The organism is Streptomyces ruber (genome assembly GCF_014648075.1).
Lineage (GTDB): Bacteria > Actinomycetota > Actinomycetes > Streptomycetales > Streptomycetaceae > Streptomyces > Streptomyces ruber.
Genome location: NZ_BMQK01000023.1, coordinates 56,487 through 104,044 on the forward strand (window position 1 = coordinate 56,487; position 47,558 = coordinate 104,044).

Annotated in this window: 43 protein-coding genes, 1 pseudogene and 1 riboswitch (1 of these 45 only partly in view); of the genes and pseudogenes, 7 read left to right on the plus strand and 37 right to left on the minus strand. The window is 72.6% G+C overall.

Annotated features, from left to right (window positions below; genetic code table 11):
- On the plus strand, positions 1-423 hold the 3' portion of the coding sequence (locus IEZ04_RS31320; RefSeq protein ID WP_373296389.1) for a uridine kinase family protein. Its footprint begins 213 nt before the window's first position; the window shows 423 of its 636 coding nt (coding positions 214-636); the start codon falls outside the window, past its left edge; the stop codon is at positions 421-423.
- A 442-nt stretch (positions 424-865) separates the two neighbouring features.
- A complete protein-coding gene (locus tag IEZ04_RS31325) occupies positions 866-2,734 on the plus strand; it encodes an AAA family ATPase (protein WP_189220363.1) in 1,869 nt (622 codons plus the stop codon).
- 277 nt (positions 2,735-3,011) lie between these two features.
- On the opposite strand, the gene IEZ04_RS31330 is transcribed toward IEZ04_RS31325, so the two are convergent.
- The 8 genes from IEZ04_RS31330 to IEZ04_RS31365 form a co-directional block, all read right to left on the minus strand.
- Entirely contained in the window at positions 3,012-3,467 is a 456-nt protein-coding gene (locus tag IEZ04_RS31330; RefSeq protein ID WP_189220364.1) for a PH domain-containing protein, read from the minus strand.
- A gap of 56 nt (positions 3,468-3,523) precedes the next feature.
- On the minus strand, positions 3,524-4,381 hold the full coding sequence (hisG, locus tag IEZ04_RS31335; protein WP_189220365.1) for an ATP phosphoribosyltransferase: 858 nt from the start codon (positions 4,379-4,381) through the stop codon (positions 3,524-3,526).
- 88 nt (positions 4,382-4,469) lie between these two features.
- Entirely contained in the window at positions 4,470-4,742 is a 273-nt protein-coding gene (locus IEZ04_RS31340; RefSeq protein WP_189220366.1) for a phosphoribosyl-ATP diphosphatase, read from the minus strand.
- Between the two features lie 34 nt (positions 4,743-4,776).
- Entirely contained in the window at positions 4,777-5,262 is a 486-nt protein-coding gene (gene ribH / locus IEZ04_RS31345) for a 6,7-dimethyl-8-ribityllumazine synthase (protein ID WP_189220367.1), read from the minus strand.
- Between the two features lie 43 nt (positions 5,263-5,305).
- Entirely contained in the window at positions 5,306-6,586 is a 1,281-nt protein-coding gene (locus tag IEZ04_RS31350; protein ID WP_189220402.1) for a bifunctional 3,4-dihydroxy-2-butanone-4-phosphate synthase/GTP cyclohydrolase II, read from the minus strand.
- 77 nt (positions 6,587-6,663) lie between these two features.
- Positions 6,664-7,299, minus strand: a complete 636-nt coding sequence (locus IEZ04_RS31355; RefSeq protein WP_189220368.1) for a nicotinamide mononucleotide transporter family protein — start codon at positions 7,297-7,299, stop codon at positions 6,664-6,666.
- Positions 7,296-7,898: a riboflavin synthase gene (locus IEZ04_RS31360; RefSeq protein ID WP_189220369.1), complete on the minus strand. Its 603-nt coding sequence runs from the start codon at positions 7,896-7,898 to the stop codon at positions 7,296-7,298. The genes IEZ04_RS31355 and IEZ04_RS31360 overlap by 4 nt, the downstream gene beginning before the upstream one ends.
- Positions 7,899-8,063: 165 nt before the next feature.
- Positions 8,064-8,194: riboswitch (FMN riboswitch) on the minus strand.
- Between the two features lie 308 nt (positions 8,195-8,502).
- Complete coding sequence (locus IEZ04_RS31365) at positions 8,503-9,699, minus strand: ROK family transcriptional regulator (RefSeq protein ID WP_189220370.1); 1,197 nt, start codon at positions 9,697-9,699, stop codon at positions 8,503-8,505.
- A gap of 146 nt (positions 9,700-9,845) precedes the next feature.
- Between IEZ04_RS31365 and IEZ04_RS31370 the strand changes: the two genes are divergently transcribed.
- From IEZ04_RS31370 to IEZ04_RS31380, 3 genes are all read left to right on the plus strand, one after another.
- Positions 9,846-11,057, plus strand: a complete 1,212-nt coding sequence (locus IEZ04_RS31370) for an MFS transporter (RefSeq protein WP_189220371.1) — start codon at positions 9,846-9,848, stop codon at positions 11,055-11,057.
- A gap of 92 nt (positions 11,058-11,149) precedes the next feature.
- The gene (locus IEZ04_RS31375) at positions 11,150-12,571 is read left to right on the plus strand and encodes a uracil-xanthine permease family protein (RefSeq protein WP_189220372.1); all 1,422 of its coding nucleotides are present in this window, start codon (positions 11,150-11,152) and stop codon (positions 12,569-12,571) included.
- A 402-nt stretch (positions 12,572-12,973) separates the two neighbouring features.
- On the plus strand, positions 12,974-13,648 hold the full coding sequence (locus IEZ04_RS31380) for a DUF5995 family protein (RefSeq protein ID WP_189220373.1): 675 nt from the start codon (positions 12,974-12,976) through the stop codon (positions 13,646-13,648).
- 21 nt (positions 13,649-13,669) lie between these two features.
- Here the strand turns inward: IEZ04_RS31380 and IEZ04_RS31385 are convergent, their stop codons facing one another.
- From IEZ04_RS31385 to fmt, 8 genes are all read right to left on the minus strand, one after another.
- Positions 13,670-14,986, minus strand: coding sequence for an MFS transporter (locus IEZ04_RS31385; protein ID WP_189220374.1), 1,317 nt, complete (start codon positions 14,984-14,986; stop codon positions 13,670-13,672).
- A 163-nt stretch (positions 14,987-15,149) separates the two neighbouring features.
- Positions 15,150-16,601 (minus strand): amino acid permease, encoded by a 1,452-nt coding sequence (locus tag IEZ04_RS31390; RefSeq protein WP_189220375.1) that lies wholly within the window; start codon positions 16,599-16,601, stop codon positions 15,150-15,152.
- 259 nt (positions 16,602-16,860) lie between these two features.
- Positions 16,861-18,303: a GuaB1 family IMP dehydrogenase-related protein gene (locus IEZ04_RS31395; RefSeq protein WP_189220403.1), complete on the minus strand. Its 1,443-nt coding sequence runs from the start codon at positions 18,301-18,303 to the stop codon at positions 16,861-16,863.
- A 106-nt stretch (positions 18,304-18,409) separates the two neighbouring features.
- Entirely contained in the window at positions 18,410-18,826 is a 417-nt protein-coding gene (locus tag IEZ04_RS31400; RefSeq protein WP_189220376.1) for a barstar family protein, read from the minus strand.
- A gap of 190 nt (positions 18,827-19,016) precedes the next feature.
- Complete coding sequence (locus tag IEZ04_RS31405; protein ID WP_189220377.1) at positions 19,017-20,060, minus strand: sugar-binding transcriptional regulator; 1,044 nt, start codon at positions 20,058-20,060, stop codon at positions 19,017-19,019.
- A gap of 220 nt (positions 20,061-20,280) precedes the next feature.
- Positions 20,281-20,967, minus strand: coding sequence for a ribulose-phosphate 3-epimerase (gene rpe, locus IEZ04_RS31410; RefSeq protein WP_189220378.1), 687 nt, complete (start codon positions 20,965-20,967; stop codon positions 20,281-20,283).
- A gap of 83 nt (positions 20,968-21,050) precedes the next feature.
- Positions 21,051-22,490 (minus strand): RsmB/NOP family class I SAM-dependent RNA methyltransferase, encoded by a 1,440-nt coding sequence (locus IEZ04_RS31415; protein WP_189220379.1) that lies wholly within the window; start codon positions 22,488-22,490, stop codon positions 21,051-21,053.
- A 96-nt stretch (positions 22,491-22,586) separates the two neighbouring features.
- Entirely contained in the window at positions 22,587-23,519 is a 933-nt protein-coding gene (gene fmt / locus IEZ04_RS31420; RefSeq protein WP_189220380.1) for a methionyl-tRNA formyltransferase, read from the minus strand.
- A gap of 409 nt (positions 23,520-23,928) precedes the next feature.
- Between fmt and IEZ04_RS31425 the strand changes: the two genes are divergently transcribed.
- The gene (locus IEZ04_RS31425; RefSeq protein WP_189220381.1) at positions 23,929-24,549 is read left to right on the plus strand and encodes a hypothetical protein; all 621 of its coding nucleotides are present in this window, start codon (positions 23,929-23,931) and stop codon (positions 24,547-24,549) included.
- 142 nt (positions 24,550-24,691) lie between these two features.
- Here IEZ04_RS31425 and IEZ04_RS31430 read toward each other — a convergent pair whose 3' ends face one another.
- The 14 genes from IEZ04_RS31430 to pyrR all read right to left on the minus strand — a co-directional run bounded on the left by IEZ04_RS31430 (position 24,692) and on the right by pyrR (position 41,428).
- Positions 24,692-26,839 (minus strand): primosomal protein N', encoded by a 2,148-nt coding sequence (locus IEZ04_RS31430; protein ID WP_189220382.1) that lies wholly within the window; start codon positions 26,837-26,839, stop codon positions 24,692-24,694.
- Between the two features lie 134 nt (positions 26,840-26,973).
- Complete coding sequence (gene metK / locus IEZ04_RS31435; RefSeq protein WP_189220383.1) at positions 26,974-28,182, minus strand: methionine adenosyltransferase; 1,209 nt, start codon at positions 28,180-28,182, stop codon at positions 26,974-26,976.
- Between the two features lie 240 nt (positions 28,183-28,422).
- Positions 28,423-29,625, minus strand: coding sequence for a bifunctional phosphopantothenoylcysteine decarboxylase/phosphopantothenate--cysteine ligase CoaBC (gene coaBC / locus IEZ04_RS31440; RefSeq protein WP_189220384.1), 1,203 nt, complete (start codon positions 29,623-29,625; stop codon positions 28,423-28,425).
- A gap of 112 nt (positions 29,626-29,737) precedes the next feature.
- Positions 29,738-30,010 (minus strand): DNA-directed RNA polymerase subunit omega, encoded by a 273-nt coding sequence (gene rpoZ / locus IEZ04_RS31445; RefSeq protein ID WP_030577387.1) that lies wholly within the window; start codon positions 30,008-30,010, stop codon positions 29,738-29,740.
- A 71-nt stretch (positions 30,011-30,081) separates the two neighbouring features.
- Positions 30,082-30,639, minus strand: coding sequence for a guanylate kinase (gmk, locus tag IEZ04_RS31450; protein ID WP_189220385.1), 558 nt, complete (start codon positions 30,637-30,639; stop codon positions 30,082-30,084).
- 37 nt (positions 30,640-30,676) lie between these two features.
- A complete protein-coding gene (locus IEZ04_RS31455) occupies positions 30,677-31,000 on the minus strand; it encodes an integration host factor (RefSeq protein ID WP_006607450.1) in 324 nt (107 codons plus the stop codon).
- Positions 31,001-31,335: 335 nt separating this feature from the next.
- Positions 31,336-32,181 (minus strand): orotidine-5'-phosphate decarboxylase, encoded by an 846-nt coding sequence (gene pyrF, locus IEZ04_RS31460; RefSeq protein ID WP_189220386.1) that lies wholly within the window; start codon positions 32,179-32,181, stop codon positions 31,336-31,338.
- Positions 32,178-33,284: a quinone-dependent dihydroorotate dehydrogenase gene (locus tag IEZ04_RS31465; protein ID WP_189220387.1), complete on the minus strand. Its 1,107-nt coding sequence runs from the start codon at positions 33,282-33,284 to the stop codon at positions 32,178-32,180. The genes pyrF and IEZ04_RS31465 overlap by 4 nt, the downstream gene beginning before the upstream one ends.
- Positions 33,285-33,364: 80 nt before the next feature.
- The gene (carB, locus tag IEZ04_RS31470) at positions 33,365-36,673 is read right to left on the minus strand and encodes a carbamoyl-phosphate synthase large subunit (protein WP_189220388.1); all 3,309 of its coding nucleotides are present in this window, start codon (positions 36,671-36,673) and stop codon (positions 33,365-33,367) included.
- Entirely contained in the window at positions 36,666-37,823 is a 1,158-nt protein-coding gene (gene carA / locus IEZ04_RS31475) for a glutamine-hydrolyzing carbamoyl-phosphate synthase small subunit (RefSeq protein ID WP_189220389.1), read from the minus strand. Before carA ends, carB begins: the two co-directional genes overlap by 8 nt.
- Positions 37,820-38,419, minus strand: coding sequence for a PH-like domain-containing protein (locus IEZ04_RS31480; protein WP_229821409.1), 600 nt, complete (start codon positions 38,417-38,419; stop codon positions 37,820-37,822). Before IEZ04_RS31480 ends, carA begins: the two co-directional genes overlap by 4 nt.
- 5 nt (positions 38,420-38,424) lie before the next feature.
- Positions 38,425-39,711: a dihydroorotase gene (locus IEZ04_RS31485; protein WP_189220390.1), complete on the minus strand. Its 1,287-nt coding sequence runs from the start codon at positions 39,709-39,711 to the stop codon at positions 38,425-38,427.
- 4 nt (positions 39,712-39,715) lie between these two features.
- On the minus strand, positions 39,716-40,711 hold the full coding sequence (locus IEZ04_RS31490; RefSeq protein WP_189220391.1) for an aspartate carbamoyltransferase catalytic subunit: 996 nt from the start codon (positions 40,709-40,711) through the stop codon (positions 39,716-39,718).
- A 135-nt stretch (positions 40,712-40,846) separates the two neighbouring features.
- The gene (pyrR, locus tag IEZ04_RS31495; RefSeq protein ID WP_189220392.1) at positions 40,847-41,428 is read right to left on the minus strand and encodes a bifunctional pyr operon transcriptional regulator/uracil phosphoribosyltransferase PyrR; all 582 of its coding nucleotides are present in this window, start codon (positions 41,426-41,428) and stop codon (positions 40,847-40,849) included.
- Positions 41,429-41,671: 243 nt separating this feature from the next.
- Between pyrR and bldD the strand changes: the two genes are divergently transcribed.
- The gene (gene bldD / locus IEZ04_RS31500; RefSeq protein ID WP_189220393.1) at positions 41,672-42,175 is read left to right on the plus strand and encodes a transcriptional regulator BldD; all 504 of its coding nucleotides are present in this window, start codon (positions 41,672-41,674) and stop codon (positions 42,173-42,175) included.
- Positions 42,176-42,410: 235 nt separating this feature from the next.
- Here the strand turns inward: bldD and nusB are convergent, their stop codons facing one another.
- From nusB to IEZ04_RS31535, 7 genes and pseudogenes are all read right to left on the minus strand, one after another.
- Positions 42,411-42,839 carry a transcription antitermination factor NusB gene (gene nusB / locus IEZ04_RS31505; RefSeq protein ID WP_189220394.1) on the minus strand — a complete coding sequence of 143 codons (429 nt, stop codon included), beginning with the start codon at positions 42,837-42,839 and terminating at the stop codon, positions 42,411-42,413.
- A 2-nt stretch (positions 42,840-42,841) separates the two neighbouring features.
- Positions 42,842-43,408 (minus strand): elongation factor P, encoded by a 567-nt coding sequence (efp, locus tag IEZ04_RS31510; protein WP_189220395.1) that lies wholly within the window; start codon positions 43,406-43,408, stop codon positions 42,842-42,844.
- A gap of 46 nt (positions 43,409-43,454) precedes the next feature.
- Positions 43,455-44,561 (minus strand): aminopeptidase P family protein, encoded by a 1,107-nt coding sequence (locus IEZ04_RS31515; protein ID WP_189220396.1) that lies wholly within the window; start codon positions 44,559-44,561, stop codon positions 43,455-43,457.
- Positions 44,562-44,711: 150 nt separating this feature from the next.
- Positions 44,712-45,617 (minus strand): Pro-rich N-terminal domain-containing protein, encoded by a 906-nt coding sequence (locus IEZ04_RS31520; protein WP_189220397.1) that lies wholly within the window; start codon positions 45,615-45,617, stop codon positions 44,712-44,714.
- Between the two features lie 181 nt (positions 45,618-45,798).
- Entirely contained in the window at positions 45,799-46,893 is a 1,095-nt protein-coding gene (gene aroB, locus IEZ04_RS31525) for a 3-dehydroquinate synthase (RefSeq protein WP_189220398.1), read from the minus strand.
- Positions 46,890-47,405 carry a shikimate kinase gene (locus tag IEZ04_RS31530; RefSeq protein WP_229821407.1) on the minus strand — a complete coding sequence of 172 codons (516 nt, stop codon included), beginning with the start codon at positions 47,403-47,405 and terminating at the stop codon, positions 46,890-46,892. Before IEZ04_RS31530 ends, aroB begins: the two co-directional genes overlap by 4 nt.
- Positions 47,402-47,558: pseudogene (locus tag IEZ04_RS31535) on the minus strand (chorismate synthase); the annotation flags it as partial. The pseudogene IEZ04_RS31535 and the gene IEZ04_RS31530, both read right to left, overlap by 4 nt.

Consider the following 47,558-nt stretch of genomic DNA (forward strand, 5'->3'; position numbering starts at 1 on the left):
CTGGAGCAGGTGATCGAGCCGCTCGCCCGCGGCGGGATCGCGCGCTATCTCCCGTACGACTGGCACGCGCGCCGTTCCGGGCCCGCCCGGACGCTGCCCCCGGCGCCCGTGGTGCTCGTCGAGGGGGTCGGCGCCGGCCGCCGGGCGCTGCGGCCCCATCTCGCGCGGCTGCTGTGGATGGAGCTGCCGCCGGACGACGCCTGGGCGCGCGGGCGGTCGCGGGACGGGGAGGCCCAGCGGGACTTCTGGAGGGGATGGGTCGCCGCCGAGCGCCGGCACTTCGCGGAGGATCCCTCCCGGCCGTTCGCCGATCTTCTGGTGCGGCAGTTTCTTGAGGGCTACGAGGTGCTGCCGGGCCCTAGTGGGGCCTGCGATACCCCCCTCATCCTCACACACGGTGACGGTCCGCCCCCGGTGTGCTGAACTCGTGAAGACCCTTGCGCCTGAACTTTCTTCAGTGCTCCGACTCGGCTTGACCGGGGGGCCGTACAGGACTTACGTTCTCAATGTGCGGCCTTTCATGGCCGCCATGGACGCGAAGCCCCCGGTTGTTCCCCCGTGATCGGGGGCTTCGTTCTGCCCACGATCCCCCCTCGGCGACGTCTCCGAGGCGCGATCCGTTCACCCTGGGTCACCGAGTGCGGTGCGCCCCGTCCGCTCCCACCTCGCAAGACGGGGCGTGCGGCACCCTTCGGCGGGCCACTCCCCCGCAGGTACGATGCCTTCGGTGCGACCTTCGGACGGCTGCTTCAGCGCACCGTGACAACTCCCGTCCGCAGCACAGCGGTTCGACGAGGGCTGCCGACGGCACTGCTCGGTGGCAGCCGATGGCATACCGACGGGGGCACGGTTTGTGGGGGACGTGATGGACTTCGGCACGCGGGGCCCCGAGGCTCCCGCCGACCTCGCCTGGGTGCGAGGCGTGGACGCCTACACCATGGGGGCCTACCCGCAGGCGGAGGAGGAGTTCCGCACCGCGGTGCGGATGGATCCCGGGATGGCCGACGGCTGGCTCGGGCTGCACGCGCTGCGGGTGGACACGACCACCGCGCTGCTCAGGATGTTCCGGCACCGGGAGCGCTTCGGCGAGCAGCGGGCCCGGCACCGGCGCACCCTCAACTCCTGGTACTGGCTGGGCTGGTGGGTGCAGCCGGTGCTGGAGAGCCCCCGCGACCTGCTGCTGGCGCACGCCTCGCACTGGCTGGACGGCCGGCACGTCCCCGAACTGGACCGGGCACTCGCGGGACTGCCCCCCGTCGACGCCGACCCCCAGGTCCGGTTCCTGCACGCCTGCCGCGCCTATCTCGTCAAGGACTGGGAGCAACTGGTCCGGCACACGGACCCGCTGATCGACGACCCGATGCTGGGCATCGAGGCGGGCCTGTTCGGCGGCATGGCCCGGGTCCGGCTGGAGATGTACGGACAGGCGGAGCCGCTGCTGTCGACCGCGCTGATGCGCTGCCGCAGCGAGCAGCCGCAGCGCAAGGAGCTGCGGTACTGGCTGGCACGGGCCCACGAGGGCACCGGACGGTCCGCGGCGGCGCTGCCCCTGTACCGGGCCGTGCACCGGGTGGACCCGGCCTTCATGGACACCTCCGCCCGGCTCGCGGCGATCGCCGAGGGGGACGGGCTCGACGACGCGGGCGACCTCGCGGCACTGGCGCTGGGCGGGGGCGGACCGGACCTCCTGGACGGACCGGACGGCGTCGACCCGATCTTCGGCATCGAGGAACGGGACCTGAAGATCGAACCCGACCTCCCCCCGCCGGGCGGACTGCCGCCGGAGACGACCGACACCGTGGTGCGCGAGAAGGCCGCCGTGACGCCGGTCCAGCCGCTGCCCACCGGGCCCACCGATCCCGTCCTGCTGGAGGAGGCGCTCGCGCAGCTGGAGCGCATGGTGGGCCTGGAGCCGGTCAAGCGCCAGGTCAAGGCGCTCTCGGCGCAGCTCAACATGGCGCGGCTGCGGGCGGGGCAGGGGCTGCCCGTGCAACCGCCCAAGCGGCACTTCGTCTTCTCGGGTCCCTCCGGCACCGGCAAGACGACGGTCGCCCGGATCCTCGGCCGCGTCTTCTACGCGCTGGGGCTGCTGGGCGGCGACCATCTGGTGGAGGCGCAGCGCGCCGACCTGGTGGGCGAGTACCTCGGGCAGACGGCGGTGAAGGCCAACGAGCTGATCGACTCGGCGATCGGCGGCGTCCTGTTCGTGGACGAGGCGTACTCGCTGTCCAACTCCGGGTACGGCAAGGGCGACGCGTACGGCGACGAGGCCCTGCAGGTGCTGCTGAAGCGCGCGGAGGACAACCGCGACCACCTCGTCGTCATCCTGGCGGGCTATCCGGAGGGCATGGACCGGCTGCTCGCCGCCAACCCCGGACTGTCCTCCCGCTTCACCACCCGCGTCGACTTCCCCTCGTACCGGCCCCTCGAACTCACCTCCATCGGCGAGGTGCTGGCCGCGGAGAACGGGGACGTCTGGGACGAGGAGGCGCTGGACGAGCTGCGCTCCATCAGCGGCCACGTCGTGGAACAGGGCTGGATCGACGAGCTCGGCAACGGGCGGTTCCTGCGGACCCTGTACGAGAAGAGCTGTGCGTACCGGGACCTGCGGCTGTCGGGTTATCCGTCCGTGCCGACGAGGGACGACCTGTCGACCCTGCGGCTGCCGGACCTGATGCAGGCGTACGGGGAGGTCCTGTCCGGACGGGCACCGCAGGGTCCGTCGGCCATGTGAGCCGGCGGGCCGGATGAGCCGGCCGGGCGGGACGGCGCCGCGCGGCACCGCGCCCGGGCAGCCCGCCACGGCCGTCCCCTCGGCAGCGGGACGCACTGCGGGCCGGCCACGCACGAGCGAGGTGAGGGCGATGCCGAGCCGGGTGCCGGGGAGCTGGAAGGAGAGCCCTTGCGGGCGCCCGCCACCTCGCGGCCCCGGCGGCGGCGCACGGGAACGCCTCCGTCACCGCACTGTTCCGGACGGCGGTCCGTACGGCAGGGTCACCTGCGGTTCCCCGTCACCCTTCGCGCGGCTCCCGGTGGGTGGCACCGTGCGCCTCGGCGAGCGCCCGCAGCGCCCGCGCGTCCTCGATCGCGTGCTGCCTGGAGATGCCCGGCTGGATGCCGAGCACGGGCAGGCTGGTGCCGTCGCTGAGGTCGAGGAAGACCCAGGGGTCGCCGGAACGGAGGTTGACCCGGAGGATCTCCGCCCAATCCAGGCGCCTTCTGCCCGCGATGTTCACGACGGTGACCCCGGACTCGTCGGCGACGACCCTGGGCCGGGCGAGCAGGAACAGCACGCCGCCGAGCAGCGCCCCGGTGAAGACGAAGCTGAGCCGCTCCCCCGGGCCGAGGTGCTTCAGGAGCAGCCCGACCACCGTGATCACCACGAAGATCGCGACGCCCGCGGTGAGCAGGACGGCCCGGGTGCGGCCCGGCCGGAACGTGACGGGAAGAGCGGGCAGATCCGACATCGGAATCGGTTCCTCGAACCTCGGTGAGAAGTCAGGCCTCGGATGCGGCGGCGGTGTCAGAGGCGGCAGGCGTGGATGGCCGTGGTCAGGATGGCCCGTGCGCCGAGCGCGTACAGGTCGTCCATGATCCGCTGCGCCTCCCTGGCCGGGACCATCGCGCGGACGGCGACCCAGCCCTCGTTGTGCAGCGGGGAGACGGTCGGCGACTCCAGGCCCGGGGTGACGGCGACGGCCTTCTCCAGCTGCTCGACGCGGCAGTCGTAGTCCATCATCACGTACGTGCGGGCCACCAGGACGCCCTGGAGGCGCCGCAGGAACTGCTGCACTTTCGGCTCGGTCTCGGACTCGGCGTCCGCGCCGGTGCGGCGGACGACGACCGCCTCGGACTTCATGATCGGCTCGCCGATCACCTCGAGGCCCGCGTTGCGCAGCGAGGTGCCGGTCTCCACGACGTCGGCGATGACCTCCGCGACGCCCAGCTCGATGGCCGTCTCCACGGCGCCGTCGAGGTGGACGACGGAGGCGTCGATGCCGTTGTCGGCGAGGTGCCCCGCGACGATGCCCTCGTACGAGGTGGCGACCGTCATGCCGCCGAGGTCCTGGACGCCGCTCGCCGTGCCCGGCTTGGTGGCGTAGCGGAACGTCGAGCGGGCGAAGCCGAGCGGCAGGATCTCCTCGGCGTTCGCTCCGGAGTCGATGAGCAGGTCACGGCCGGTGATGCCGATGTCGAGGCGGCCGGAGGAGACGTAGATCGCGATGTCGCGGGGGCGGAGGTAGAAGAACTCGACCTCGTTGACCGGGTCGACGATGCGCAGTTCCTTGGACTCGCGGCGCTGCTGGTAGCCGGCCTCATGCAGCATCTCCGCCGCAGGGCCGGAGAGGGAACCCTTGTTGGGGACGGCGATGCGCAGCATGAGCGGGGCTTCCTTCGTTCGACGCGATGGGACGGGACGTGCTGGGTGTACGGGACGTGCGGGGCGTGTCGGTCGGGGGAGACGCGGCCTAGAGGTGGGCGTAGACGTCGTCGAGGGAGATCCCGCGCGCGACCATCATCACCTGGACGTGGTAGAGCAGCTGGGAGATCTCCTCGGCGGCGGCGTCCTTGCCCTCGTACTCCGCGGCCATCCAGACCTCGGCCGCCTCCTCGACGACCTTCTTGCCGATGGCATGGACACCCTTGTCGACCAGCTCGGCCGTGCGCGAGGTGGCGGGGTCGCCGTGGGTCGCCTTGTGCTGGAGCTCGGTGAACAGCTCCTCGAACGTCTTCTTGGACATGGTGCCCACTACCCTACGCGTACCCGCGGGTGCCTCAGCGCCAGGGCTCGGATACCGAACGCAGGGTGGCGGCGGTGGCGACGGCGGCGGTCACCGCCTCGTGCCCCTTGTCCTCGGCGGAGCCGGGCAGCCCCGCGCGGTCCAGGGCCTGCTCCTCGGTGTCGCAGGTCAGCACGCCGAAGCCGACGGGGACCCCGGTGTCGACGGAGACCTGGGTGAGGCCCTGGGTGACGCCCTGGCAGACGTAGTCGAAGTGGGGGGTGCCGCCGCGGATCACGACGCCGAGCGCCACGATCGCGTCGTAGCCGCGGCCCGCGAGGACCTTGGCGACGACGGGCAGCTCGAAGCTGCCGGGGACCCGCAGCAGCGTCGGCTCGTCGATGCCCAGCTCGCGCAGGGCGCGCAGGGCCCCGTCGACGAGACCGTCCATGACCTTCTCGTGCCACTGGGCCGCGACGACCGCCACGCGCAGGTCGCCGCAGTTGCGTACGGACAGTTCGGGTGCGCCCTTGCCGCTCACGTCTCTCCTTGGTTCTTCTGGTTCTTCGCTGCTTGCCGTGCTGTCACTGATTGCCGCAGGTGGACACGGTGCCCGTGTCCAGCCAGGGCAGGTCGTGCCCCATCCGGTCCCGCTTGGTGCGCAGGTAGCGGAGGTTGTGCTCACCGGCCTGCACGGGCATCGGCTCCCTGCCGGTGACCTCCAGGCCGTGACGGGTGAGCGCCTCGGTCTTCTCCGGGTTGTTGGTCATCAGGCGCACGCTGCGTACGCCGAGGTCCTTCAGGATCTGGGCGCCCGCGGCGTAGTCCCGGGCGTCGGCGGGCAGGCCGAGCTCCAGGTTGGCGTCGAGGGTGTCGCGGCCGCGCTCCTGGAGTTCGTACGCGCGCAGCTTGGACAGCAGGCCGATGCCGCGCCCCTCGTGGCCGCGCAGGTAGACGACCACGCCCCGGCCCTCGGCCGCGATGCGCCCCAGCGAGGTCTGGAGCTGGGGGCCGCAGTCGCAGCGCAGGGAGTGGAAGACGTCGCCCGTCAGGCACTCGGAGTGGACGCGGGCGAGGACGTCCTCGCCGTCGCCGATGTCGCCGTGGACGAGGGCCACGTGCTCGACGCCGTCGACGGTGGAGCGGTAGCCGTACGCGGTGAACTCGCCGAACGCCGTGGGCAGCTGGGTCCTCGCCTCGCGGCGGACGGTGGGCTCCGCGGTGCGGCGGTAGGCGATCAGGTCCTCGATGGAGATGATCGTCAGGCCGTGCTTGCGGGCGAAGGCGACCAGCTCGGGCAGGCGCAGCATGCGCCCGTCCTCGCCCGCGATCTCGACGATGGCGCCGGCGGGGCGCAGTCCGGCGAGCCGGGCGAGGTCGACGGCGGCCTCGGTGTGGCCGTCGCGTGCGAGCACGCCGCCGGGCCGGGCGCGCAGCGGGAAGACATGGCCGGGGCGGACGAAGTCGCCCGGCTGCGCCGCGCCGCTCGCCAGCAGCCGGAGGGTGGTGGCGCGGTCGGCCGCCGAGATGCCGGTGGTGACGCCGTGGGCCTCGGCGGCGTCCACGGAGACGGTGAACGCGGTCTTCATCGACTCGTTGTTGTCGGAGACCATCTGCGGGAGGTCGAGCCGGTCGAGCTCGTCGCCCTCCATGGGCGCGCAGATCAGGCCCCGGCACTCGCTCATCATGAAGGCGACGATCTCGGGGGTGGCCATCTCGGCGGCGACGACGAGGTCGCCCTCGTTCTCCCGGTCCTCGTCGTCGACGACCACGACGGGCCGGCCGGCGGCGATGTCGGCGACGGCCTGCTCGACCGGGTCGAGGTGGAAGCCGTCGAGGCTGTCGGTGCTGTAGAGGACCCGCATGGGGGGCTTGACGGCGGATTCCTCGGGCAGGGTGCCGGACGTGCCCTCTCGGGGCGGCGCGGGCGAGGTGCGGGCGGTCATGCGGGGGCTCCTTCCATGGCGGGCTGACGGGAGCGCAGCCACCAGTCGCGCATGCCCCACAGGACGAGCGCGCCGTAGATGACGTAGACGAATCCGGAGAAGGCGAAGCCGTTGGCGAAGTTCAGGGGGACGCCGACGAGGTCGACGAGCAGCCAGGCGAACCAGAACTCGACCATGCCGCGCGCCTGGGCGTACATGGCGACGACCGTGCCGACGAAGATGTACGCGTCGGGCCAGGGGTCCCAGGACAGGGCCGGGAAGGCGGTGAACAGCGTGCCGACGGCGAGGGTGCCGAGGGCGGCCGTGGCGACGAGCCAGGCGCGTTCGTGCCAGGTGGCGAACCGTACGGCGATGGAGCCGTCCGCGGACTGGCCCCTGCCGCGGCTCCACTGCCGGAAACCCCAGGCGGCGACGAGCATGACGACGACCTGCTTGCCCGCGCTGCCGGAGAGGTGGGCGGTGGCGAAGGCGGCGAAGAGGATGAGGCCGGAGAGGAACTGCACGGGCCAGCTCCACAGGGAGCGGCGCCAGCCGAGCGCGAGGCCGAGCAGACCGATGACGTTGCCGATCATGTCCGACCACTTGATGTGCTGGTGGAACAGGACGAAGGCCTCGGAATTGAGCCAGTTCACTTGCCTGCCTCCTGCCCCGCGAGCAGCCGCTCGACGTACTTGGCGATGATGTCGACCTCGAGGTTGACAAGATCGCCGCGCTGCTTGTTCCCGAGTGTGGTCAGGGCGAGCGTGGTGGGGATGAGACTGACGGTGAAGTGGTCGGGTCCCGCGTCGACGACGGTGAGACTGATGCCGTCGACGGTGATGGAGCCCTTCTCGACCACGTAGCGCGCGAGGTCCGCGGGGAGCGAGATCCTCACGATCTCCCAGTGCTCGGAGGGCTCGCGCGCCAGGATCTCGCCGGTGCCGTCGACGTGGCCCTGCACGATGTGCCCGCCGAGGCGCGCGCCCACGGCCGTCGGGCGTTCCAGGTTGACGCGGGAGCCGACCGTGAGGGCGCCGAGGGCGGAGCGGTGCAGGGTCTCCGCCATGACGTCGGCGGTGAACTCGTCGCCCGCGTGCTCCACGACGGTGAGACAGACGCCGTTGACGGCGATGGAGTCGCCGTGCCGCGCGCCTTTTGTGACGACGGGACCGCGCAGACGGAAGCGGGAGGAGTCGCCGAGGTTCTCGACGGCGGTGACCTCACCCAGCTCTTCGACGATTCCGGTGAACACTTCCCGGGTCCTCCTGCCTCATGGGGCTCGGATCGGACTCCGGGGCTGTCGAGAAGACAGACATGAACGGACCGCGACACCGGGAGCGACGCCGTGTGTGAGACCCGCCCCTCACAGTGGAGGACGGACCGAGAACAGACGGCGGCGCGCACGTATGCCCGCCCGCCGCGCACTGCCTCCCATCCGGACTTTAACCGTCGGTCCAGGAATTTCACCTGGTCAACCGGCCGCTGGAAGCGACCGGGTCGCGGACTGTAACCGCCGGTTCGGACTTTCACCGACCCCGGAGTGCGCTGCTTCTGGTACATGGCCAGTGTGCCACGCCTGATCGTCACTCAGGCGGGCGGATGCTGTGGGGTGGCTCACAGACGGCTTTCTCGCGCTTCCCCGGCGGCCGCCGGGGGGACCACCAAGAGGGCGGCATGCCCTTTCGCGCACGACGACGCGCCTGGTCGCACCACTGCGCATCAACCGGTCCGCATCAACCGGCCCCTGCTTATTGACCAGTTGGTCTAGTCCTCTTAGGGTCGGCGATCACGGCAGCCCCTTCGAACGACCCGGCGGCGGTGACGAAGGCCCTTGCCCCGCCGCCGGGTCTCCAGCGCTAGCGTCGCGACGGCGCCCCGAACAGCTCGTCCTGCGCCGCGTCCCGGGCCATCAGCAGCGCCCCGCGCAGCACGGCGCCGCCCCCCAGCCCGCTCGCCCGCACCTCGGTCGACAGCGGCGACAGCCGGGCGAGCCGCTCCTCGACCCGGGCGGCGAGCAGGGCACCGCCCGCCTGCCCGATCTCCCCGCCGAGGACCACACAGCCGGGGTCCAGCACGGCGACCACGGAGGCGGTCCCGATGGCGACCCGGTCGGCGAGGGCGTCGAGGAAACGGGTCGCGGCCCCGGCACCGGAAGCGGCCCCGTCCACGGCCGCCCCCACCAGCGCGGCGGCGTACGGTCCGGTCGCCGTGCGGGGCGCCGTCAGCCCGTGCTCCCCCGCCAGGCGTGCCACGGCCTCGTCCGCCACCAGCGCGTGGAAGCCGCCCGCGCAGTCGGTCGCCGAGGGCAGCGCCCCCGTTCCCGGCACCGGCAGGAAGCCGATCTCGCCCGTGCCGCCGGAGGCTCCGCGGCGCAGACGCCCGTCCAGGACGACCGCCGCCCCGGTGCCCATGCCGAGCCACAGCAGCACGAACGTGTCCCGGTCGCGGGCGGCGCCGTCGCGCCGCTCGGCGAGGGCGGCGAGGTTGGTCTCGTTCTCCACGAGCACGCGGGCCTGCAGGCACTCCCCGAGGGCCGCGACCAGACGGCGGTGCCATGCGGGGAGCCCGGAGGAGTCGCGCAGTTCGCCGCCCGCGGGGTCGATCAGTCCGGGCGCGCCGATGCCGACCGTGTGCAGCCGGTCGGCACCCGCCTCCTTCGCCGCGTGCTCGACCAGCACCACCGCCCGCTCCACCGCGAGTCCGGTGCCCGTGCCGTCGGCGATCGGTACGGACGCCCGGGTGAGTTCGGTGCCGAGCAGGTCGCTCACGACGACGGTGACGCCCTCGGTGCGGACGTCGAGCGCGGCCAGCTGGGCGCGGTCGGCGACGATGCCGTACAGGCGCGCGTTCGGGCCGCGCCGCTGCCTCCCCGACTCCCCCACGACCGCGACCAGCCCGGCGGCCGTCAGCCGTTCCACGAGGTCGGCGACCGTCGGCCGGGACAGACCGGTGAGCTGTTTGAGCTGTCCGGCCGTCAACGGCCCCTCCTCCTGGAGCAGACGCAGGGCGAGCCGGTCGTTGATGGCCCGGGCAGTGCTCGGTGATGCGGGCATGCCGGGATCCTCCCAGGTCGGCGGCGCGCTGACCCCGTCCGTCCGGCGCGCTGTCCGGCACGCTATTCATCAGGAAGGGTTCCTGATAGTTTACGGTGCCGCCGACGGAGGCGGTCACCCGGGCCAGGGAAGGATGACAAGGAAGCATGAGCGGAGTCGCCCACGACGAGCGCACCGTGCGGCGCGCCCGGTACGCCGTGGCCGCCGTGTTCGCGGTGCACGGCGCGGTCACCGGGTCGTTCGCCACCCGGGTGCCCTGGATCCAGGACCACGCGGCGGTCGGCGCGGGCCAGCTGGGTCTCGCCCTCGCCTTCCCGGCGCTCGGGGCGTCCCTGGCGATGCCGCTCGCGAGCCGGATCAGCCACGCCCTCGGCACCCGTACGGCGCTGCGCGCCCTGCTCTCGCTGTGGACGCTCGCCCTGGTCCTGCCGTCCCTCGCGCCGAACCTGTGGACGCTGTGTCTGGCGCTCTTCGTGTACGGGGCGACCGCGGGCATGTCGGACGTGGCGATGAACGCGCTGGGCGTCGAGGTCGAGAGCCGGCTGCACAAGTCGATCATGTCCGGGCTGCACGGCATGTGGAGCGTGGGCGCCCTGACCGGCTCGGCGGCCGGCACGCTCGCCGCGCACCTGGGCTCGGACGCCCGGCTGCACCACGCGCTGGCCGCGGCGGCCCTCACCGTGCTCGGCCTGACGGCCTGCCAGTGGGTGCTCGACCTCCGGCCGGACCAGGACGAGGAACCGCCGCCGCGCTTCTCGCTGCCGCCGAGGTCGGCGCTGCTCATCGGCGCGGTCGGGTTCTGCGCGGTGTTCGCGGAGGGCGCGAGCCTGGACTGGTCGGCGGTCTACCTGCGGGACCAGCTCGGCACCTCGGCGGGTCTCGCGGCGGCGTCGACGACCGGCTTCATGCTGACCATGGCACTGGCCCGGATCGCGGGCGACGCCGTCGTGAACCGTTTCGGCGCGGTCCGCACGGTGCGGGTCGGCGGGGCACTGGCCGCGCTCGGCGGGCTGCTCGTGGTCGCGACGGACCGTCCGGTGGTGGCGATGACGGGCTTCGCGCTGCTGGGCCTCGGCATCGCGGTGGTCGTCCCGCTCTGCTTCGCGGCGGCCGGGCGCAGTGGCCCGAACCCGAGCCAGGCCATCGCGGGCGTCGCCACCATCACCTACACCTCGGGCCTCGTGGCGCCCAGCGCCATCGGCACGGTGGCGGAGGCGACGAGCCTCGTGGTGTCGTTCGGGCTGGTCACCTTCCTGGCGTGCGGTCTCGCCGTCTTCGCGGGCGTCCTGCGCACCGCCGACCGGGACCGTCCGAGGACCGGCGCTCCGGACGCGGCGGTTCCCGGACCGAGGCCCTGAACGAACGGTGCCCTTTTTGGCGTCACAATGTTCGCGACAATGTTCGCGACTGTTTCGGCCAGAAACACGCACGACGAAAGCGAAACCCCACCATGGATCTCGGCGTCCGCTGGAAGCTGCACGGAGACGGGCGCACCCCCGCGCCCGGAGCGGTCGTCCGCCCCGACGAGCGGCTCTCCTGGCCGCGCACCGCCGGGCTCGGCGCCCAGCACGTCGTGGCGATGTTCGGGGCGAGCTTCGTCGCGCCCGTGCTGATGGGCCTCGACCCCAATCTCGCGATCATGATGTCGGGCGTCTCGACCATGATCTTCCTGCTCGCGACCCGCGGCCGGGTGCCCAGCTACCTCGGCTGCTCGCTGTCCTTCGTGGGCGTCGCCGCGGTGATCCGCGCGCAGGGCGGCAGCAGCGCGACGGTGACGGGCGCGGTGCTCGTCGTCGGTGCCGCGCTGTTCCTGGTGGGGCTGGCCGTGCAGAAGTTCGGCGCACGGATCATCCACGCCACGATGCCGCCGATCGTGACCGGCGCGGTGGTCATGCTCATCGGCTTCAACCTCGCCCCGGTCACCGCCGCCACGTACTGGCCGCAGGACCAGTGGACGGCGCTGCTGGTCATGCTGTTCACCGGTCTGGCCGTGGTGTGCCTGCGCGGTTTCTGGTCGCGGATCGCGATCTTCCTGGGGCTGATCTTCGGGTACGGCATCTCCTGGGTCTTCGACCTGGTCTTCGGGCAGATCCACTCGACGGACGCGAGCGGCAAGGTCACCGACCACTGGCGGCTCGACCTCTCCGGCGTCGGCGACGCGGCCTGGGTGGGCCTGCCCGACTTCCACGGCCCCACCTTCGAGTGGTCGGCGATCCTCGTGGCGCTGCCGGTCGTGATCGCGCTGGTCGCGGAGAACGCCGGGCACGTCAAGGCGGTCGGCGAGATGACCGGTGACCGGCTGGACGACAAGCTGGGCACGGCCATCTCGGCGGACGGCGTGGGCTCCATGCTCTCCACGGCGGTCGGCGGCCCGCCCAACACGACGTACTCCGAGAACATCGGCGTGATGGCGGCGACCCGCGTCTACTCGACGGCCGCGTACTGGGCGGCGGCGGTGTTCGCGCTGCTCTTCGGCCTGTGCCCGAAGTTCGGCGCGGTCGTGGCCGCGATCCCGGGCGGCGTCCTCGGCGGCATCACGGTCATCCTGTACGGCATGATCGGCCTGCTCGGCGCCCAGATCTGGGTCAACGCCAAGGTGGACCTGCGCAACCCGCTGAACCTGGTGCCGGCCGCCGCGGGCATCATCATCGGCGTCGGCGACGTCACCATGAAGTTCACCGACAACTTCTCGCTGAGCGGTATCGCGCTCGGCACGATCGTCGTCATCACCGGCTACCACGCGCTGCGGGCCCTCGCCCCCGAGCACCTGAAGAAGCAGGAGCCGCTGCTGGACGAGGGCACCTCGTCGTACTCGGGCACGGGTACGGACGGCCCGGGCGCGGAAGCGGACTCCCGGCGCGCCGGGTCGTAGGCGCAACCGGGCGGCAACGCACCGGCCGGGCCTCGGCCGCCGGACCACGGACCACGGACAAGCGTCGATGCGGTCCTGCCCCGCGGGCCGGCCGAGTGCGACACCTCGGGCCGCGCTTCGTCGGGCCGGCCGTCGCCGTCCGCGACGGCCGGCAGTCCGGTGACGGTGGCGACGGCGGCCACGGCCGAGGCCGCGGCGACCACGGCGCCGGGCAGGAGGGCCGCGCGCCGGCGCCTCGCTCCGCGTCCCGCGCCGCCTTCCGCCGAACGCCCGGCGGAAGACCGGGCGTTCGAGCCCGGCACCTGGTGCTTCTCCCTCCCCGCCGCGGACGCGTTCCCCCGTTCCGGGGAAGCGCCCCGTACGGCGGCACTCCGGTCGGCGCGGGGCTGGGACGCTGCCCCCATGGCGCGATCCGACCGTCTCACCACCTCCGTGGACGCAGTCCTCGTCCGCATGCGTGCCCTGGACGCGGCCCTGCCGGAGCGGGACGGGATCGCGGTGTTCAACCGGGTCTACCTGGCGGTCACCGAGGCGGTGGACCGCGAGGTGGACGCGGGACGGTTCCCGGACGCCGAGGCCGCGGTCATGCTGGACGTACGGTTCGCCGAGCGGTACCTGACGGTGGCCGAGGGGATCTCCGCGCCCGCCTGCTGGCGGCCGCTGCTGCAGTTCCGGCGCCATCCGGGGGTGCGTCCCCTGCAGTTCGCGCTCGCCGGCATCAACGCCCACATCGGGCACGACCTCGCGCTCGCCGTCGTGGACGCCTGCCGGGCGCTCGGCTGCGAACCCGCCGACCTGGAGGACGAGTACGACCACGTCGGCGACCTCCTCGTCACGCTGGAGGAGCGCATCCGCGAGGACCTGATGCCGGGCCCGGACCTGCTCCAGATCGCCGATCCGCTGACGCACCTGCTCGGCGCCTGGAGTCTGGAGCGGGCGCGCGACGCCGCCTGGTCGGCGGCCCGCGCGCTGTGGGCGCTGCGCGGCCTGCCGGACCTCGCCGAGGAGTGCGGGCGGCGCCTGGACACGGCGGCGGGGTTCGCGGGCCGGATGCTGCTCACACCCCTGCCGGACTGAGGTGCGCGGGGCGAGGTCAGGTCAGTCCTCGGACAGCTCCACCGGCGCGGTCCCGTCGTACGCGTCCCCGAGCCCGGGGACGGACCGGCCGCCCCGCCGGAGCGGTGCACGACGCCCCGGTGACCGGTCAGGCCGGCCTGGACGGCGCCGTCGCGCCACCAGCAGCAGCGCCGTCACCAGGTAGGGCAGCGCGAACAGGGCGAAGGCCGTGCCATGGGCCGTCGCCGACGCGGCCGTCGCGTACGCTCCGTACACGCCGATGGTGGCCAGCTCGGTGCCCACTCCGGCCACCGAGGTGAGGGTGGCACGGCCGCTGCCCTCGATGCGCTGCTGCAGCCGGGCGTCGGCCAGTACGTGCGCCAGCTGGAAGCCGCCGAAGGCGAGGGCCACCAGTGTGAGGGCGGCCGGTGTCCCCGCCGCGGCACCGGCGGCCAGGGCCAGGGCGGAACCCGCGAGCAGCGCGGCCAGCCCGGTGTCGCCGAGGTGCTCCGCCGCACCGGCCAGCAGACCGCCCGCCGTGGCCCCGGCCCAGACGACGAGCAGCAGCCAGGGGACGGTGCTGTCGGCCACGCCGGTCTCACGCACCAGCAGTGATGTGTACTCGTCCAGCGCGCCCCACACGGCGGCCACGGCCGGGACCAGCAGCAGCGCGCCGCGCAAGGGCGGGTTGCCGCGTGCCTCGGCGAGGCCCGCGCGCAGGGCGGCGGCCCGGTCCCCGCTCCCGGCCCCCCGACCGCCCTTGCGGTCCCGGTGCTCGGGGAAGCGGGTGGCGACCGCCGAGGTCAGCAGGCAGGCGAGCACGCTGGCCAGCCCCACGGCCCCGTAGCCGCCGCGGGCCAGGACCGGTCCGGCCAGCGCCATGGCCGCCATCACCCCCAGCAGCGCGGCCGCTTGGGAGCGGCCCATGACACGGGCGTAGCGGCCGGCCGCGCCGAGCCGGTCGAGCTCCTCGTACACCAGCGCCTCCAGCGCGCCGGTGCCGAGCGCTCCGTGCACGCCCCAGAGCACGAACCCGGCGGCGAACGCCCAGTACGAGGGGAACAGCACCCACAGGCCGAAGCCCACGGCGCCCAGCAACGGCCCGGTGCACAGCAGCAGACGCCGGGAGACCGTGTCGGCCCAGACGCCGGACGGGATCTCCAGCAGGACACCCGTCAGGGACCAGAGGACGAAGAGGGAGGAGATCTCCCCGACCGAGAGACCGGTGTCGGCGAACAGCAGCGCGTACACCGGGTAGAGCAGGACCAGGTCGTCGAGGAACGCGTAGCCGTACAGCGTGACCGTCAGCCGCCGGACTCGTGGGCCGGTGCCGGGCACATGCGCGGATGAGGGTGTCATGGGGCCTTCCCGTAGGGACCGACAGCTCGGACGCCGGGGTACGGCGTCCGAGGCGGCCCTCGGGAGGCACGGCTGGGAGATCAATGTCGCCAGGTCATGGACCGGATGCTACGCAACGTGCCCCGCGCCCCGGAAGGGGCGCGGGGCACTGGGCGACCCGGGTTCAGGAGGTCCCGGACGTCGCGAGACGGGACCGGCGGTAACCGTAACCGAAGTAGAGCACGAGTCCGACCGCCATCCAGATCCCGAAGACCACCCAGGTGACGACGTCGAGGCTGGACATCATCCAGACGCAGAAGAGGAAGCCGAGCGCGGGCAGCAGCGGCGACAGCGGCAGCCGGAAGGTGCGCGGCATGTCGGGGCGGGTCCGCCGCAGCACGACGACCGCCACGTTGACGAGCGCGAACGCGAACAGCGTGCCGATGCTGGTGGCGTCGGCCAGCTGGCCGAGCGGCACCGCGGCGGCGAGCACCCCGCAGAACAGGGACACGATCACCGTGTTGACGCGGGGCGTGCCGGTCTTCGCGTGGACCCGCGAGAACGCCTTGGGCACCAGTCCGTCGCGGGACATGGCGAACAGGATGCGGGTCTGGCCGTACAGCACGGTCAGGACGACGCTGGCGATGGCGATCACCGCGCCGGCCGCGAGCAGCGTGCCCCAGAAGGCGTCCCCGGTGACCTCCTTCATGATCCCGGCGAGGGCGGCCTCCGAACCGTCGAACCGCTGCCAGGGCCGCGCCCCGACCGCGACGGCGGCGACGAGGACGTACAGCGCGGTGACGATCAGCAGCGAGAGCATGATCGCGCGTGGCAGGTCGCGCTGGGCGTTCTTCGCCTCCTCGCCCGCGGTGGAGGCCGCGTCGAAGCCGATGTACGAGAAGAAGAGCGTGGCCCCGGCGGCGCTGACACCGGCCATGCCGAGCGGCATGAAGTTCTCGTAGTTGCCGGAGCGGAAGCCCATGACGCCGATCACGCAGAACAGCAGCAGCGCGGCGATCTTCACGACCACCATGATCGTGTTGGCCCGGGCGGACTCACGGGCGCCGCCGAGCAGGAACGCCATCGCGAGCAGGACGACGAGCAGCGCGGGCAGGTTGAAGATGCCGCCGTCGCCGGGCGGTGCGGACAGCGCGGCGGGGATCGTGACGCCGATGGTCCCGTCGAGGAGCTCGTTGAGGTACTCGCCCCAGCCGACCGCGACCGCGGCGACCGACACGCCGTACTCCAGGATCAGGCACCAGCCGCAGATCCAGGCGATCAGCTCGCCCATCGTGGCGTACGCGTACGAGTAGGAGGAGCCGGAGACCGGGATGGTGCCCGCGAGCTCGGCGTACGACAGCGCGGAGAACAGCGCGGTGAGACCGGCGATCACGAAGGACAGCGTGACGGCGGGACCGGCGTCGGGGACCGCCTCGCCGAGCACCACGAAGATGCCGGTGCCGAGCGTGGCACCGATACTGATCATGGTGAGCTGCCAGAGGCCGAGGGAGCGGCGGAGCGAGCCGCCCTCGCCGCGGCCGCTCTCCGCGACCAGCCGTTCCACGGGCTTGCGGCGCATCAGACGGGCGCCTGCGGAGGGCTGGGGGGACTGTGGGGGTGCGCCGTGGTCGAGCACGCGTCGGCTCCTTGATCGCTGCCGGGTCGGGGAGGGGGGAACGGGCGGCACCCATGTGTTGAGCGGACCGTTTCGGGTGGTGCGGGATGTTACGTGATCCTCATATCTATGAGGACCTCTGCATAGAATACCGCTCTTTGCATAACGAAACGGCCCCCGCCTCCCGGACACCGGGCGACGGGGGCTGTGGAGCCGCCGGGCTGAGAAGCCGCGGGGGCTGTGGAGCCGCGGGGGCTGTGCCGCCGGGGCCGGGGCGTGCTCAGCTCCAGCTGGCGTGCAGCGGCTTGCCCTCGGCGTAGCCGGCCGCGCTCTGGATGCCGACGACGGCCCGCTCGGCGAACTCCTCCAGGGTGGCGGCGCCCGCGTAGGTGCAGGACGAGCGCACACCCGCGACGATCGAGTCGATCAGGTCCTCGACGCCCGGACGGTCCGGGTCGAGGAACATGCGCGAGGTGGAGATACCCTCCTCGAACAGGGCCTTGCGGGCCCGGTCGTACGCCGACTCCTCGCTGGTGCGGTTGCGGACCGCGCGCGCGGAGGCCATGCCGAAGGACTCCTTGTACAGGCGTCCGTCGGCGGCCTGCTGGAGGTCGCCGGGGGACTCGTAGGTGCCCGCGAACCAGGACCCGATCATGACGTTGGACGCGCCCGCGGCCAGCGCCATCGCCACATCACGGGGGTGCCGGACGCCGCCGTCGGCCCACACGTGCTTGCCGTACTTCTTCGCCTCGGCCGCGCACTCCAGGACCGCGGAGAACTGCGGGCGGCCCACGCCGGTCATCATGCGGGTGGTGCACATGGCGCCGGGGCCGACGCCGACCTTGATGATGTCCGCGCCGGCCTCGACGAGGTCCTTGACGCCCTCGGCGGCGACGATGTTGCCCGCCACGATCGGCACCTGCGGGTCGAGCGCCCGCACGGTCCGTATCGCGCTGATCATCGATTCCTGGTGGCCGTGCGCCGTGTCGATGACGAGCGTGTCGACGCCCGCGTCGAGGAGCTGCTTGGCCTTGCCCGCGACGTCGCCGTTGATGCCGACGGCGGCGGCGATGCGGAGGCGGCCGTGTCCGTCGACGGCCGGGGTGTAGAGGGTGGCGCGCAGGGCGCCCTTGCGGGTGAGGATGCCGGCGAGCCGGCCGTCGGCGTCGACCGCGGGGGCGTAGCGGCGGTTGGCGGCGTCGAGGGTGTGGAAGGCCTCGCGCGGGTCGATGTCCGCGTCGAGGAGCAGCAGGTCCTTGGACATGACCTCGGCGAGCTGCGTGAAGCGGTCCACGCCGGACAGGTCGGTGTCGGTGACCACGCCGACCGGCTTGTTCTCGTCGTCCACGACGACACCCGCGTTGTGCGCCCGCTTGGGCAGCAGGGACAGGGCGTCGGCGACCGTCTGGTGGGGGCTCAGCACGATCGGGGTGTCCAGCACCAGATGGCGGCTCTTGACTCCGGAGACGACGTCGGTGACGACCTCGATCGGGATGTCCTGCGGGATGACGACCAGCCCGCCGCGGCGGGCGACGGTCTCGGCCATGCGCCGGCCCGCGATGGCGGTCATGTTGGCGACGACGAGCGGGATGGTCGTGCCCGTGCCGTCCGGGGAGCTGAGGTCCACGCCCTGGCGGGAGCCGACCGCACTGCGGCGCGGCACCATGAACACGTCGTCGTACGTCAGGTCGTACGCGGGCCGGATGTCGTTGAGGAAACGCACGTGCTGCACATCCCAGTCGTTCAGAAGTGGCCCCCGACAGGTCAGCCAGGGGGAGAAGCACGTACTTCATTGTCCCATGAGGATCGGTATGCCCGACCTTGCATGATCATCCAGGCTGGTCGGGGCCGTCCTCGGAGGTTCCTCCAGTTCCGCCGAGCGGGTCGCCGGTGTGTTCCGGATCCCCCAGGGCGAGCACGACCCGGAGCGGGGTGCCGGTGCCGTTCCAGTGGCCGACGGCGTCCGAGAACACCTCCAGGGCCGTGCTCCAGTCGTGCGGCGCGGCGCCGGCGAAGCCCTGCCAGTTACTGAGGACGATCAGCCGCCCGCGCGCGGGCGGTGCCCAGGAGAGGTCGGTGAGGCAGTCGGCGAGGGCGTCCCAGTTGTGGCCGAACCAGTCGGGCAGGTGCAGGGCGCTGGCGCAGCGGTCCAGGAACGCGGGTTTGTCGGTGACGTCGCGCAGATCCAGCCCGGTGTGCGCCCAGCCTCCGGCGGCCAGCGCCGCCGCGAGCGTGCCGTCACTCAACTCGGCACCGCCCGGGACGAGGTGACGGGGCGGCGGCGTTCGGCGGATGCCGCTCGGCGGGCGGAGTGATCATGCGTGAAGTGATCATCGGTGTAGTACACCGCGCCGCCCGCCCCGCTGACAATGCGCCGCGCCCGGCCGGCCCCGCGGCGAACCGCCCCGGACGGGCCGGGGACGGTTCGGGGGCGAATCAGAGGCCGTCCGGGTCCCTGCGGTCCAGGGCCGGCTTGGGCGCGGGGCCCGCCATCAGCAGGTGGTCGGCGGCCGAGGTGTCCGTGACCAGGCTGGTCACCAGGCCCGACCGCAGGACGGCGTCGATCGCGGCCGCCTTGCGCTGTCCGCCCGCGATCGCGACGACCTCGGGCACACGGCGCAACTGGTCGGCCTTGACGGTGATGCACCGCTCGCCCAGGTCGTGCCCGACGCTGCGGCCCTCGGCGTCGAAGAGGTGCGCGGACATCTCGGCGGCCACCCCGAGGGACGCGTAGTGGGAGCGCTCCTCCTCGGAGAGCATGTCGTGCACCGTCGAGATGCCCGCCTCCCAGGAGCCGATGGAGACACAGGCGACCGTGACCTTGTCGAAGTACTCGAAGGCACGGGCGATACCGGTCTGGTGCCGCAGCGCGTCGGCGGTCGCCGCGTCGGGCAGCAGCATCGGCGCGTAGATCGGGTGGGCGTCGCCGCCGGAGACCTGGGCGGCCCGCCGGACCGCCTCCACCGAGCCGCGTTCGGCCGTGCCCGCGTCGTACACGCCCGTGAGCTGCACCACCGTGCACGGCGGCAGCCGGTCGAGGGCGGCCGCCATGTGGATGGTGGAACGTCCCCAGGCGAGGCCGAGGACATCGCCCTCGGTCACCAGTTCGCCGAGGAGGTCCGCGGCGACCTCGCCGAGGTTTTCCGGATCGGGGGACTCGTCCGCTTCGGCCGGGGACTCGACGACCACGGCGTGCCGGAGGCCGTAGCGGGCGCGCAGCGCGTCGGAGCGATCGGCGTCCAGCTCGGCGGGGACACGGATCTCGATGCGCACGAGATCCCGTTCGAGGGCGGTCTCCAGGACCCGGGCCACCTTGAAGCGGCTGACGCCGAACTCCTCGGCGATCTGGATCTTGGACTTGCCCTCGAGGTAGAAGCGGCGGGCCATGGCCGCCGCCTGCACGAGTTCAGCGGGTCCCATCCGCATGGCTGACCGGCCCGCCGACATACCCGACACGGCCATCTCCTCACTGCTGTTCACACTCTGGATTCGCCGTTCATCCTTGCAGATCCGGCGTGTTCGATCAGCCCGGACGGACGGCGTTCACGTTCCCTTGGCCCGCGAGCCACGCATCCACCGTCCCGCCGGGCTCGGTGACCGAACGATCCGGGGACCGGTCCGGGTTCCTGACCGGGCGTTCCGCGCATCCCTGAGATCGGGGGCGCACCACCGAGTGATCAGTGTGCGCTCCCAGCGCGGCTCAATGTGCGCACGCCCAGCCGGCCGCCTCCGTGGCCGACCGGGCCCGCTCGCGCAGCGCGCGGACGGCTTCCGCGGGGTCGCCGGCGCCGTACACGGCCGATCCGGCGACGAAGACGTCGGCGCCCGCCTCGGCGCAGCGCTCGATGGTGGAGGCGGAGACGCCGCCGTCCACCTGCAGCCACATCTCCAGGCCGTGCTTGCGGATCAGCTCCCGGGTGCGGCGGATCTTGGGCAGCATGATGTCGAGGAAGGCCTGGCCGCCGAAGCCCGGCTCCACCGTCATGATCAGCAGCATGTCGAGCTCGGGCAGCAGGTCCTCGTACGGCTCGATGGGCGTGGCGGGCTTCAGCGCCATCGAGGCCCGGGCCCCCTTCGCCCGGATCTCCCGGGCCAGTCGCACCGGAGCGGCGGCCGCCTCCGCGTGGAAGGTCACCGACCCGGCCCCCGCCTCGACGTACTGGGGCGCCCACCGGTCGGGGGCCTCGATCATCAGGTGGCAGTCCAGCGGCGTGTCCGTCGCACGCGCCAGGGACTCCACGACCGGCACACCGAGCGTGAGGTTGGGGACGAAGTGGTTGTCCATGACGTCGACGTGGAGCCAGTCGGCTCCCTCGACCGCCTTCGCCTCCTCGGCGAGGCGGGCGAAGTCTGCGGACAGGATGCTGGGGTTGATCTGCACGGCCATGCCCCAAGCCTGCCATGCCGCGCCCGGGGTGCTCGCCCCGGTCCGTACCCGGCCGGCACCGCACCCCGCCGAGGGGACGGCGGTCAGCCGGTGCGGCGGACGAGTGCCAGGTACATCGCGTCCGTGCCGTGCAGATGCGGCCACAGCTGTACGTCCGGGCCGTCGCCGAGCGCCGGTACGTGTCCCAGCAGCGGCCGGGCGTCGATGAGTTCGGCCGTCGAACCGTGCTGCCGCAGCACGTCACCGACGACCGCGCGGGTCTCGGCGAGGTGCGGCGAGCAGGTCGCGTAGCCGACGACACCGCCGACCCGTACGGAGTCCAGCGCCGTGCGCAGCAGTGCGCGCTGCAACGGCGCGAACCCCTCCAGGTCCTCGGGCCGCCTGCGCCACCGCGCCTCGGGCCGGCGCCGCAGCGCGCCGAGCCCCGTGCAGGGCACGTCCACGAGCACCCGGTCGAAGCTGCCGGGGCGCCACGGCGGCCGGGTCCCGTCGGCGGCGATCACCTGGTACGGGCCGGGGTTCCCGTCGAGGGCCTGTGCGACCAGGCCCGCCCGGTGCGGCTGCTTCTCCGAGGCGAGCAGCACGGCACCGCGCTCGGCGGCCAGCCCGGCGAGCAGCGCCGCCTTGCCGCCGGGACCCGCGCAGCCGTCCAGCCACGCCCGGTCCGGCCCGTCCAGCGGGGCGTTCGCCAGGGCGAGCGCCACGAGCTGGCTGCCCTCGTCCTGCACGCCCGCGCGGTTCTCCCGTACGGCGTCCAGGGCGCCCGGTTCGCCGCCCTCGGTGAGCCGTACGGCGTACGGCGACCAGCGGCCCGGCGCCACGGCCTCCTCGCCGAGCGCGTCCAGGAGTTCGTCGGCGGTGGCCCGGCCGGGACGGGCGACCAGGGTGACCTCGGGCCGCTCGTTGTCGGCTTCGAGCAGGTCCTCGATGCCGGCCCGCCCGCCGCCGAGGGAGTCCCAGAGCGCCGAGACGACCCAGCGGGGGTGCGAGTGCACGACGGCGAGGTGGTCCTCGGGGTCCTCCTCGTACGGCGGCGCGACCTGCTCGAGCCATGCGTCGAGGTCGTGCTGGGCGATCTTCCGCAGCACGGCGTTGACGAACTTGGCGCGCCCGTCGCCGAGGACGACCCGCGCGAGCTCGACGGACGCCGAGACGGCGGCGTGCGTGGGGATGCGCGTCCCCAGCAGCTGGTGCGCGCCGAGGCTCAGCACGTCGAGCACCGGCGGGTCGACCTCGCGCAGCGGCCGGTCGACGCAGGCCGCGATGACGGCGTCGTAGGTGCCCTGCCGGCGCAGCGTCCCGTAGACCAGTTCGGTGGCGAGCGCCGCGTCCCGCGCGTCGAACCTCTCGGGCCCCTCCTTCTCCCGCGCCTTGCGCAGCAGCGGCGGCAGAACGAGGTTCGCGTAGGCATCCCGCTCGTCCACGGCCCGCAGCGCCTCGAAGGCGAGGATGCGGACGGGGTCCTTCTTGGGCCGACGGTAGGGCTTGCCGGCCTTGCGCGGCCGACGGGACTGCTCGCTCACGAAAAAGGTGCTCCGGGACAGGGGAGGACGGGATGTGCCTCCCAGCCTACGTCGTGGGGGCCGGGCGGGAGGGCGCGACCGCCGCCGGAGCCGCCGTCACCCCCCGAGGCGCTCCCCCGGCGCGATCCGCACCCCGCGGGCCCAGTCGGCGGCGCGCATCGGCTTCTTGCCCTGGGCCTGGACCCACAGCAGCTCGACGGCGTACGAACCGGTCCCGGCGTGCACGCTGTTCCTGCCGACGTCGAGCGCGCCCGGGGCGAGGCCGGTGCGCTCGGGCACGGGCGCGACCTGGACGAGCTTGAGGCGTTCGCCGCGGAACGTGGTCCACGCGCCGGGCGCGGGGGTGCAGCCCCGCACCACCCGGTCGACGCGCAGTGCGGGCGTCGACCAGTCGACCCGCGCGTCCTCCACGGTGATCTTCGGGGCGAGGGAGACGCCCTCGGCGGGCTGCGGTACGGCCTTCAGGGTGCCGTCCTCGATGCCGTCCATCGTCGCGGCCAGCAGCCCGGACCCGGCGAGGGCGAGCCGGGTGAGGAGGTCGCCGCTGGTGTCGGTGGGCCGGATCTCCTCGGTGACGGTCCCGTAGACGGGCCCGGAGTCGAGTCCCTCCTCGATGAGGAAGGTCGACGCCCCGGTGATCTCGTCCCCCGCCATGATCGAGTGCTGTACGGGGGCGGCGCCGCGCCAGGCGGGCAGCAGCGAGAAGTGCAGGTTGACCCAGCCGTGGGCGGGGACGTCGAGCGCGACGCGGGGCAGCAGGGCGCCGTACGCCACCACGGGGCAGCAGTCGGGCGCGATCTCGCGCAGCCGCGCGAGGAAGTCCTCGTCCCGCGGCCTGTTCGGCTTGAGCACCTCGATCCCGGCCTCCTCCGCCCGCTGTGCGACGGGGCTCGCGACCAGCCGTCGGCCCCGTCCCGCCGGCGCGTCGGGACGCGTGACGACGGCGGCCACCTCGTGGCGCCCGGAGGCGATCAGGGCGTCGAGGGCGGGGACGGCGACCTCGGGCGTACCGGCGAAGACGAGCTTCATGAGTGGGTGTCGGCCTCTCGGGCGGGAGTGCGGGACGGCCCCGCGGCTCCCAGCACGGGCCCGGGCACAGGCACAGGCACCAGGCTCCGGACCCCGGACTTCGGACCGAGGGGCGGCGCAACAGTCTATGGGCGGGGGCGCGCGGAGCGCGTGAGCGGGGTACGGGACGGCCCGGCATCGAGCCTCGCCCCGGACCGCCCTCTGCCCCGCTGGCGGCCTCACCCCGGCCCCAGGCGTCGACACCGTCAACGTCACACGCGCACACCCGCCACGCAGGGGCGTATGCATATGCCCCCACGCCCCCGCAGCGTGACCACAATCCCACGGGCGCGTTGGTCAAGAAAGAGTTGACCAAACAGGCCGCAGTCGCGGCCCGCCCTTTTCCAACGCCGGTTCGAGAGGCTTGTTCATGGCCGACCACGCAACCCACGACGCCCAGGCCCGGGCCAGCCTGCACTTGCTGGTGCGGGACATCGAGCGGGTCCGCCGGCAGGTGGACGCACTGCGCACCCTCACCGCTCAGCTGGGCAACGTCTACCGTCCACGCCGCTCCGGCCCGTCCACGGGCTTCGTGGTCTACGGACGCGCCCCCGCCCCGACCGTCCGCCTCGCCCAGGAACTGCGCGACAGCGTGGAGACACTGGTCACGGCGGCCGTGGATTTCGACCGCTCACTGGGCTTCTCGTGGGACGCGGTCGGCTCCGCGCTCGGGGTCACCAAGCAGGCGGTGCACCGCCGGTACGGTGCCCGCCGCAGTTCGACGGCCGCCCAGAGCCCGGCCGAGACCGAGCGCGCACCGGACCCGTCGGGCAACCGGGCGGTCAACGTCGGCACCACCCTGCCCTCCGTACCGTCGGTCCCCGCGGCCCGCTCGATGCCGGCCCCGATGCCCGCCCAGATGCCGACGCAGTTGCCCACCCAGATGCCGGCCCAGATGCAGCCGCAGATGCCGACCCAGCCGACGGCGGGCAGCCCGACGCTCCGCGACGAGGCGAGGCCGACGGCGTTCCCCGGCCCCCGCAACGGCTGAGCCGCCCTCCCCCCGACGGATGCCTCCCGGCACTCGCCGGGAGGCATCCGCACGATCCGGCCCGCGTCGCCGCCGCGCCGCGGTTCCCGTGCTCACCGAGCCCGCCCGGCCTCCCGGCCTCCCCGGCTTCCCGGCTCCCCGGTCATCCGATGTCCGGGGGATCGATCCGGATCCGCACCGTCTCGCCGCCTCCCCGCGCCAGCCGGGCCGCCTGCATGTTCTTCAACGCGCCGGCCAGCGCGGCGCCGCTGCCCGGCGGCACCCGGATCAACGCCCGCTGCCACCGCTCCCCCGGCGGAGGCGCCCCCACCGGCCGGGGCCGTCCCGGATCCGGCACGGGCAGCGGAACGGGCCCGAGCACCGCGGCGTCCGCCGGCAGTTCGGCACCGGCGAGAAAGGCGGCCACCGCGTCCGCCGTCCCCGACACCGCGGCCATGCGCGACACGGGCGGGAACCCCAGCTCGGCCCGCTCGGCGAGTTCCCGCACCGCGTGCCCCACCGGGTCCCACCGCACGAGCGCCTGCACGGGCCGCAGGGTCGGCTCGGCGACGATCACCACCGTGCCGCCGGCCCCCTGGTCCCGCACCAGTGCCGCCGCGCCGATCCAGCGCCGCAGCGCGTCCTCCGCGGCCCGCAGGTCGGGCCGGACGAGCATCGCCCAGCCGTCGAGGAGCAGCGCGGCCGCGTACCCGCCCTCGGCGACCGGCTCGGCCCCCGGGGTGCTCACCACCAGCGCGGGCGTGTCCGGCACGGTGTCCAGGACCTGCTCGCGCCCGGACGTCCGGACCGGCACCGCGGGGAAGGCCCGCCCCAGCTCCTCGGCGGTCCGCCGCGCCCCCACGACCTGGGCGCGCAACCGGGAACCACCGCACTCCGGACAGTGCCAGTCCGCCTCCTCCCGTCCGCACCAACCGCACCGCAGGGCCCCGGCGTCCTGGGCCTGAAGCGGCCCGGCGCAGTGCCGGCACCGCGCGGGCTCCCGGCACCGCGCACAGGCCAGCCGGGGCACGTAACCCCGGCGGGGCACCTGGACCAGCACCGGACCCCGCCGCAGTCCGTCGCGCGCCACCTGCCAGGCGAGGCTCGGCAGCCGGGCCGCGCGCGCCGCCTCGTCCCGGGCCAGTTCGGCGTCGCCGACGGTGCGCACCAGGGGCGCCGCCGCCCGGACCCGCTCCCGGTCGGCGACGAGCGGCGCCGCCCAGCCGCTCTCGACGAGCTGCGCGGCCTCGACGGTGCAGGTCCAGCCGCCGAGCAGGAAGGCGCACCGATCCCGGGTCGCCCGCAGCTCCAGCACCTCCCGCACGTGCGGGAAGGGAGCGTGGTCGTCGCTGTGCCCGGCGTCCCCGTCGTCCCAGACGACCACCAGCCCCAGGTTCCGCACGGGGGCGAACATGGCCGCCCGGGTCCCGACGACGGCCCGTACGGACCCACGCCGCACCGCGAGCCACTCCCGGTACCGCCGCTCCTGCCCCGCGTCGGCGGTGAGCAGGGCGTGCTGCCCCTCGCCGAGCAGCTCGCGCAGGGCGGCGTCGACCCGGGCCGCGGGCCGCCCGGCCGGTACGACGACCAGCGCACCGCGTCCCGACGCGAGCGTGGCCTGCACGGCCCGCCCGATCTCCTCCGCCCACGAAGGCCCGGGCAGCGCGGTCCACACGGCGCGCGGCGCGCCCCCGGCCGCGAGCGCCTCCAGGAACTCGGCGCCCCGCCCGTACCGTAGCCACGGCCCCGGCTCGGGCGCGCCGGGCGGCGGCGGGGGCGGACCCGTCTCCCTGGCCTCGGCCCGTGCGTGCCGCGGCGGCACGGCCAGCTGCAGCACGTCGGCCAGGCTCCCGGCGTACCGGTCGGCGACGGCCCGGGCCAGCTCCAGCAGCTCCGGACCGAGCACCGGCTCGGGCGAGACGACCTGCGCCAGGGCGGCCAGCGGCCCCGAGTAGTCCGACTCGGCGACCCGCTCGACGAGGAACCCGTCGATCAGGGAGCCGCCCTCCCGCCGCCCTTCGCGCACGTTCCGCCCGCCGGCCCCGAAGCGGACCCGAACCCGCACCCCCGGCTGTGCGACGGCGTCCAGCTCCTCGGGCACGGCGTAGTCGAAGTACCGGTCGAGATGCAGCACCCCCTTGTCGACCAGCACCCGCGCGACGGGCAGCTCCTTGGCCAATGCGGCCCCCCGCCACGTCCGCGGCTTGGCCCTGGGCGCCTTGTTCTTGCGCACGGCCTCCCGGATGAGCGCGAGCTGCTCCGGCACCGCCCCCTCGGCGCCGCCGCTCCCCCGCCTGTTGTCGCTGCTCACGCTTGCATTCTTACCAAACGGCACTGACAGGGCCGCCGCCCCCGGACGGTTGCGCCCGGCCCCCGTACGCCTCGGGGCCCGGCTCCCCGCGGTGCGGTGAGCCGGGCCCCATGGAAGCGACGCGGAGAGGGCGGTTACAGGCCCGCGGCCTTCCGCAGTTCCTCCACCCGGTCCGTGCGCTCCCACGTGAAGTCGGGGAGCTCGCGGCCGAAGTGGCCGTACGCCGCGGTCTGGGCGTAGATCGGGCGGAGCAGGTCGAGGTCGCGGATGATGGCGGCCGGGCGGAGGTCGAAGACCGTGGTGATCGCGTTCTCGATCTTCTCCACGTCGGCCTTGGCGGTGCCGAAGGTCTCCACGAAGAGACCGACCGGCTCGGCCTTGCCGATCGCGTAGGCGACCTGGACCTCGCAGCGCGAGGCCAGACCGGCCGCGACGACGTTCTTGGCGACCCAGCGCATCGCGTACGCCGCCGAGCGGTCGACCTTGGACGGGTCCTTGCCGGAGAAGGCGCCGCCGCCGTGCCGGGCCATGCCGCCGTACGTGTCGATGATGATCTTGCGGCCGGTCAGGCCCGCGTCACCCATCGGGCCGCCGATCTCGAAGCGGCCGGTGGGGTTGACCAGCAGGCGGTAGCCCTCGGTGTCCAGCTTGATGCCCTCGTCCAGGAGCGCCTTCAGCTCCGGCTCCACCACGAACTCGCGGATGTCGGGTGCGAGCAGCGAGTCCAGGTCGATGTCGGACGCGTGCTGCGAGGAGACCACGACCGTGTCCAGGCGGACCGCCTTGTCACCGTCGTACTCGATGGTGACCTGGGTCTTGCCGTCCGGGCGCAGGTAGGGGATCGTGCCGTTCTTGCGGACGTCGGAGAGGCGCTTGGACAGGCGGTGCGCCAGGAAGACCGGCAGCGGCATCAGCGTCGGCGTCTCGTCCGTCGCGTAGCCGAACATCAGGCCCTGGTCGCCCGCGCCCTGCCTGTCCAGCTCGTCCTCGTCGCCCTCGACCCGGTTCTCGTACGCCGTGTCGACGCCCTGCGCGATGTCCGGCGACTGCGAGCCGATCGACACCGACACACCGCAGGAGGCGCCGTCGAAGCCCTTCTTCGACGAGTCGTAGCCGATCTCCAGGATCTTGTCGCGCACCAGCTGGGGGATCGGCGCGTACGCCTTGGTGGTGACCTCGCCAGCCACGTGCACCAGGCCGGTGGTGATCAGGGTCTCGACAGCGACCCGGGAGGTCGGGTCCTCGCGCAGGAGCGCGTCGAGGATGGCATCGCTGATCTGGTCGGCGATCTTGTCGGGGTGGCCCTCGGTCACGGACTCCGAGGTGAACAGGCGACGGGACACAACGCTCCCTGGGGTTGCAGCGGCTGCTGGCTGATCATGGGTGGACGGGACGGGGGCTGCGCCCGGCGTCGTCCGAGAACAGTTTACGGGTCGCGCTTCGCCGCGGTCCCACCCGTCTCGCCTCTCGGAAACGCTGTGACCTGCGGCACCCGCATTCTGCCCACACCCGATGGAGGTTCGCTAGAGCAGCCACGCCCGGATGCACGGGGTGGGAGGGGGCCGTGAAGCGGCCGCCGGCGGTCAGGCGAGGCGTTCCGCCACCAGATCCCACACGGTCTCGGCCAGCGCTTCCTTGGGCCCGAACGGTACGGAGGTCTCGCTTCCGTCCGCGCCGAGCACCACGGCCTCGTTCTGCTCTGAGCCGAACGTCTTGCGCTCCCCCACCTCGTTGACCACGAGGAGGTCGCAACCCTTGCGACGGAGTTTCGCCCGGCCGTTGGCGAGCACGTCGTCCGTCTCGGCCGCGAAGCCGACGACCACCTGGCCGGGGCGGGGGCGGCCGGCCGAGATCTCCGCGAGGACGTCGGGGTTGCGGACCAGGACGACCGGGTCCGGATCGGCGCCCTCCTTCTTCTTGATCTTCCCGGTGGCGTACGTCTCCGGGCGGAAGTCCGCGACCGCCGCCGCCATCACCACCGCGTCCGCGTCGGCGGCCGCCTCGACCACCGCCTCGCGGAGCTGCGCCGCGGTGCCCACCGGAACGACGTCCACGCCCGCCGGGTCGGGCAGCCCCGTGTTCGCGGCCACCAGGGTGACCCGGGCGCCGCGGGCGGCCGCCGTGCGGGCGAGCGCGTACCCCTGCTTGCCGGAGGAGCGGTTGCCGAGGAAGCGGACGGGGTCGAGGGGCTCACGGGTGCCGCCCGCGCTGACGACCACGTGCCGGCCGGCCAGGTCGGGCGCGGTGACCCCGCGCGCGAGCACCCGGCGGCAGACCTCGAAGATCTCCCCCGGCTCGGGCAGCCTCCCCTTGCCGCTGTCGGCGCCGGTCAGCCGGCCGACCGCGGGCTCGATGACGACCGCGCCCCGGCGGCGCAGCGTCGCCACGTTCTCCTGGGTGGCCGGGTGCTCCCACATCTCGGTGTGCATGGCCGGAGCGAAGACCACCGGGCAGCGGGCCGTGAGGAGCGTGTTGGTGAGCAGGTCGTCGGCCAGGCCGTGGGCGGCCTTGGCGAGCATGTCGGCGGTGGCGGGGGCCACGACGACCAGGTCGGCCTGCTGGCCGATGCGGACGTGGGGGACCTCGTGGACGTCCGACCACACCTCGGTGGAGACCGGGTGGCCGGAGAGCGCGGACCAGGTCGCGGCGCCGACGAAGCGGAGCGCGGACGCGGTGGGGACCACACGGACGTCGTGCCCCGACTCCGTCAGCCTGCGCAGCAGCTCACAGGCCTTGTACGCGGCGATCCCACCGCTGACCCCCAGAACGACCTTCGGCTTGCCCACCGGGCCTCCCGCCCTTCGACGACGTACGCATGCACGCATGCAGGGACACATCCATGACACACCACAGGCCCGGCAGCCGTGCTGCCGGGCCTGTGGCGGGAGAAAGCAGTGCTTACTGCCCCGGGCCCTCGATGGCCTCGGACGTCAGCAGACCCGCGTTGATCTCGCGCAGGGCGATCGAGAGCGGCTTCTCGTGCACGTGGGTGTCGACGAGCGGACCCACGTACTCGAGCAGGCCCTCGCCGAGCTGCGAGTAGTACGCGTTGATCTGACGGGCACGCTTGGCCGCGTAGATCACGAGGCTGTACTTCGAGTCCGTGGCCTCGAGGAGCTCGTCGATCGGCGGGTTGATGATGCCCTCGGGCGCGGAGATGGAAGAGGACACGCTCTACCTTCCGATGGATGGGAAAGAATCAGTCTGTGCGATCGGTACGATCCGGGCAACGTCCGTCACGATCACACAACGTCCATCAAGGCTAGCAGCTCGCGCGCCACGTCCTCGACGGAGGTGTTGACCAGGGTGGTGTCGAACTCCGGCTCGGCCGCGAGTTCGATCTTGGCAGCCTCCAGGCGGCGCTCGATCACCGCGGGCGCCTCGGTGCCACGCCCGGTGAGCCTGCGCACGAGCTCCTCCCAGGAGGGAGGGGCCAGGAACACCAGTTGAGCCTCGGACATGGACTCACGGACCTGCCGCGCGCCCTGGAGGTCGATCTCCAGGAGCACGGGCTCACCCGCCTCCAGCCGTTCGACGACAGCGCCACGGGGCGTCCCGTAGCGGTTGCCGGCGAACTCGGCCCATTCCAGCAGCTCGCCGTTGGCGATCAGCTTGTCCATCTCCTCGTCGCTGACGAAGAAGTAGTGGACCCCGTGCTGCTCGCCGGGGCGCGGCTTGCGGGTCGTCGCCGACACCGAGAGCCAGACCTCGGGGTGTTCCTTGCGCATATGGGCGACGACCGTGCTCTTGCCGACCCCCGAGGGGCCGGAGAGCACGGTCAGCCGCGGACGTTCGCTCATGCAGCGATTATTCCAGGAATCCCGGGGTGTCCGGGAATCAGGATGCCGTGCTGCCGAACTCGCGCTCCAGGGAGGCGATCTGGTTGGAACCGAGGCCTCGCACACGACGGCTCTCGGAGATACCGAGCCGCTCCATGATCTGCTTGGCGCGGACCTTGCCCACGCCCGGCAGCGACTCAAGGAGGGCGGAGACCTTCATCTTGCCGATGACGTCGTTCTCCTGGCCCTGCTTGATGACCTCGTGGAGGGAGGCGCCGGAGTGCTTCAGTCGATTCTTGACCTCGGCCCGCTCCCGGCGAGCCGCGGCGGCCTTTTCGAGCGCGGCTGCGCGCTGTTCAGGGGTAAGGGGCGGAAGAGCCACGCCTACGTCACCTCGGATGTCGAACTGTCGGATACGGACCGGTGAGGAACCTAGTCGCCCCACACCTGGGGAGCCACGAGCAACACGCTCGCCCGTTGTCCCCCACTGTCTTGAGAGGCGCGGGAGGCGCCCCCACTCGTCGGAGACTAGCGGCCAAGTCCGCCAGAGTCAGCGAGAACAGCGGAAAAGTCCTGGTCAGCCTCCATGGAGTCGGACATACCGGCCATAACGACCCTGTTTTGCGGGTGTATTCGGACTCGGAGCGGCCGAGATCACACTCATCGGATGTTTGAGCGGGGCCCTCAGGCGAAAGACGCAGTAGAGCCGGGGAGGTCTCAGGAGGAGGCCACCGCCGAGGCGATCTCCGCCGCGAAGCGCTCCGCCGAGACCCGCAGCGCGGAGACGTCCGGTCCGTGGCGCAGGACACCCCGGCTGACGTTCGGCACCACCTGGCGCAGGGCCGCGCCGAACACACCGGGCAGGTCCGCCGCGGTGGCCCCTTGCGCCCCGATCCCGGGCGCCAGCAGCGGCCCGTTGATCTCCAGGTCGTACGAGGAGAGGTCGCCCAGCGTCGCGCCCACGACCGCGCCGAAGGAGCCCATCGGCCGGGCTCCCGCGTTCTCGGCCGCGAGCCGGGCCAGCATGGTCGCGCCGACGCTCCGCCCGTCCTCGCGCACGGCGTGCTGCACCTCGCGGCCCTCCGGGTTCGAGGTCAGTGCCAGCACGAACAGACCCGTCCCGTTCTCGCGGGCCAGGTCGACAGCCGGTTTCAGCGAGCCGTACCCGAGGTAGGGCGACACGGTCAGGGCGTCGGAGAACAGCGGCGCGTCCCTGTGCAGGAAGCTCTCCGCGTACGCGGCCATGGTCGAGCCGATGTCGCCGCGCTTGGCGTCCATGACCACCAGGGCGCCCGCGGCCCGCGCCGCCGCGACGGACCTCTCGAGCACGGCGACGCCGCGCGAGCCGAAACGCTCGAAGAACGCGCTCTGCGGCTTCAGGACGGCCACCCGGTCGGCCAGCGCCTCCACGACGGTGCGGCTGAACCGCTCCAGGCCGGCCACGTCGTCGTTCAGGCCCCACTCGGCGAGCAGGGACGCGTGCGGGTCGATGCCGACGCACAGGGGGCCGCGCTCGTCCATGGCGCGGCGCAGCCGGGCGCCGAAGGGCTCAGGTGCAGTCATGCCGCTGTCCTCACGTCTGCGCCGACGGCGTCGGCGAGGGTGGCGTACGGGCTGGTCCGCAGGCGTGCGGCGAGCCCCTTGTGGATCGCGCGGGCCCAGAAGGGGCCCTCGTAGACGAACGCGCTGTAGCCCTGCACAAGGGTGGCGCCGGCCAGGATGCGCTGCCAGGCGTCCTCGGCGTTCTCGATGCCGCCCACCCCGACAAGGGTGATGCGGTCGCCCACGCGCGCGTAGAGGCGGCGCAGGACCTCCAGGGACCGCGCCTTCAGGGGCGCGCCCGAGAGGCCGCCGGTCTCCTGGACGACCGCCGGGTCGGACGACAGGCCGAGTCCCTCGCGCGCGATGGTGGTGTTGGTGGCGATGATGCCGTCCAGGCCGAGCTCCACGGCCAGGTCGGCGACCGCGTCCACGTCCTCGTCCGCGAGGTCGGGGGCGATCTTCACCAGGAGCGGCACCCGGCGGCGGGTCGCCGTGCGGTCGGCGGCCTCCCGGACAGCCGTGAGCAGGGGCCGCAGGTGGTCCACCGCCTGGAGGTTCCGCAGGCCGGGCGTGTTGGGCGACGACACGTTGACGACGAGGTAGTCGGCGTACGGGGCGAGCCGCTCGGCCGACTTCACGTAGTCGGCGACGGCCTCCGCCTCGGGGACCGCCTTGGTCTTGCCGATGTTCACGCCGACCGTGGTCCGGAAGACCGGGTCACGGGCGCCCAGGCGCGCGGCCACGGCCGCCGAGCCCTCGTTGTTGAAGCCCATGCGGTTGATCAGCGCCCGGTCGGGCAGCAGGCGGAAGAGCCGCTGCTTCGGGTTGCCGGGCTGCGGCTCGCCCGTGACCGTGCCGATCTCGACGTGGTCGAAGCCGAGCATGGCCAGGCCGTCGACGCCGACCGCGTTCTTGTCGAAGCCGGCCGCGAGACCGAACGGGCCGTGCATGCGCAGCCCGAGCGCCTCGGTGCGCAGCTCCTCGTGGCGGGGGGCGAGCAGGGCCGCGAGGTACGTGCGGAGCACGGGGACGCGGGCGGCCAGCCGGATCCAGCGGAAGGCCAGGTGATGGGCGGCCTCCGGATCCATCCGGGAGAAGAACAGCCGGAAGAAGAACTTGTACATGTCGAAGTACCCGTAGTGTCCTCAGTGTCCTCATGAAGAGGGGGACACCGTTTCCGGTGTCCCCCTCGGGGCTGGTGCGGTCAGTCGCGGGCTGCCGTCAGGCGTTCGGCGTGTTCCTGGAGGGAGCGGACGTCCACCCCTCCGTGGTGGAGCGCGTCGATGCCCTGCACCGCCGCCGCGAGCGCCTGCACCGTGGTCAGGCACGGCACGGCGCGGGCCACGGCCGCCGTACGGATCTCGTAGCCGTCGAGGCGGCCGCCGGTGCCGTACGGGGTGTTGACGATCAGGTCGACCTCGCCGTCGTGGATGAGCTGGACGATGGTCTTCTCGCCGTTCGGGCCGGTGCCCTCGGACTGCTTGCGGACGACCGTGGCGTTGATGCCGTTGCGGCGCAGCACCTCGGCCGTGCCGGACGTGGCGAGCAGCTCGAACCCGTGGGCGACCAGCTCACGCGCCGGGAAGATCATCGAGCGCTTGTCGCGGTTGGCGACCGAGATGAACGCGCGGCCCTTGGTCGGCAGCGGCCCGTACGCCCCGGCCTGCGACTTGGCGTACGCCGTGCCGAAGACCGAATCTATGCCCATGACCTCGCCGGTGGAGCGCATCTCCGGGCCGAGGACCGTGTCCACGCCGCGCCCGGAGGTGTCCCGGAAGCGGGACCAGGGCAGCACCGCCTCCTTGACGGAGATCGGCGCGTCGAGCGGCAGGGTGCCGCCGTCGCCGTTCCTCGGCAGCAGGCCCTCGGCGCGCAGCTCGGCGACGGTCGCGCCCAGCGAGATGCGGGCGGCGGCCTTGGCGAGCGGCACCGCGGTCGCCTTCGAGGTGAAGGGGACGGTGCGGGAGGCGCGCGGGTTGGCCTCCAGGACGTAGAGGATGTCGCCGGCCAGCGCGAACTGGATGTTGATCAGGCCGCGCACGCCGACGCCCTTGGCGATGGCCTCGGTGGAGGCGCGCAGGCGCTTGATGTCGAACCCGCCGAGGGTGATCGGGGGCAGGGCGCACGCCGAGTCGCCGGAGTGGATGCCGGCCTCCTCGATGTGCTCCATCACACCGCCGAGGTAGAGCTCCTCGCCGTCGTACAGCGCGTCGACGTCGATCTCTATGGCGTCGTCCAGGAACCGGTCGACGAGGACCGGGCGGGAGGGGCTGATCTCGGTCGACTCGGCGATGTACGACTCCAGCCGCGCCTCGTCGTACACGATCTCCATGCCGCGCCCGCCGAGCACGTACGACGGCCGGACGAGGACCGGGTAGCCGATCTCGTCGGCGATGGTCTTGGCCTCGGCGAAGGTGGTGGCGGTGCCGTGCTTGGGGGCCGGCAGCCCGGCCTCGGCGAGGACCCGCCCGAAGGCGCCCCGGTCCTCGGCCGCGTGGATGGCCTCCGGCGGCGTGCCGACCACGGGGACGCCGTTGTCCTTGAGCGCCTGCGACAGGCCGAGCGGGGTCTGGCCGCCGAGCTGGACGACGACGCCCGCGATCGGGCCGGCCTGCGCCTCCGCGTGGACGATCTCCAGCACGTCCTCGAGCGTGAGCGGCTCGAAGTACAGGCGGTCGGAGGTGTCGTAGTCCGTGGAGACCGTCTCCGGGTTGCAGTTGACCATCACGGTCTCGTAGCCCGCGTCGCTCAGCGCGAAGGAGGCGTGGACGCAGGAGTAGTCGAACTCGATGCCCTGGCCGATGCGGTTCGGACCGGAGCCAAGGATGATGACGGCCGGCTTCTCGCGCGGGGCGACCTCGGTCTCCTCGTCGTAGGAGGAGTAGAAGTACGGCGTCCGCGCGGCGAACTCGGCGGCGCAGGTGTCGACCGTCTTGTAGACCGGGCGCACCCCGAGGGCGTGCCGGACCTCGCGCACGACGTCCTCGCGCAGGCCGCGGATCTCACCGATCTGCTGGTCGGAGAAGCCGTGCCGCTTGGCCTCGGCCAGCAGCTCGGGGGTGAGCTCCGGCGCCTCGGCCAGCTCGTCCGCGAGCTCCTTGACCAGGAAGAGCTGGTCGACGAACCACGGGTCGATCTTCGTGGCGTCGAAGACCTCCTCGGGGGTGGCACCCGCGCGGATCGCCTGCATGACGGAGTTGATGCGGCCGTCGGTCGGGCGCACCGCCTCGCGCAGCAGCTCCTCCTTGTCACCGGGCTCGCCGGTGAAGGTGAACTGGCTGCCCTTCTTCTCCAGCGACCGCAGCGCCTTCTGCAGCGCCTCGGTGAAGTTGCGGCCGATGGCCATGGCTTCGCCGACCGACTTCATGGTGGTCGTCAGGGTCGAGTCCGCCGACGGGAACTTCTCGAAGGCGAAACGGGGCGCCTTCACGACCACGTAGTCGAGCGTCGGCTCGAAGGAGGCCGGGGTCTGCTCGGTGATGTCGTTGGGGATCTCGTCCAGCGTGTAGCCGACGGCCAGCTTCGCGGCGATCTTGGCGATGGGGAAGCCGGTCGCCTTGGAGGCGAGGGCGGAGGACCGGGAGACGCGCGGGTTCATCTCGATGACGATCACGCGGCCGTCGGCCGGGTTCACGGCGAACTGGATGTTGCAGCCGCCGGTGTCGACGCCGACCTCGCGGATGATCGCGATGCCGACGTCGCGCAGCACCTGGTACTCGCGGTCGGTGAGCGTCATCGCGGGCGCCACCGTGATCGAGTCGCCGGTGTGCACGCCCATCGGGTCGAAGTTCTCGATGGAGCAGACGACCACGACGTTGTCGTTCTTGTCGCGCATCAGCTCCAGCTCGTACTCCTTCCAGCCGAGGATGGACTCCTCCAGGAGCACCTCGGTGGTCGGGGAGAGCGTGAGGCCCTGACCGGCGATGCGGCGCAGTTCCTCCTCGTCGTGGGCGAAGCCGGAGCCGGCGCCGCCCATAGTGAAGGAGGGGCGGACGACGACGGGGTAGCCGCCGAGCGTCTCGACGCCCTTCAGCACGTCGTCCATGGAGTGGCAGATCACGGAGCGGGCGGACTCGCCGTGCCCGATCTTCTTGCGGACCTCCTCCACGACGTCCTTGAAGAGGTCGCGGTCCTCGCCCTTGTTGATCGCCTCGACGTTGGCGCCGATCAGCTCGACGCCGTACTTGTCGAGGGTGCCCGCGTCGTGCAGCGAGATGGCGGTGTTCAGGGCCGTCTGTCCGCCCAGGGTGGGCAGCAGGGCGTCCGGGCGCTCCTTGGCGATGATCTTCTCGACGAACTCCGGGGTGATCGGCTCGACGTACGTGGCGTCGGCGATCTCCGGGTCGGTCATGATCGTCGCCGGGTTGGAGTTGACGAGGATGACGCGCAGGCCCTCGGACTTCAGGACGCGGCAGGCCTGGGTGCCGGAGTAGTCGAACTCCGCGGCCTGGCCGATGACGATCGGACCGGAGCCGATGACCAGGACGGACTGGATATCGGTGCGCTTAGGCACGCTGGTCCTCCATCAGGGAGACGAAGCGGTCGAACAGGTAGGCGGCGTCGTGCGGGCCGGCGGCCGCTTCGGGGTGGTACTGGACGCTGAAGGCCGGCTTGTCGAGGAGCTGGAGGCCCTCCACCACGTTGTCGTTGAGGCAGACGTGGGAGACCTCGGCGCGGCCGAAGGGGGTCTCGGACACCTTGTCGAGCGGGGCGTCGACGGCGAAGCCGTGGTTGTGCGCGGTGACCTCGACCTTGCCGGTCGTACGGTCCTGCACCGGCTGGTTGATGCCGCGGTGGCCGTACTTCAGCTTGTAGGTGCCGAAGCCGAGCGCGCGCCCGAGGAGCTGGTTGCCGAAGCAGATGCCGAACAGCGGGGTGCCGCGCTCCAGGACGCCCTGCATCAGGGCGACGGGGTGGTCGGCGGTGGCCGGGTCGCCCGGGCCGTTGGAGAAGAACACGCCGTCCGGGCTCGCCGCGTAGATGTCGTCGAGCGTGGCGGTGGCGGGCAGCACGTGCACCTCTATGCCGCGCTCGGCCATGCGGTGCGGGGTCATGCCCTTGATGCCGAGGTCCACGGCGGCGACGGTGAACTTCTTCTCGCCGATCGCGGGGACGACGTACGCCTCCTCGGTGGTGACCTCCTCGTACAGGCTGGCGCCCTTCATCTCGGGGGCCTCCTGGACACGTGCCACCAGTGCGGCGTCGTCCCTCACCGCGTCCCCGCTGAAGATGCCGACGCGCATGGCGCCGCGCTCGCGCAGGTGCCGGGTGAGCGCCCGGGTGTCGATGCCGGAGATACCGACGACGCCCTGCGCCGCGAGCTCGTCGTCCAGCGTGCGCCGGTGACGCCAGCTGGACGGCACGCGCGCGGGGTCCCGCACGACATACCCCGCCACCCAGATCCGCTTGCTCTCCGGGTCCTCGTCGTTGACGCCGGTGTTGCCGACGTGCGGGGCGGTCATCACGACGACCTGGCGGCGGTACGACGGGTCGGTGAGGGTCTCCTGGTAGCCGGTCATGCCGGTGGAGAACACCGCCTCGCCGAAGGTCTCCCCCACGGCCCCGTAGGCACGGCCGCGGAAGATCCGGCCGTCCTCCAGGACGAGTACGGCGGGGGGCGCCCCCTTCCTCTGAGAGGCGGTCCCCTGCTTGGAGGTGGTCATCGTGCGCCTTCCGTTTCCTTCTGCCCGGTCTCGTCGACCGTTTCGATCATCTGGTTGAGGGTTTCGACCCATTCGTTGTGCTCGGCCGCGTGGTCGGAGCGGAACCCGGAGTCGATCAGCTTGCCGCCGTGCTCCCACGTGACGATCAGCAGACCGCCCTCGGTGAGGACCTTGCCGGCGATGCCCTTGTCGAGCCGGGCCTCGCGCAGCGCGGCCACGGGGACGAAGAAGTCGGCCGCTCCGGGGCGCACGACGTCCAGACCCGCTTCCGTCAGCGTGAGCTCGGCCCGGCTGCGCGTGCCCAGGCCGTGGGCCACGATCCGGTCCAGCCACTGTCCGGCGGTGGTGGAGCCGTGGTAGCGGCCGCTCATCTCCAGTTTCGCCGCACCCGGCTCGTCAGGCGTGGACGGCAGCTCCGGCAGGTCGCCCTGGAGGGTGCCGCGCCACTTCCAGCCCTCGCGCATCAGCCAGTAGACGAGGGCGACGAACAGGGCGAGGCCCACGAGCCACCCGATGCGGGCGGCCCAGTCGGTCACTTCGGCCGACTTCTGTTCGGCGGCGAGTACGGCTGCCTCTGCGGCGGCCGACGAAATCAGAGATGTCACGTGAGCTTCCCGTCGACGAGCGTGGCCTTGCCCCGGAGCCAGGTGTGCGTGACACGGCCCGGCAGCTCGCGGCCCTCGTACGGGGTGTTGCGGCTGCGCGAGGCGAAGCCCGCGGGGTCCACCGTTCCACGGTATGCCGTGTCGACCAGGGTGAGGTTGGCGGGCTCACCAGCCGAGACGGGACGGCCGTGGCCGGTGGCCTGTCCGATGCGTGCGGGCTTGAAGGACATGCGGTCGGCGACGCCGGCCCAGTCCAGCAGACCCGTGTCCACCATGGTCTCCTGGACCACCGACAGCGCGGTCTCCAGGCCGACCATCCCCATGGCGGCCGCGGCCCACTCGCAGTCCTTGTCCTCGTGCGGGTGCGGGGCGTGGTCGGTGGCGACGATGTCGATCGTGCCGTCCGCGAGGGCCTCGCGCAGGGCCATGACGTCGCGCTCGGTGCGCAGCGGCGGGTTGACCTTGTAGACCGGGTCGTACGAGCGCACCAGCTCGTCGGTGAGGAGCAGGTGGTGCGGGGTGACCTCGGCGGTGACGTCGATGCCCCGGGACTTCGCCCAGCGCACTATCTCCACGGACCCGGCGGTCGACAGGTGGCAGATGTGCACGCGGGAGCCGACGTGCTCGGCGAGCAGCACGTCCCGCGCGATGATCGACTCCTCGGCCACCGCGGGCCAGCCCCCGAGGCCCAGCTCGGCGGAGACGACGCCCTCGTTCATCTGGGCGCCCTCGGTCAGCCGCGGTTCCTGCGCGTGCTGGGCGACGACTCCGCCGAAGGCCTTCACGTACTCCAGCGCCCGGCGCATGATCACCGCGTCGTCGACGCACTTGCCGTCGTCGGAGAAGACGGTGACCCCGGCCGCGGAGTCGTGCATGGCGCCCAGCTCGGCGAGCTTCCTGCCCTCCAGCCCGACGGTGACGGCGCCGATGGGCTGCACGTCGCAGTAGCCGTGCTCGCGGCCGAGCCGGTACACCTGCTCGACGACACCGGCGGTGTCGGCGACCGGGAAGGTGTTGGCCATGGCGAACACGGCGGTGTAGCCGCCGGAGGCCGCCGCGCGCGTGCCGGTCAACACCGTCTCGGAGTCCTCGCGGCCGGGCTCGCGCAGGTGGGTGTGCAGGTCGACCAGGCCCGGCAGGAGCACCTTGCCGCCGGCCTCGACGACCTCCGCGCCCTCGGCGGACAGGTCCGTGCCGACGGCCTCGACGGTCCCGCCGTCGATCAGGACGTCCTGCGGCTCGCCGCCGAGCACCCTCGCACCACGGATCAGGGTCTTGCTCATCTTCTTACTTCTCCTCGGTGGTGCGGGAATCGGTGGTGCGGGACTGGGTGACGGCGGGCTCGTTGCCGCCCAGCAGCAGGTAGAGGACCGCCATGCGGATCGAGACGCCGTTGGCGACCTGCTCGATCGCGGTGCAGCGCCCGGAGTCGGCGACCTCGGCGGTGATCTCCATGCCGCGGACCATCGGGCCGGGGTGCATCACGATCGCGTCCTCGGGCATCCGCGCCATGCGGTCCCCGTCGAGGCCGTAGCGCCGGGAGTACTCGCGCTCCGTCGGGAAGAACGCGGCGTTCATGCGCTCGCGCTGGACGCGCAGCATCATCACCGCGTCGGACTTGGGCAGTACGGCGTCGAGGTCGTACGAGATCTCGCAGGGCCAGGCGCTCGCGCCGACCGGCAGCAGGGTGGGCGGGGCGACCAGGGTGACCTCGGCGCCGAGGGTGTGCAGCAGGTCGACGTTGGAGCGGGCGACGCGGCTGTGCAGGACGTCACCGACGATCGTGATCCGCTTGCCGGCGAGGTCCTGGCCGAGACCGGTGTCCCGGCCGACCAGGCGGCGCCGCATGGTGAAGGCGTCGAGGAGCGCCTGGGTGGGGTGCTGGTGGGTGCCGTCACCGGCGTTGATCACGGCCGCGTCGATCCAGCCGGAGGTGGCCAGGCGGTACGGGGCCCCGGAGGCGCCGTGCCGGATGACGACGGCGTCGACGCCCATGGCCTCCAGGGTCTGGGCGGTGTCCTTCAGGGACTCGCCCTTGGACACGCTCGACCCCTTGGCCGAGAAGTTGATGACGTCCGCCGACAGCCGCTTCTCGGCGGCCTCGAAGGAGATCCGGGTGCGGGTCGAGTCCTCGAAGAAGAGGTTGACGACGGTACGGCCGCGCAGGGTCGGCAGTTTCTTGATCGGCCGGTCGGCGACCCGGGCCATCTCCTCGGCGGTGTCGAGGATCAGGACGGCGTCGTCACGGGTGAGGTCGGCGGCCGAGATGAGATGACGCTGCATCTGTCAGGCTCCGTGGGGCGGTTAGGTTCGGGAGGCTCCGGGCCCCGCCGCGTGGGCGTGGCCGGGCGGGCGGACGCGCGCGGGCGCGCCGGACGGCCGTGCGGCGGTGGACACGCCGGTGGGCCGTGGTGCTCGCTAGCGCTGTGCGTCCTGGGCGGCCGGCTTGGCACCGAGCAGGACGGTGTCGCGGCCGTCCTCCTCGGAGAGCTGGACCTTGACCGTCTCCCGCAGCGACGTCGGGAGGTTCTTGCCGACGTAGTCGGCGCGGATGGGCAGTTCGCGGTGGCCGCGGTCGACGAGGACGGCGAGCTGCACCGCGCGCGGGCGGCCGATGTCGTTCAGGGCGTCGAGGGCGGCGCGGATGGTGCGGCCGGAGAACAGCACGTCGTCGACGAGGACGACGAGCCGGCCGTCGATGCCGTCACCGGGGATCTCGGTGCGGGCCAGCGCGCGCGGCGGCTGCATGCGCAGGTCGTCGCGGTACATGGTGATGTCGAGCGAGCCCACCGGGATCGTGCGCTCGGTGATCTGCTCCAGCTTGGCGGCGAGCCGGCGGGCGAGGAAGACGCCCCGGGTCGGGATGCCGAGGAGCACCACGTCGTCGGCGCCCTTGGCGCGCTCGACGATCTCGTGGGCGATGCGGGTCAGTACCCGCGCGATGTCGGGGCCTTCGAGAACGGGCCGCGCATCGGACGTTTGTGTGTCCAGCTTGTCCATACGAGACGGACCTCCTTCTCCGCCTCACGGGACGGACTTTAAAGGACGTCGGAATTGCGCCGTCCACGGTAGCAGGGTCGCGTAAGGGCCCTGATCACCCCCCTGGAGCAAGGGACGGCGGTTACCACGGAAGAGTCGGTACGGACCATTCGGCTTGACGGGGAAGAGTCACGCTGCGTAACCTCACAGTGAGTCACCAGCCGCGCGGCGTCGCCGCACGATGACACAGTGTCCGGGAGCTATATGTCCAGCGAATACGCCAAACAGCTCGGGGCCAAGCTCCGGGCCATCCGCACCCAGCAGGGCCTTTCCCTCCACGGTGTCGAGGAGAAGTCCCAGGGACGGTGGAAGGCGGTCGTGGTCGGTTCGTACGAGCGCGGCGACCGCGCCGTGACCGTGCAGCGCCTTGCCGAGCTGGCGGACTTCTACGGGGTGCCGGTGCAGGAGCTGCTGCCGGGCACCACTCCCGGCGGCGCCGCTGAGCCGCCGCCGAAGCTCGTGCTGGACCTGGAGCGCCTGGCCCACGTGCCGGCCGAGAAGGCGGGCCCCCTGCAGCGGTACGCGGCGACGATCCAGTCGCAGCGCGGTGACTACAACGGCAAGGTGCTCTCGATCCGCCAGGACGACCTGCGCACCCTCGCCGTCATCTACGACCAGTCGCCCTCGGTCCTCACCGAGCAACTGATCAGCTGGGGCGTCCTGGACGCGGACGCGCGCCGCGCGGTCTCCCACGCCGAGGAGGCCTGACCGCTCCGCGGGCCAGAAGAAACGTGCCGCCGGAGTTGCCGGAGACCGTGAGGTCCCTGGCAACCCCGGCGGTTCGCGTCTTTCTGGAGATGCTGGAGACGGCGGTGGGCCGACAGCACATGTGCTGTCGGCCCACCGCCGTCTCCAGGGGCGCGGGGAACTGCGCGACCGGCCACGGACAACCCGCAGCCGGCATCACACAGGCACCCCTACGGCGCCCCGCCGAGAGAAAGAACTACTCGCGCCGCAGCGACGGCTTCAGATCCTTCAGCCGCCCCAGCAGCCCGTTCACGAACGAGGGCGACTCGTCCGTCGAGAACTCCTTGGCCAGCTGCACCATCTCGTCCAGCACGACGGCGTCCGGCGTCTCGTCCACCCAGATCAGCTCGTACGCGCCGATGCGCAGGATGTTGCGGTCGACGACCGGCATCCTGTCGAGCGTCCAGCCGACGGCGTACTGGGCGATCAGCTCGTCGATGCGCACCGCGTGCTCCGCGTAGCCCTCGACCAGCTGCATCGTGTACTCGCTGACCGGCGGCTGCCGGGTGTCGGTCCGGGAGTGCCGGATCCAGTCCGCGAGGACCGTGAGGACGTCGGTCTGCCGCTGGTCGCCCTCGAAGAGGATCTGGAAGGCGCGCTTACGGGCCGTGTTACGGGCGGCCACGGTTAGCTGTTCACCCGGCCGAGGTAGTCGTTCGTGCGGGTGTCGACCTTGATCTTCTCACCGGTGGTGATGAAGAGCGGGACCTGGATCTGGTGACCGGTCTCCAGCTTGGCCGGCTTGGTGCCACCGGTGGAGCGGTCGCCCTGGACGCCCGGCTCGGTCTCGGCGACGACCAGCTCGACGGCGGCGGGCAGCTCGACGAAGAGCACCTCGCCCTCGTGCTGGGCGACGGTGGCCTCGAAGCCCTCGATCAGGAAGTTGGCGGCGTCGCCGACGACCTTGCGGTCGATGTGGAGCTGGTCGTAGGTCTCCATGTCCATGAAGACGAAGTAGTCGCCGTCCATGTAGGAGAACTGCATGTCGCGCTTGTCGACGGTGGCCGTTTCGACCTTGACACCGGCGTTGAAGGTCTTGTCTACGACCTTGCCGGACAGCACGTTCTTGAGCTTGGTACGCACGAAGGCCGGGCCCTTGCCGGGCTTGACGTGCTGGAACTCGACGACGGACCAGAGCTGGCCGCCTTCGAGCTTGAGCACCATGCCGTTCTTGAGGTCGTTCGTGGAAGCCACGGTTGCGGAATCTCCTGGACTGACGTGGACGACCGGAAGACACGCGCTACAGCGCGAGCAGCTCCTTGGTCGTGATGGTGAGTAGCTCGGGTCCGCCATCCGCCTCGGGGCGGACGACGAGCGTGTCATCGATCCGGACACCGCCCCGGCCCGGAAGGTGGACCCCCGGTTCGACGGTGACCGGCACGCAAGCGTCCAGTTTACCCATGGCCGCCGGGGCCAACTGCGGGTCCTCGATGTTTTCGAGCCCCACCCCGTGCCCCATCGACGGTGCGAGCCCTTCCGCGTGCCCCGCCGAGTCCAGCACCTGGCGGGCCGCCCGGTCCACGTCACGGTAGGCCACGCCGGGTGCGAGGGCCTGCCGACCGGCGCGCTGGGCGGCGAAGACGAGGTCGTACAGCTCGATCTGCCAGTCCGCGGGGGACGTGCCGATCACGAAGGTACGGCCGATCTCGCAGCGGTAGCCGCGGTAGGCGGCGCCGAGACAGACGGAGAGGAAATCGCCCTCCTCCACGCGCCGGTCGGTGGGCCGGTGGCCGCGGCGGCCGGCGTGCGGGCCGGTGGCGACGGAGGTCGCGAAGGCCGGGCTGTCGGCGCCGTGGTCGACGAGCCGGCGCTCCAGCTCCAGGGCGAGGTGGCGTTCGGTGCGGCCGACGAGGATCGACTCCAGCAGCTCCGCGAGCGCCTGGTCGGTGATCTCCGCGCCGATCCGCAGACAGGAGATCTCCTCCTCGTCCTTCACCACGCGCAACTGCTCGACCGCGCCGCCGAGGTCGGTGAGCCGCAGCCGGGACGCGACGGAGCGCAGGGCGCGGTACCGGCCGACGGTGAGGTGGTGCTCCTCGACCGCGAGCGACTCGGCACCCCGGGCCACGGCGAGATCGGCGGCGGCGACCGCGGGATCCCCTGCGGGGCCGGGCAGGCGGTGGATGCGCAGCCTCTCGTCGGGCCGTCCGTCCTCGGGCCGCGTGCCGGGCGTGCCCCGGCACAGCAGCAGGTCCTCGTCCTCGCCCAGCAGGACGACGGCGTCGCGGGGCGCCGTCCCCGCGAGATACCGGACGTTGGCCGGGCGGGTGACGAGCGCCGTCGCGCTGCCGCCCGCGTTGCAGCGCTCCCGCAGCCGGGCCCGCCGGGCCCCGTACACCTCTGACATGCGCCGAGCCTATGAGCGGTGGCCGGAAACCGCCGGTCGGGTGGTCCGGACGGGCGGTGGCTCATCCGTACGGGGAGTGCCGGGAGGGGGGACGGTGACGGCTTCTGTGCCGGTGTCGTACGCGCGGACGACGGGGCCCGCCCCGGCCCGTCACCAGTTCGGGGGGCTCGCTATGGAGCGGGCCAGCACCTCGTCCAGGACGCGGGCCGTCGCGGGGACGTCGAGCTGGGAGTTGTCGATGATGGGCAGCCCGGAGCCGTACCAGCCGGCCATGCGGCCGTGGATGCTGGCGACCTCCTCGTCGCTGAGGCGGCGGTTGCCCGTGCGCTCGGCGTTGCGCTCCAGCACGATGTCCAGGCCGGGCAGCAGGACGACCGGCAGCAGCCCGGGGCCCACATGGCGCTTCCAGCCGCCGAGCCCGATGACCGGGCGGTCGGGGAAGACGGCGTCGTCGAGGATGCAGGAGATGCCGTTGGCCAGGAAGTTGCGGGCGGCGAAGCCGCAGGTGCGGCGGGCGAGACGATACTGCGCCTCGGAGTTGTCGTTCCAGCCCGACTGCGGGTCGGCGAAGCCCGAGCGCACCCATTCCCGTACGTCGTCCAGGCTGATATGGGCCGTGGGAACGCGTCGGTGGTCCGCCCAGTACTTGGCGACGCTCGTCTTGCCCGCGCCCGCCGGGCCGATGAGCAGGACCGCGAGCGTGGTGGTGGTCGCGTCGGGTGTGCCCGGGGCGGGCGGTGCGCTCGGCACGGACACGGGGGCGCCCGGCGGGAGCCGCACATGCCCGGTGGTGTCCCGGGCCGGCGGCGCGGAGCCGTGCGGGGGCGCCGCCCGGTGCGGGGGAACCTGTGGCGGAGCCGGGTGCGGCGGGGCCTGCGGGGCGGCGGGCGGCGGGACCGGCGCCCCGGTGAAGCCCGCGCCGGGCGGAGTCGTCGGTGCGCCGCCCGGGTGGCCGCCCGGGTTTCCCTGCTGGTGCGCGGCCGACGACCAGGTCATGTCCGGCCCGTGCCCCGGCTGGTGGGGCGGCGGCAGCGGTGCTCCCACTGCGTGCTGCATCCGGTGCCACTCCGTCTCGTACAGTCGCGTTGACGCTGGCGGGACGGGGCGTCGGGCCCCGTTCCCCTCGAACGGTACCGTCCTCGGCCGTCGTTTGGTGAACGGCCGGTGAGGGTCCGAAGTGCTCAGGGCCGCAAGGGGGATCGGGCGGGGTGCCGGGCGGCGGAGCGCCCGGCGGGCGTTACTCCCCCACCTCGCCGTAGGCGGCGAGCAGGACGGCCGGGTCGGGGCCCTCCAGGACGGTGGGCCTGGCCAGGCCGTCGAGGACGATGAAGCGCAGCCGGTCGCCGCGGGACTTCTTGTCCACCTTCATGTTCTCCAGCAGCTTGGGCCACTGGTCGTAGCGGTAGGTCAGCGGCAGCCCGACCGACTCCAGCACCGCGCGGTGCCGGTCCGCGGTCGCGTCGTCCAGCCGGCCCGCCAGCCGGCCCAGTTCGGCGGCGAAGTGCATGCCGACCGCGACCGCCGCGCCGTGCCGCCACTTGTAGCGCTCGTTCTTCTCGATCGCGTGGCCGAGGGTGTGCCCGTAGTTGAGGATCTCCCGCAGCCCGGACTCCTTCAGGTCGGCGGAGACCACCTCGGCCTTGACCCGGATGGACCGCTCGATCAGCTCCGCGGTGTGCGGGCCGTCCGGGGTGCGGGCGGCCTGCGGGTCGGCCTCGATCAGGTCCAGGATCACCGGGTCGGCGATGAAACCGGCCTTGATGATCTCCGCGAGCCCGGACACGTAGTCGTGCACCGGCAGCGAGTCCAGCGCGGCCAGGTCGCACAGCACACCGGCCGGCGGGTGGAAGGCGCCGACGAGGTTCTTGCCCTCGGCGGTGTTGATGCCGGTCTTGCCGCCGACGGCCGCGTCCACCATGGCCAGCACCGTGGTGGGGACCGCGATCCAGCGCACGCCGCGCAGCCAGGTGGCCGCCACGAAGCCGGCCAGGTCGGTGGTGGCGCCGCCGCCCACGCCCACGATCACATCGGTGCGCGTGAAGCCGGACTGGCCGAGCGCCTTCCAGCAGTAGGCGGCGACCTCGGCGGTCTTGGCCTCCTCCGCGTTCGGCACCTGGATGGCGACCGCCTCGTAGCCCTGCCCGGCGAGGTCGGCGCGGAGCGCGTCGCCGGTCTCGGCGAGCGCCTCGGGGTGGATCACCGCGACCCGCTTCGCCTGCGCGCCGATCAGCCCGCCGAGCTCGCCGAGGAGCTGCCGGCCCACCAGCACCTCGTACGGGTCGGTGCCCGCCGTGCCGCCGACCTGGATCCGGGTGACTGCCTGCTCACTCATGCGTGCTTCAACTCCAGAGCGTCGAGGACCGCCTGGGCGACCTCTTCGGGGGTGCGGCCGTCGGTCGGCACGACCGCACGGGCGACTTCGGTGTACAGGTGGCGGCGGGCCTCCATCAGCTCCCGCCACTGCTTGCGCGGGTTGACGGCGAGGAGCGGCCGGGCGGTGTTCAGGCCGGTCCGCTTCACCGCCTCCTCCACGTCCATCGACAGGTACACGACCCGGTGGGCGGCGAGCAGCGCGCGGGTGTCCGCGTCCAGGACGGCGCCGCCGCCGAGGGCGAGGACACCGGTGTGCCCGGCGAGCGCGGCGGCCACGGCCCGCTTCTCCAGGACGCGGAAGGCCGCCTCGCCCTCGTCGACGAAGATGTCCGCGATGGTGCGGCCCTGCGCGGCGACGATGTCGTCGTCGGTGTCCCGGTAGGCGCAGCCGAGCCGCTCGGCCAGGAGCTGCCCGACGGTGGACTTGCCCACCCCCATCGGTCCCACCAGGACGATCGACGGAGCGCTCACCGGATGGCCAGGTTCTCGAGGTACGACGCGACGTTGCGGCGGGTCTCGGCCACGCTGTCGCCGCCGAACTTCTCCGCGACCGCGTCCGCGAGGACCAGTGCCACCATGGCCTCGGCGACGATGCCGGCCGCCGGCACGGCGCACACGTCGGAG

Coding starts and splice junctions, on each gene's coding strand:
- IEZ04_RS31350 (WP_189220402.1), bottom strand. CDS start 6,586: ATGCGGGTCCTCTACAGCACCGACAGCCTCGACGGCTTCCACCTCGAC.
- fmt (WP_189220380.1), bottom strand. CDS start 23,519: ATGAAGCTCGTCTTCGCCGGTACGCCCGAGGTCGCCGTCCCCGCCCTC.
- gmk (WP_189220385.1), bottom strand. CDS start 30,639: ATGAGCGAACGTCCGCGGCTGACCGTGCTCTCCGGCCCCTCGGGGGTC.
- IEZ04_RS31425 (WP_189220381.1), top strand. CDS start 23,929: ATGGCCGACCACGCAACCCACGACGCCCAGGCCCGGGCCAGCCTGCAC.
- IEZ04_RS31490 (WP_189220391.1), bottom strand. CDS start 40,711: ATGCAGCGTCATCTCATCTCGGCCGCCGACCTCACCCGTGACGACGCC.
- carA (WP_189220389.1), bottom strand. CDS start 37,823: ATGACCACCTCCAAGCAGGGGACCGCCTCTCAGAGGAAGGGGGCGCCC.
- IEZ04_RS31370 (WP_189220371.1), top strand. CDS start 9,846: ATGAGCGGAGTCGCCCACGACGAGCGCACCGTGCGGCGCGCCCGGTAC.
- aroB (WP_189220398.1), bottom strand. CDS start 46,893: ATGAGTGAGCAGGCAGTCACCCGGATCCAGGTCGGCGGCACGGCGGGC.
- IEZ04_RS31385 (WP_189220374.1), bottom strand. CDS start 14,986: ATGACACCCTCATCCGCGCATGTGCCCGGCACCGGCCCACGAGTCCGG.
- IEZ04_RS31330 (WP_189220364.1), bottom strand. CDS start 3,467: ATGTCGGATCTGCCCGCTCTTCCCGTCACGTTCCGGCCGGGCCGCACC.
- pyrF (WP_189220386.1), bottom strand. CDS start 32,181: ATGACTGCACCTGAGCCCTTCGGCGCCCGGCTGCGCCGCGCCATGGAC.
- hisG (WP_189220365.1), bottom strand. CDS start 4,381: ATGCTGCGCATCGCCGTCCCCAACAAGGGTTCCCTCTCCGGCCCTGCG.
- bldD (WP_189220393.1), top strand. CDS start 41,672: ATGTCCAGCGAATACGCCAAACAGCTCGGGGCCAAGCTCCGGGCCATC.
- IEZ04_RS31380 (WP_189220373.1), top strand. CDS start 12,974: ATGGCGCGATCCGACCGTCTCACCACCTCCGTGGACGCAGTCCTCGTC.
- IEZ04_RS31465 (WP_189220387.1), bottom strand. CDS start 33,284: ATGTACAAGTTCTTCTTCCGGCTGTTCTTCTCCCGGATGGATCCGGAG.
- IEZ04_RS31520 (WP_189220397.1), bottom strand. CDS start 45,617: ATGCAGCACGCAGTGGGAGCACCGCTGCCGCCGCCCCACCAGCCGGGG.
- IEZ04_RS31340 (WP_189220366.1), bottom strand. CDS start 4,742: ATGTCCAAGAAGACGTTCGAGGAGCTGTTCACCGAGCTCCAGCACAAG.
- IEZ04_RS31375 (WP_189220372.1), top strand. CDS start 11,150: ATGGATCTCGGCGTCCGCTGGAAGCTGCACGGAGACGGGCGCACCCCC.
- IEZ04_RS31365 (WP_189220370.1), bottom strand. CDS start 9,699: ATGCCCGCATCACCGAGCACTGCCCGGGCCATCAACGACCGGCTCGCC.
- IEZ04_RS31485 (WP_189220390.1), bottom strand. CDS start 39,711: ATGAGCAAGACCCTGATCCGTGGTGCGAGGGTGCTCGGCGGCGAGCCG.
- IEZ04_RS31515 (WP_189220396.1), bottom strand. CDS start 44,561: ATGTCAGAGGTGTACGGGGCCCGGCGGGCCCGGCTGCGGGAGCGCTGC.
- rpe (WP_189220378.1), bottom strand. CDS start 20,967: ATGGCCGTGCAGATCAACCCCAGCATCCTGTCCGCAGACTTCGCCCGC.
- pyrR (WP_189220392.1), bottom strand. CDS start 41,428: ATGGACAAGCTGGACACACAAACGTCCGATGCGCGGCCCGTTCTCGAA.
- IEZ04_RS31325 (WP_189220363.1), top strand. CDS start 866: ATGGACTTCGGCACGCGGGGCCCCGAGGCTCCCGCCGACCTCGCCTGG.